The following is a 57671-nucleotide window of genomic DNA, read 5'->3' on the forward strand; positions in this document are numbered from 1 at the left end:
TCGGCTGGTCGCCTGATGGGGAGAAGTCGCTCTTCATCGTGAAGGCGATGCCGCCCTCCGATTTCTCGGGGCGCTCGGGCCGATGCGGGGTCCAGGGCTTGCCGGGCTGGATGAAGGGGCTGCCGGTTTCGAGCAGATGCTGCAGCGAGCTCGCGGTCGCGGCCGCCGCGCCCTCGGCGCCAATGAAGGCGGAATCCGCCTTCTTGGAGAGCTTGCGCTTCGGCCTCTCCTCGCCTCCGGGACGTTCCAGCGCATAGCTCGGCTTCGCCTCGTAGCCGGCCTGCGGCTGGTCGCTGAAGCCGGAAGCGCCGCCGGGTACCGCCGTGCCGCGGTTGATCGCGGGGTTCAGCAGGTCGGCGAGATAGCCTTCGAGCGGCTTCAGCTCGGGCTTGGTCGCCTTGGAATTCGGCGTGCGCGCCGAAGCGGACTTCTTCGCCGCTTTCGGCTTGGTCGCGGTGGTGTCGGAGCTTTTCGGCATGGCCGCAATATGGGGCGGAACGCGCCGCGATGCGAGGGGGCGCGACGCATCGCAGGGCTGATTGGTGACAGGAGTTGACAGGAACACTTAATGCAATCTTAGATTGCATATATCGATCAATAACAACCTATGGAGATGGACCATGTCGGGGGGCGGGTCCGAAGCCGAGGCGGCGGTCGAAGCCTTCATCGCCCGCTGGCGCCTCTCGGAAGGTGCGGAGCGGGCGGCCTATGCGCAATTCCTCAGCGAATTCTGCGGGCTGATCGGGGTCGAGCCGCCGCAACCGCCGACCAGCGATTCCGATGCCGTGACCTATCGCTTCGAATATCCCGTGCGGTTTCCGGATGGCTCGGGCGGGCACAGCACCGGGCGCATCGACCTCTACCGCAAGGGCGCCTTCGTCCTCGAAGCCAAGCAGAGCCGCCTGAAGGGGCAGGCCAAGGAGGTCCTGCCGGCGCAAGGCGCCCTGCCCTTCGCGGAACCGGCCGGACCGCGCGGGAGGCGCGGGGCCGATCGCGCCTGGGACGTGCTGATGCTCAATGCCAGACGCCAGGCGGAGGACTATGCCAAGGCGCTGCCGGCGAGCCATGGCTGGCCGCCCTTCCTGATCGTCTGCGATGTCGGACATTGCTTCGAGTTCTATGCCGACTTCACCGGCCAGGGTAAGAACTACGTCCAGTTTCCCGACCGGCAGAGCTACCGCGTCTATCTCGACGATCTGCGCGATACGGGGCTACGCCAGCGCCTCGCCGCGATCTGGACCGAGCCTTGCTCGCTCGATCCTGCCCGCCATGCGGCCCGCGTCACCCGCGACATCGCCGAGCGACTGGCGGCCGTCTCGAAGGTGCTGGAGCGCGGGCACGACCCCGAAGAGGTCGCGCTCTTCCTGATGCGCTGCCTGTTCACGATGTTCGCCGAGGATGTCGGGCTGATCCGCAAGGACGCCTTCAAGACCCTGCTACGCGAATGCCGCGACGCGCCGGATTCCTTCCTGCCGCTGGTCTCGGAGCTATGGCAGGCGATGGACAAGGGGGAATACTCGACCTCCGTGCGCGAGCGGATGAAGCGCTTCAACGGCAAGCTCTACGAGGATGCGCAGGTCTTCCCGCTCGGGCGCGAGGAGATCGGCGAATTGCTGGCCGCGGCCGAGCATGACTGGAAGGAGGTCGAACCCGCGATCTTCGGGACGCTGCTCGAACAGGCCCTCGATCCGCAGGAGCGCGCCCGGCTCGGCGCGCATTACACGCCGCGCGCCTATGTCGAACGGCTGGTCGTCGAAACCGTAATCGGCCCGCTGCGCGAGGACTGGCGGGCCGTGCTCGGCGCAGCACAGCAGGCGCGCGACGGCGGCGAAGCCCGGAAGGCGCTGGCGCTGGTCGAGGATTTCCACGAGACGCTCTGCACCACGCGGATTCTCGATCCGGCCTGCGGGACGGGGAATTTTCTCCACGTCTCGCAGGAGCTCATGAAAAAGCTGGAGGGAGAGGTGCTCGATGCCGCCGGTGAGCTCGGCCGCAATGAGGAACTCTCCGGCTTCGCCACGCATCAGGTCGGGCCGCACCAGTTCCTGGGCATGGAGACCAATCGCCGGGCGGTGGCCATCGCCGATCTCGTCCTGTGGATCGGCCATCTGCAATGGCATTTCCGCACGCGCCCTCATGCGCCGCGCGAGCCGATCCTCGAAAAGCTCGACCATATCTACAAGCAGGACGCGGTGCTGAGCTGGGATGGCTGGCCGATCCCGCAATGGCGCGATGGGCGGGAAATCCTGCCCAACCCGCGCCGGCCGGAATGGCCGGAAGCCGCCTTCATCGTCGGCAATCCGCCCTTCATCGGTGGCAAGGACCTGCGGGCAAGGCTCGGGGACAGCTACGCCGAGGCGCTCTGGGCAGCACATCCGCAGATGAACGAAAGCGCCGATCTCGTGATGTACTGGTGGGACCACGCCGCCGAATTGCTGACACGGCCCGGCACGCGCCTGCGCCGCTTCGGCTTCGTCACCACCAACTCGATCACCCAGCTCTTCCAGCGCCGCACGGTCGAGCGACATCTCACGGGCAAGCGACCGCTCTCGATCGTCATGGCGATTCCGGATCATCCCTGGACGAAGGCGGGGAAGGATACCGCCGCCGTGCGGATAGCGATGACGGTCGCACGAGCCGGGTATCACGAAGGGAAGCTCTGTACCGTCATGGCCGAGAAAGAACTCGACGGCGACCAGCCGCAGATCGAGCTCGGCATCAGCGAAGGGCGGATCAATGCCAACCTGACGATCGGCGCGGACATGACCCGAGCCGCTCCCTTGCGGAGCAATTGCGGGCTCTGCTCGCGCGGCGTCTCGCTGCATGGTGCAGGTTTCATCGTGACACCGGCCGAAGCCGAAGCACTCGGGCTCAGTCGCAGGCCGGGGCTGGAAGCGCATATCCGGCCCTATCGCAACGGGCGCGACCTCACCGAACGGCCACGCGGTGCCATGGCGATCGATCTATTCGGGCGTACAGCGGAAAACGTGCGGGAGCGCTTTCCCGAGGTGTACCAGCATGTGAAGCTAACGGTGAAGGAAGCTCGGAACGATGCCTGCAAGGTCGTCGGCCGCGACGCCAACCGGCGCGACAGCTACCGGCTGCAATGGTGGATATTCGGAGAACCGCGCCGCGAGTTGCGCCCTGTCCTCGCGCCGCTCCAGCGCTATATCGTCACCGTCGAGACGGCGAAGCACCGCATCTTCCAGTTCCTCGACACCGCCATCCTGCCCGACAACATGCTGGTCGCCGTCGGGCTGTCGGATGCCTTCCATCTCGGCGTGCTTTCATCGCATCTCCATGTCCTCTGGTCGCGGCATCAGGGCGCGACACTGGAAGACCGCCCCCGCTATTCGAAATCCCGCTGCTTCGACCCGTTTCCGTTCCCGGATGCCAGCGAGGTGCAGAAGGAGGCCATCCGGCGCCCGGCGGAGGCACTCGATGCCCTGCGCAAAGAGGTTCTGGCTGCGCATCCCGACCTGACCCTCACCAAGCTGTACAACATCCGCGAAGGAATCCGTTCCGGCCGCGCCCTCAGCTCCGCCGAAGCCGATATCCGGGATCGCGGGCTCGTCATGATCCTCGACGAGCATCACCAGGCCATCGATGAAGCCGCCGCCGCAGCCTATGGCTGGCCGGCCACCCTGGCCGAAGCGGAGATTCTGGCACGCCTCGTCGCCCTGAACCGGCAGCGTGCGCGGGAGGAGGTGCAGGGCATCGTCCACTGGCTCAGGCCGGACTATCAGCGCCCGCGCTTCGGGACACCCGGCCGCGCCGGCGAGCAGCTCGAAGCGGCCTTGCCAACGCCGATTTCGGCCGCGGCCGGCAAGCCGGCCTTTCCGACCGAGGCGGTCGGGCGGGTCGCCGCCGTGCTCGCGGCGTTGGCCGACACATCGACGCCGATCGCAGCAAGGGCGATCGCAGCGCGCTTCCGCCAGGGCCTCAAGGTGGAACGCGCGATCCGCGACATTCTGGTTTCGCTGGCGCGGGTTGGGGAGATCTCGACCCTCGATGGCGGGCAGAGCTTCGCGCGACGACGGACCGGCACGGGATGAGCGGAAACTTCAGACTGGCCCTGTCCGCGTCGACCGATGCGGGGATGCGAGGCCGATCAGCACAGGTTCAGGCCCGGCCGGCCAGCCAGGCTTCGATGCCGGAGGCGGCCGCGACACCCGTCGCGAAGCTCGCCTGGAGCAGATAACCGCCGGTCGGCGCCTCCCAGTCCAGCATCTCCCCGGCCGCGAAGATACCCGGCAGGCGCTTCAGCATGAAGCCGCCATCGCATTCGTCACTGATGATGCCGCCGGCTGTCGAAATGGCACGCGCGATCGGCATGGGAGCGCCAAGGCGCAGCGGCGCTGCCTTGATCAGTGCCGCCAGCGCATCCGGCTCGGCCGGGAGGGTTGCGCCGGCCGCATCCCGCAGCAGGGCGATGGCGACCGGTGCGAGGCCCGCAGCCTTGCGCAGGTGATTGCTGAGCGTCTCGCCCTTGCGCCGCTTCGCGAGGCGCGTGACGAGCTCCAAGGCCGAGAGATCGGGGCGCAAGTCGATATCGATCGTGGCGGCGCCATCGCGCCGGATCGCCTCGCGGATGGTTCCCGACAGCGCATAGATCGCACCGCCCTCGATGCCATCGGCATCGATCATCGCCTCGCCCGCGGCTTGCTCGCCGGCGCAGCGGATGACGATCCGCTTCAACGGCTGGCCGACGAAGCGCTCCTTCATCTGCGGCGACCAGGCGACCGTGAAGCCGCCATTGGCGGGGCGCAGCGGCGAGACCGCGACATCGCGCGCCGTCAGCAGCGGCACCCAGCCACCGTCGGAACCGAGCCGCGGCCAGCTCGCGCCGCCGAGCGCCAATAGCGTCGCATCGGGGCGGATCGTCTCGGCTTCACCGTTCGCGAGGCGGAACATCAGGGCTCCATCGGCATCCCAGCCGGTCCAGAGCCGACCAGAGGCGAGCCGAACGCCTAATCCGTCGAGCCGGCCGAGCCAGGCGCGCAGCAGCGGCGAAGCCTTCATCATCAGCGGAAATACACGGCCGCTGGAACCGATGAAGGTCTCCGCACCGAGCTCGTCGGCCCAATCGCGCAATGCCTGTGGCGGGAAGGCGCGCAGGGCTGGTTCCAGCCAGTCGACCGCCTCGCGGTAACGCCCGAGAAAGGCGTCCAACGGCTCGGAATGGGTGAGGTTCAGGCCTCCGCGCCCGGCGAGCAGGAACTTGCGGGCGGGCGAGGCCATGCGCTCGTAGACCGTGACGCGATGGCCGGCGCTCGCCAGCCGTTCGGCAGCCATGAGGCCGGCCGGGCCGGCGCCGATGATGGCGATGTTGCGTATCGGCTTTTCCACCGCAGCCCTGTTCTCATCTGGGCGCGCCATCCCGGACGCAGCGAAGCGAAGACCCGGGATCCATGCCTGAACCTCAATCGGAAGCGCTCCGGCATGGCTCCCGGATCGGCGCCGCTGACGCGGCTTGTCCGGGATGACGGCGCGTTTCCGTTCGAATGTTTACTGCTTTAGACTGGCGCCCTCGCCGCGAAAAGCCCCGGAACGGATACCGCTTTCATGCCGACCATCGCCGCCTATATCGGCGCCGCGCTCTTCGAGATCGCCGGTTGCTTCGCCTTCTGGGGCTGGCTCAGGCTTGGCAAGCCGATCTGGTGGCTGGTGCCGGGGCTGGTTTCGCTCGGACTCTTCGCCTGGCTGCTGACGCTGGTCGAGAGCGCCGCGGCAGGGCGCGCCTTCGCCGCCTATGGCGGCGTCTATATCGCCGCCTCGCTCGGCTGGCTTTGGGCGGTGGAAGGCATCAGGCCGGATCGCTGGGATCTGACCGGCGGCATCATCTGCCTCGCTGGCGCCGCGATCATACTGACGGCGCCGCGCTGATGGAGAGCTTCACCCGCCCGAATGCGCGGCGGGAATGAGCACGGTCGGCATCTCGCGCTGCTCGGCGGCTGCCTTCGTCTCGCGCAGACGGCTCTCGCGCAACTCGTTGGCGCTCTCCAGAATCGGATAGGCGATCGAGACGATATGGCCGTGGATGCGCTTGAGATCGCGGATGATGTCGAGATGGATCGCGCTGGTCTCGATCGATTCCGACCGCCCCGAGCGCAGGCGCTGGAAATGGCTGTCGGTGGCGCGCCGCTCGGCATCGCGCATCGCCGCCTTGTCGGCGAAGAGCTGGCGAGCGAGATCGAGATCGCGCGTCGCGAAGACGTTGAGCGCCAGTGCCAGGGCGGAGGCGACGCGATGATGGAAATCGCGGATCTCGGCCAGGCCCTCCGGCGAGAACGAGTAGCGCTTGCGGATCTTCTTCTCGGCGAGCTCGCGCAGGTTCTTGTCGATGACGTCGCCGATATGCTCGAGATTGGTGATCAGCGTGATGATCTCGAACAGGCGCCGGCTCTCCTCCTCGGAGAGCTCGTTGCGGGAGACCTTGACCAGATAGAGCTTGATCGACTCGTGAATGGTGTCGACGCCGTCATCGGCCTGGGCGATGGCGCGCGAGAGCTTGAGCTCGTCCTTCTCCAGCAGCGTCATGGTATCGCGCAGCATGGCCTCGACGCGATCGCCGAGGCGCAGCGCCTCGCGCATCGCGCCGGCAAGCGCCTCGGTCGGGCTGTCGAGCGCGTTGGGATCGAGATAGCGCGGCGTCACCGCTTCCGCCTTGTCCTGCTTGCCGGGCATGAAGCGCTCGACCAGGCCTGAAATCGGCCCGACGAAGGGCAGGAAGACCAGTGCGCCGACAACGTTGAGCACGACGTGGAATTCGATGGCGAGCCGGGCCTCGGACGAGGAGAAGCCGATGAGCCAGGTCGAAAGCGGGCCGACGAAGGGCAGCACCGCGAGAGCCAGGATCAGGCGCGTCAGCAGGTTGCCGACGGCGGCACGGCGCTGGGCGGCGGGCGCGCCGAGCTGGTCGAGCACCGGGATCACGGCATTGCCGAGATTGGCGCCGATGACCAGGGTGAGCGCCGTCGCCGGCGGGAACAGGCCCGACGCCGCGAAGGTCGCGACGAGCAGGATGATGGCGATGCTGGAATGGACGAGCCAGGTCGCGGCGATGGCGGCGAGGATGCCGAGCAGCGGCTCGGAGCCCATGGCGGCCAGCACGACACGGAAGGTCGGCGACTGCGCCAGCGGGGCTGCGGCCGTGTTGAGCTCGATCAGCGAGAGCAGGATCAGGCCGATGCCGACCAGCACGCGGCCGATATTGCGCGGACGCTCCATCGCCTCGCTGGAAAGATACATGGCGACGCCGATGGCGACGCAGAGGCCCCAGAGCCAGCCCAGGTCCATCGAGATGACGAAGGCCGCGAGCGCCGTGCCGAGATTGGCGCCAAGCAGGACGGCGAGCGCCATGGCCGGCACGATCAGGGCCTGACCGGCGAAGGAGGAGACCAGCAGCGTCGTCGCCGTCGAGCTCTGCAACACCATGGTCACGGCGACGCCGCTGCCGAAAGCGGCGAAGCGATTGCGCGTGAAACTCTGCAGCGCCTGCCTGAGCTGCGAGCCGAAGGCGCGCATCGCGCCGGTTCGCACCAGCCTGACCGCCCAGATCAGCAGCGCGACGCCGCCGGCGAGGTGGATCAGGATATTGGTAGCGCTCTCGCCCATGGCCATTTTCGTGCGGTCTTTCCCCGATTCAGGCGTTGATCTTCGGCCAAATCTATCAATTTTTGATTAGCCAACTCAACAGAAATACACGCTGAAAGTGCTGATATTTGGGCGGCACTTTCAGCCCTGGTGACTCCGCGAAGGGAGATGCCCGGCTTTCGCCAGCGCTCAGGCCGGCGGGATCAGCGTCACGCCGGATTTGGCGAAGGAAACCGAGACCGCGGTACCGGGCGCCAGCATCTCACGCCCGCCATATTGCACGACGAAGAGCTCACCGACCTCGGTCTCGACCATGATGTCGAGATGGTTGCCGAGATAGGCGCATTTGCGGATCGTGCCCGGCAGCGAACCGCCCAGCCCCGGCTCGCCCAGCAGCAAAGCCTCCGGCCGGATCGCGACCTTGGCGGATCCCGGCCCGATGCCGCGCGCCGGCAGGGTGACCGTGGCGGAGCCGATCGCGACATCGGCGCGGTCGTCAGTCACCGCCTTCACCGTGACGTCGATCAGATTCGCATCGCCAATGAAGTCGGCGACGAAGGCGTTGGAGGGCTGCTCGTAGAGGTCGCGCGGTGCGCCTTCCTGCGCGATCCGGGCATTCGACATCACGATGATGCGGTCGGAGACGGCGAGCGCCTCCTCCTGATCATGGGTGACATAGGCCACGGTCAGGTTGAGGTCCTGCTGCAATTCGCGGATTTCCTCGCGGACGCGGCGGCGCAGCTTGGCATCGAGATTGGAGAGCGGCTCGTCGAAGAGCAGCACCTGCGGCTCCAGCACGAGGGCACGCGCCACCGCGACGCGTTGCTGCTGGCCGCCCGAGAGCTCTGACGGGTAACGGTTCTCGAAGCCCTTGAGGCCGACCAGCGCCAGCTTCTCCAGCGCCATCTGCTTCGACTGCTCCTTGCCGAGGCCCTTCACGGTCGGACCGTAGGCGGCGTTGTCGAGCACGCTCATATGGGGGAAGAGCGCATAGGACTGGAACACCATCGAGACGTCGCGATCGGCAGCCGAGAGCTTGGTGACGTCCTTGCCACCGATCAGGATCTGGCCGTCGCTCGCGATCTCCAGGCCTGCGATCATGCGCAGGGTCGTGGTCTTGCCGCAGCCGGAGGGACCGAGCAGGGTCACGAGCTTGCCGGCCTCGATGGTGAAATTGATGTTGTCGACCGCCGTCACCGCGCCATAGCGCATCGAGACGTTGCGGAATTCGACGGAAGCGGGTCCGGCCTTGGCCATCTTGAGTCTTTATCCTTATCCGATCGCGGGAGCGGGCGCCGGGGCGGCAATCGTGGCGGTGCGGCCACGCCGGCCGAGCTTGCGCTCGCCGACGAGGAACTGGATGAGGACGATGCCGAGCGCCATGAAGACGATCAGCACCGAGGAATAGGCGATGGCGAGGCCGAACTCGCCGGCCTCGACGCGCCCGACGATATAGGCGGTGGAGAGGTTGTATTCGGCCGAGACCAGGAAGATCACGGCGCTGACCGCCGTCATCGAGCGCACGAACGAGTAGACCAGCGCCGAGACCAGAGCGGGCTTGAGCAGGGGCAGCACCACCCGCCAGAGCGTGGTGAAGCTGCGGGCGCGCAACGTGGTCGAGGCCTCGTCCAGACTCTTGTCGATCTGCGAGAGGCCGGCAATGCCGGAGCGCACGCCGACCGGCATGTTGCGGAAGACGAAGGCGATGACGAGGATCAGGCCGGTACCGGTGATTTCCACCGGCGGCACGTTGAAGGCCAGGATATAGGCGACGCCGAGCACCGTGCCGGGAATGGCGAAGGAGAGCATGGTCGCGAATTCGAGCCCGGCCCGGCCGCGGAAACGCTGGCGCGTCAGCAGATAGGCGGTGAGCAGGCCGATCACCGCCGTCAGCGGTGCCGAGATCGCCGCCACCTTCACCGTGGTGAAGAAGGACGACCAGGCCGAGCCCTGGAAATAGATGCCGTCGCTGAAATCGATGGCGAAGCCGGTGATGTAGTGCTGCAGGGTCGGGGTGTAGTCGCGGCCCATGTTGCGCACGAAGCCGCCGACCAGGATGACGATGTAGATCACCACGGTCAGCGCGACCCATGGCACGATCACGGCCGCAGAGAGCCAGGTGATGCGACGCGGCAGCGGCGTCGGCAGCCCGGCATCGCCCTTGCCGGTGACCGTCGTGTAGGATTTGTCGCCGAGCCAGCGCTGCTGGACCCAGAAGGCGCCGAGCGTGAAGGCGAGCAGCACGATGGCGAGAACCGCCGCCTGCCCCTGATTGTAGGAGGCGCCGACCACCGCGAAGAAGATCTTGGTCGAGAGCACCTCGAAATTGCCGCCGAGCACCAGCGGGTTGCCGAAATCGGCCATGCTCTCGACGAAGCCGAGCAGGAAGGCATTGGCGATGCCGGGCCTGAGCAGCGGCCAGGTCACGGTGCGGAAGGTCTGCCAGCGCTTGGCACCGAGCGTCTGCGAGGCCTCCTCCAGGCTGGGCGAGATGCCCTGCACGACGCCGATCAGGACGAGGAAGGCGATCGGCGCGAAGGCCAGCACCTGCGCCAGCAAGATGCCTGGCAAGCCGTAGAGCCAGCGCGAGCGCGGGATGTCGAACCATTCGTAGAGAACGGTCGAGACCGCGCCGGCGCGGCCGAAGAGCAGGATCAGCGCGAGGCCGATGACGAAGGGCGGCGTGATGATCGGCAGCACCGTCAGGGCGCGCATGACGCGCTTGCCGGGCATGCCGGTGCGCAGGATCAGCAGCGCGCAGGCGAGGCCGAGAAGCGTGGTGATGACGCCGCAGAGCACGGCCAGGACCAGCGTGTTCCAGGCGACGCCGCAATTGACGTTGGCACTGAGGCAGCCCAGCCCCCAGATCGAGGAATCGAGGAAGCGCTCGAAGAAGGCCGCGGGCGCGAAGGCGCCGTTCTGGTCGACCAGCGCGCTCTTCAGGATGATCGCGACCGGGAAGAAGATGAAGATGCCGATCAGCAGGACGACGAGGCCGATCGTCGAGGTCGTGAAGAGGTCGCCGCGGCAGACGCCGCGATAGGCCAGCCCGTGGCAGAGCAGGAAGAGCAGCGACAGAAGCGTCAGGAAGGCACCGCCGCCGATGCCGCGTTGCGAGGCACCTGCGCCGCCGAGCAAGGCTGCAAGCCAGGAAATGCCCTGGTCCTTCAGCACGATCGAGAAGGCCTGGGCGAAGAACAGGACCATGCCGAGAAGGCCGGCCCAGACCAGCACGGTCGCCGTACGCTGACGGTCGGCGCTGCCCCAGAAGATGGTCGCAGCCGCGAGCGCAATGCCGACCGGCAGGAGCCAGGGCGCCTGACCGGAAAGGGAAAGCGCCAGCGCGCTGCCCGCCTTGCCGAACGGATATTCGGCGAGCCAGGCCCAGTTCGTCAGGCTCATGCCCTCGACGAGATACCAGGGCATCAGCGCATAGCCGAGCCAGCCGATCAGCAGCACGAGTCTCGTCGCTGGCGCCATGGTTGCCCTGCCCTCACATTCCTTGTCGGTCCGAACCGGTTGCCCCGGCTTTCACGGCCCAGCCTTTACCCTGCACCCGAACCACCAGCGTCATCCCGGACGCAGCGAAGCGGAGATCCGGGATCCATGCCGGAGCGTATCCGACGGAGGTTCAGGCATGGATCCCGGGTCAAGCCCGGGATGACGGCGTGTTTCCGAGACTGCCCGGGAAACACGCCGGAGAGGCGCAGCCTTACTTCGGCAGCGCCTTGACTTCCTTGTCCCACTTGGCGAGCAGGCGATTGCGCTCGGCCGAGGAGCCGTATTTCACGAAGTCGTAGTTGATCAGCTTCATCTGATCCATCTTCGGCGACTGCGCCGGCACCGGCGAGGCCTTGTTCGACGGCACCTGATAGGACTTCGCCGGAGCGGCCAGAGCCTGCGCGGCCGGGGTCAGCGCCCAGTCATAGAACTTCTTGGCGTTGTCGAGATTGCGCGCGCCCTTGACGATCGACATCGAGCCGATCTCGTAGCCCGTGCCCTCGCAGGGCGCGACCGGCTTAATCGGGTCGCCCTGCACGGCGAAGACCACCGCGTCGTGGATGAAGACGATGCCGACGGCGGTCTCGCCGAGGCTCGCGGCCTTGGCCGGCGCCGCGCCCGACTTGGTGTACTGGCTGATGTTCTTGTGGAGGGCCTTGAGGTACTCGAAGCCCTTGTCCTCGCCCATCAGCTGCACGACGGTCGCGAGCAGGTTGTAGGCGGTGCCCGAGGAATTGGGATCGGCGACCTGGACGTCGTCCTTCAGCTTGGCGTTGAGCAGGTCGGCCCAGCATTTCGGCTCGGGGATGCCCTTGGCCTTGATCTGCTCGGTGTTGAAGCCGAAGCCGAGCGCGCCGGCATAGATGCCGACCGAACGATGCTTGGCGGCCTTCCACTGGTCGAGCGCCCAGGGATGCAATTCCTTGTTCTTCGGCGATTCATACTCCTGGGTCAGCCCCTCCTCCGCCGCCTGGAGATGCGGATCGCCGGTGCCGCCCCACCAGATATCACCGCGCGGATTGGAGGATTCCGCCTTGAGCTGGGCATAGATCTCGCCGGCCGACTTGCGGGTCATCGCGACCTTGATGCCGGTCTCCTTCTCGAAGGCGTTCGACATGGCGCGGCACCACTCCTCCTGGACGCCGCAATACATGACGAGCGACCCCTGAGCGCGGGCCGGGGTGGCGGCGAAGGCCGCCGTTGCGAGCGCGGCGAAAAGCCCCGCCTTGAGCCAGGATTTCGACTGCATATGAACCTCCCTGATCGGATCTTTTGTTTTTTGCCGCTTGCGACGAAGCTGTGATGACTTCGCCGAAAGATCAATTGAATATCGTGCTGGCTAAACGATTCCGGTGATCTCCTTCAGCACCGGCGCGAGTTCCGGGGTGCAGCACAGGATCGGATTGCCCTTGGCGATCCCCTCGCCGGCGAAGAAATCATTGATCCGGGCGCCCGCTTCGCTTGCGATGACGATGCCGGCAGCGACGTCCCAGGCGTTGATATGGAGCTCGGCATAGGCGTCGCTCGAGCCATTGGCGACATGGCAAAGGCCGAGCGTGCCCGAGCCGCCGCGCTTCATCGCAGCACCTGCTGTATAGCCGCGCTCGATCACCTTGAGATAGCTCGCGGCCGGCACGCGGGTCGACCAGCCCAGCTCGACCGAGGCTCGGGCGATATCCACCGCGCCGGAGACCTTGATCGGATCGCCGTTCAGGGTCGCACCCGCACCGCGGCGGGCGGCATAGACCTCACCCAGGGCAGGCGCCGCCACGATGCCGATCTCCGGCTTGCGGTTCGCCAGGAAACCGATGGAGATGCACCAGTTGCGGTCGCCATGGGCGAAATTCGCGGTGCCGTCGATCGGATCGAGAATCCAGACGGCGTCCGAGGCCTCGCCGCCGCCCTCCTCGCCGATGACCGTATCCTGCGGGAAGAGTTCCGAGAGGCGGCGGCGCAGGAAATCCTCGACCTTGCCGTCGGCGACGGTCAGCCAGTCCTGCGCACCCTTCATGGTAATGCCGAGGGATTCACGCTTGTTGAAATAGCCCAGCGCCAGATGGCTCGCCTCGCTGGCGAGACCGAGAGCCGCGTAATAGCGCAGATCGCGTTCGGCCGGGCTCATCACTTGTCCCCCAGATCGACGCGAACCGGCTTGCCGGTCTGCGTGGATTCGGTCGCGGCATCGGCCAGAATTTGCGCCTTCAGGCCGTCGAGGCCGGTCGGCGACGCCGCCGCCTTGCCGTTACAGGCGGCAATGAAGGCGTCGAGCTCGGCGCGATAGGCCGCGGCATAGCGCTCCAGGAAGAAGTTCTGCACGGGATCGGCACGGAAGCCCTGCCCGGTCGCGATCTCGACCGTCGTCTCGTGGATGTTGCCGGCGCGCAGCATGCCCTTGGAGCCGTGGACCTCGATGCGCTGGTCGTAGCCATAGGTGGCGCGGCGCGAGTTCGAGATCTGGGCGATCCGGCCCGAAGCCGTCTTCATGACGACGGCAGCGGTGTCGACATCACCGGCCTCGCCGATCGCCTTGTCGACGAGGGCGGAGCCGAGCGCGAAAACCTCGACCGGCTCCTCGGCCAGCAGGAAGCGCGCCATGTCGAAATCATGGATCATCATGTCGCGGAAGAGCCCGCCCGAGCGCCTGACGTAATCGACCGGCGGCGGCGAGGGATCGCGCGAAATCACCGTGACGATCTCGATCGCGCCGGCCTCGCCCGCACGCAAGCGCTTCTCCAGCGCGGCGAAATTCGGGTCGAAGCGGCGGTTGAAGCCGATCATCAGCGGCTTGCCGGATGTCTCCACCGTCGCGAGGCAGCGGCGGATGCGGGCGGCGTCGAGATCGACCGGCTTCTCGCAGAACACGGCCTTGCCGGCGGAAACCGCCTGCTCGATCAGGTCGGCATGGGTATCGGTCGGGGTGCAGATCAGCACGGCGTCGATGGCGGCATCCGAGAGGATCGCTGCGGTGCTCGTGGCTTTCGCGCCGGTCGCGGCGGCAAGCGAGGCAGCGGCCTCCGGCATCGCGTCGGTGACGGCGACCAGCTCGGCATCGCCGCGCGCGGCGACGTTCAGCCCATGGATGCGCCCGATACGGCCGGCGCCCAGCAATCCGATCTTCATGGCCTTCGTCATTCCCGTCGCGTCTCGTCAGGCAGTCTTGCGGCTCAGGCGCCGCGGTGGAAATCCGGGCTAGTCGTGCGCACCCAGAATGGTCTGGTCGAAATCGATATTCGAGCCGGTCATCAGACCGGATTCCGCCGAGGCGAGATAGGCGACCGCCTTGGCGACCTCGCGCGGATCGATCAGGCGGCCGAAGGGCTGGGAGGCATTCGCCTCCTCCAGCCAGCCGTCCCTGGCGTCATGGCGCAGCTTCATGATCGCGTCCTCGCCCGGCGTCGCCATCCAGCCGATATTGAGGCCGTTGACCCGGATGCGGTGCTTCAAGAGCCCATAGGCCGCATTCTTCGTCAGCGCGGCCAAGGCCGCCTTCGAGACGCTGTAGGCGGAGAGGAAAGGCTGGCCGCCATGGGCCGACATCGACTGGATGTTGACGATGGCGCCCGGGATATCCTGCCGGCGCATCAGGTCTGCGGCATCCTGAATGAGGAAGAAGGGCGCCCGCAGGTTCACCGCCATGATGCGCTCGTAGAGCGCAGGCGAGGTGTCGAAGATCGTGCCGCGATCGGTGTCGCCCGCGGCGTTCACGAGAATGTCGAGATGGCCGAAGGCCTGCTCCGCCGCCGGCACGACCTGCCTGATAGCATCGAGATCGGCGAGGTCGACCTGATGGAAACGGGCCTCGCAGCCCGCCGCCCGCAGGCTTTCCGCCACGGCCTCGCCGCGCGCCACATTGCGCCCGGTCAGCAACAGCCCCCGCGCACCGCGTTCCGCGAATTCGCGGGCGATCGCCTCGCCCAGGCCCTGGCTGCCGCCAGTGACGACAGCGACCTTGCCGTGGAGATCACGGCTGAACGAACCAGCTTGCGACAACGACCCGCCTCCCGAAGCGAAACGGCAGGAATTTTTTAAACATCCCGCTAGTTGGAATAAACATTCCATTCTTGGCATAAGCGAGTCAAGACGACGCGAGGCCCCGCCTTGTCAAAAACACGCGCAGCGCCGCTGCACAGGATGACGACACTGACGGGGACGAGGCCGGCCGGCTTCACGAAACGCGGAAGACGGCTCCTTCTCAACGGAAAGAAAACTGTCGTCTTCAGAGGGTGGTCGGCATAATATTGTGTTCTGTGAATAAAATTCGACATATTCATGCAATGATCGCCGTCAGGAAACTCTTACCCTCGCGGCAAACGCGCATCTGCCCTGCGCCGCACAGTTGACGCTTTCGTTGGCACATGCCTTGCTGCGCCGATCAACGAGAACACGGTGCGAAGGCGCCGGGGATGAATTTTGTTTGAAGGTGGAGGCTATTCGATGAAAGAGCAGGAAATCCGCGGCCTGGTCGCGGATGTGAAGGAAGGCACGCTGTCGCGCCGGTCCTTCATGCAGAAAATGGCGGCCGTCGGCATTGCCGCGCCGCTCGCAACCCAGATCCTGATCTGGAACGACGTCGCGATGGCGAATGCCACGCTGCAATACAAGCCGACCAAGGCCGGCGGCGGTGGCCCGCTGAAGATGCTGCTGTGGCAGGCCCCGACCCTGCTCAACCCGCATTTCGCCTCGGGCACCAAGGACCAGATCGCGTCGCGCATCTTCTACGAGCCGCTCGCCGGCTGGGACAAGGAAGGCAACCTCTTCCCGCAGCTCGCCGCCGAGATCCCGAGCAAGGCCAATGGCGGTCTTTCCGCCGACGGCAAGACCGTGACCTGGAAGCTGAAGCAGGGCGTGAAATGGCATGACGGCAAGCCGCTGACCGCCGACGACGCCGTCTTCACCTGGGAATATGCCGCCGACCCAGCGACCGCCGCCTACACCACCGGCTCCTACAAGGACATCACGGTCGAGAAGGTCGACACCCACACCTTCAAGGTGATCTTCAAGGAAGCGACCCCGTTCTGGGCCGATCCCTTCGTCGGCGTCGCCGGCATGATCATCCCGAAGCATCTCTTCGGCGAGTACAAGGGCGCCAAGTCGCGCGAGGCCCCGGCCAACCTGAAGCCCGTCGGCACCGGCCCCTACAAGTTCGCCGAGTTCAAGCCGGGCGACATCCTGACCGGCGAGCGCAACGCCGACTATCACGTCAAGAACCAGCCGCATTTCGACACGATCGAGGTCAAGGGCGGCGGTGACGCAGTCTCGGCGGCGCGCGCCGTCCTGCAGACCGGCGAATACGACTATGCCTGGAACCTGCAGGTCGAGGACGAGGTCCTCAAGCGCATGGAGACCGGCGGACGCGGCAAGATCAGCGCCGTCCCCTCGGGCGATATCGAGTTCATCATCCTGAACACGACCGATCCGTGGACCGAGGTCGACGGCGAGCGCTCGAGCGTCAAGACCAAGCACCCGACCCTGACCGACCCGGCCGTGCGCCAGGCGATCAACCTGCTGATCGACCGCGATTCGATCCAGAAGTTCATCTATGGCCGCGGCGGCACCGCCACGGCGAGCTTCGTCAACGAACCCAAGCAGTTCAAGTCGACCAAGCTCAAATACGAGTTCAACATCGAGAAGGCCAACAAGATCCTCGACGACGCCGGCTGGAAGAAGGGTTCCGACGGCATCCGCGAAAAGGACGGCAAGAAGCTCAAATACGTCTACCAGACCTCGATCAACGCCCCGCGCCAGAAGACCCAGGCCATCATCAAGCAGGCCTGCCAGCGCGCCGGCATCGATCTGGAGCTGAAGTCGGTCACGGCCTCGGTGTTCTTCTCGTCGGACGTCGCCAATCCCGACACCTACACCAAGCTCTATACCGACATGGAGATGTATACGACGACGCAGCCGCAGCCCGATCCGGAGCGCTTCCTCAACCAGTTCACCTCCTGGGAGATCGCGACCAAGGAGAACAAGTGGCTGGGCCGCAACGTCTCGCGCTACTCGGACCCGGCTGCCGACGAGGCCTACAAGGCCGCCCAGAAGGAACTCGACCCGGCCAAGCGGGCGGCCTACCTGATCAAGGTCAACGAGATCTTCTGCGAGGCCAACGTCATCCTGCCGATCCTGTCGCGCACCCGCATCGCGGCGTCGCTCAACAACCTGTCGCACGATCATAGCGGCTGGGACGTCGACAGCTGGAACATCGCGGCCTGGTATCGTAGCTAAGTCCCCGATTCCCCCTCACGGCAGCTTCGGCTGTCGTGAGGGGCGACAGGCGCGCCGGCCCGCTCCTGCGGCTCCACCAGCCACAGGAGCGGGCCGGCCGTCATCAACACCAGTCCGCGGACGTGCCGCGCGCACAGAGACTATTTCATGGCGACATATCTTATCAGGCGGCTCTTGATCGCCATTCCAAGTTTGCTTGGCATCAGCGTGATTCTGTTCACCATCCTGGCGCTGGCGCCAGGCGATCCGTTTTCGGAAATGGCGACGAATCCGAACGTTCCGCCTGAGGTGCGCGAGGCGCTGCGCGCCAGCTTCGGCCTCAACGACCCGATCATGGTGCGCTACCTGCGCTGGCTCTCGAACATGGCCCAGGGCGACTGGGGCTTCTCCTTCGCCAGCCGCATCAATGTCGACGATCTGATCCTGCAGCGTTTGCCGACCACTCTGTTCGTCGTCGGGTCGTCCCAGATCCTGGCGCTGTGCGTCGCGCTGCCTGTCGGCATCTACGCGGCGACGCGGCCCTATTCGGTTTTCGACCAGATCGCCAATACGCTGGCCTTCGTCGGCTTCTCCCTGCCGACCTTCTTCACCGGCCTGCTCTTCATCCTGATCTTCTCGGTCACGCTCGACTGGTTCCCCTTCGTCTATCGCTCCGACATCGCCGCAACCGGCTGGCGCTGGTACTGGGAGATGTTCCGCCAGGCGATCATGCCGATCACCGTGCTCGGCCTGTTCCAGGCGGCTTCCTATACGCGCTATGTCCGCTCGGCCGTGCTCGACGTCATCCGGCTCGACTACGTCACGACGGCGCGCGCCAAGGGCCTGAGCGAGCGCCGGGTCACGATCCGGCACATCACGCGCAACGCGCTGATCCCGGTCGTGACGCTGGTCGCGCTGCAGATGCCCGCCGTGTTCGGCGGCGCGCTGGTCACCGAGCAGATCTTTCGCGTACCGGGCATCGGATCGCTGCTGATCGACGCTATCCTGGCCAACGACACACCGGTCATCATGGCGGTGACCTTCGTGTTCTCCTGCCTGGTCGTTCTTTTCAACCTCATCGCGGATATTCTTTATGGCTGGCTCGACCCTCGCATCTCCTTCAGCTGATCCGGCTGCGGGCGCTGCCGTGAGCCAGGTCTCGGTCTCGCCCGGGCGCGAGACCTGGCGCCGCTTTCGCCGCCACCGCCTGGCCATGGCGAGCACCTTCGTGCTCGGCCTGCTCGTGCTGGGCGTCATCGTCGGCCCCTGGCTGTGGCCGGTGGCGATCAACGACATCGACTTCTCGGCGCAGCTCCAGGGCCCATCCTGGGCGCACCCGCTCGGGACCGACGATCTCGGCCAGGATATCCTGGCGCGGATGATGTATGGCGGACGCATCTCGCTCGCCGTCGGCCTCGCGGCGATGATCGTGGCGACGATCGTCGGCGTGCTGATCGGCGCGCTGGCGGGCATGTCGCGCAAATACGCCGACCCGATCCTGATGTGGGTGACGGACCTGTTCCTGTCGCTGCCGCAGCTGCCGCTGCTGCTGCTGATCATCTATCTGTTCCGCGAGCAGCTCAAAGCCGTGTTCGGCGTCGAAGGCGGCGTCTTCGTGCTGATCGTCGTCGTCATCGGCGGCCTGCGCTGGATGCCGGTGGCGCGCCTGGTGCGCGCGCAGTTCCTGTCGCTGCGCGAAAAGGAATTCGTGGAGGCCGCCCGCGCCCAGGGCGCGACCAAGATGCGCCAGATGTTCCGGCATATCCTGCCGAACGCGGTCGGCCCGGTCATCGTCGCCTCGACGATCGAGGTGTCCTCGGCCATCATCGCCGAATCGACGCTGTCCTTCCTCGGTCTCGGCTTCCCGCCGGACATCCCGACCTGGGGCCGGCTTCTGTTCGACGCCAAGGACCAGCTCGACACCGCGCCGCACTGGGCCCTGTTCCCAGGCGCCGCGATCTTCCTTACCGTGCTCTCGATCAACTTCATCGGCGACGGCCTGCGCGATGCGCTCGACCCGCGCCGCGTCATCTAATCCAGCGAAGGGCTAGACATGACCTCACCGATCCTGACCGTCTCGAACCTCACGACCTCCTTCCGGGTCGAAGGCCAATGGAAGTCGGTCGTCCGCAACCTCTCCTTCGACATCAAGCCGAAGGAGACGCTGGCCGTCGTCGGCGAATCCGGCTCCGGCAAGAGCGTGACCGCGCTGTCGATCATGCGCCTGACCCCGCCGCAGTCGAGCCGAATCGAAGGCTCGGTCAAGCTCAACGGCAAGGAACTGCTGACGCTGCCGGATGCGGAGATGCGCCATATCCGCGGCAACGAGATCGCGATGATCTTCCAGGAGCCGATGACCTCGCTCAACCCGGTGCTGACCATCGGCTTCCAGATCGCGGAAGCGCTGATCCTGCATCGCGGCCTGTCGCGTTCGGAGGCTGAGGCCGAGACGGTCCGCCTGCTGGAGAAGGTCCGCATTCCCGCGGCAAAGTCTCGCTTCCACGAGTATCCGCACCGCTTCTCGGGCGGCATGCGCCAGCGCGTGATGATCGCGATGGCGCTCGCCTGCAAGCCCAAGCTCCTGATCGCCGACGAGCCGACCACCGCGCTCGACGTGACCATCCAGGCGCAGACCCTGGAGCTGATCAAGACGCTGCAGGACGAGGAGGGCATGTCCGTCCTCTTCATCACCCACGACATGGGCGTCGTCGCCGAGATCGCCGACCGCACGGTCGTGATGTACAACGGCGACGAGGTCGAAACCGGCGCGACCGAGGACATCTTCGCCAGCCCGAAGAAGCCCTATACCAAGGCGCTGATCTCGGCCGTGCCGAAGCTCGGCTCGATGATCGGCAAGGGCCGCCCGATGCGCTTCCCGGTCGTCGACCGCAATACCGGCGAGTCGGACGTGCCGACCGAGACGCCCGATACCGTCAAGGCGGCCGAACGCCCCGTGCTCGAGGTCGCCGGGCTGACGACCCGCTTCGAGATCCGCGGCGGACTGCTCTCCTCGGTCAAGGGGCGCGTGCACGCGGTCGAGAACGTCTCCTTCAGCCTCAAGGCCGGCGAGACGCTGGCGCTGGTCGGCGAATCCGGCTGCGGCAAGTCGACCACCGGCCGTTCCGTGATGCGGCTGATCGAGCCGCTCGAAGGCTCGGTCCTGCTCGACGGCGTCGACGTCCTCAAGCTCAACCAGCATGACCTGCGCGAGCAGCGCAAGCGCATGCAGATGATCTTCCAGGACCCCTTCGCCTCGCTGAACCCGCGCATGAACGTGGGCACCGCGATCGCCGAGCCGCTGCTGATCAACAACCTCGCCAGCCGCTCGGAAGCGCGCGACAAGGTCGCCGACCTGCTCAAGCGCGTCGGTCTGCTGCCGGACATGGCCAACCGCTTCCCGCACGAGTTCTCGGGCGGCCAGCGCCAGCGCATCTGCATCGCGCGCGCACTCGCCGTCGAGCCGCGCCTGATCGTGGCGGACGAGGCGGTCTCGGCGCTCGACGTCTCGGTCAAGGCCCAGGTGGTCAACCTGATGCTCGACCTGCAGGCGCGCATGGGGCTGGGCTATCTCTTCATCTCGCACGACATGGCGGTGGTGGAGCGCGTCAGCCATCGCGTCGCGGTGATGTATCTCGGCGAGATCGTCGAGATCGGCCCGCGCGAGGCGATCTTCCAGAACCCTCAGCACCCCTATACCAAGCGACTGCTGGCGGCGGTGCCGATCGCCGATCCGGCCCGGCGCCTGCAGAAGCGCCCGGTCTCGAACGACGAGATCAAGAGCCCGGTCCGCGCGCCCGACTATGTCCCGCCGGTGCGCCAGTATCGCGAGGTCTCGCCCGGCCATGCCGTCATGATCTGGGGCGAGGAGTGGGAGAAGAAGGATCCGGCCGCGATCGCGGCCTGAGCCTTCCGAAGCTCGACATAATCGGCCCGCGGCGCAAGCCGCGGGCTTTTTCGTCGGGCCGGCATGATCAGGTCAGCAACAGACTGCCCTCGCCGAGGCGGGACCAGGCAGGCATCCGATCGAGATCAGGCGGCAAGGCGGGCGCGCGTCCGCCCGATCATCAGCGCCGCCGCCGCGGCTTCCCGCCCCTTCGTGACGAAATGCGCCCGATAGATCTCACCGTGATGCGCGCCCTCGCGGTAGTGATGCGGGGTCAGCGAGACCGACAGCACCGGCACGCCTGTGTCCAGGCCCGCACGCATCAGGCCGTCGACCACGGCCTGCGCCACGAATTCGTGACGGTAGATGCCCCCGTCGACGACCAGCGCCGCCGCAGCAACCGCGGCGTAGCGGCCGCTGGCTGCGAGATCGCGGGCCAGCAGCGGCATCTCGAACGCGCCGGGCACGTCGAACACATCGACCTGGTCGGCGGGAATAACCTCGCAAAAGCCCTTGAGCGCCTGATCGACGATATCGGCATGCCAGGCGGCTTTGACGAAGGCATAGCGGGCGAGTGTCATGGTGATCTCCTTTCGCGACAGACACGTCACCCAAGGCGATCACGGGCCAGCGCCGCGCAGGGATGCACGGACGGCGACACGTTCTCTTTCATCCGGACTGTGACCGTCGGCTCAGGCCTCGCACCTGATCTGCTGACCCCTCCGCAAGGAGGGCGCTCGCGGGCTCGCGGCCGAGGCCGCATACCGCCGGTGGGGATTTCCGCCCCGCCCTGAGAACGCGGTCACGGTAATACGTTCGCGGAGAAAGCGACAAGAGCCCCCGGCGTTCAATCCGGAATCCGCTCCCAGTCCTTCAGCCAGGGCGCAGCCGAGGCATCGCTGGGCGCACGCCAGTCGCCGCGCGGCGAGAGCGACCCGCCGGAGGACACCTTCGGCCCGTTCGGCACGGCCGAGCGCTTGAACTGGCTGGTCTCGAAGAAGCGGCGGATGAAGACGCCGAGCCAGCGCTTGATCACCGGCAGGTCATAGGCGACGCGCTTGGCCGCCTCCATGTTCGGCGGCCAGTCCCCGGCCCCGGCATCGCGCCAGGCCCGTTCCGAGAGGAAGGCGATCTTGCTCGGACGGAAGCCGTAGCGCGTCGTGTAGAACAGGTTGAAGTCCTGCAGCGCATAGGGGCCGACGAAGTCCTCGGTCTTCTGCGCGGGCTTGTCGCCGTCGCCGGGCACCAGCTCCGGCGAGATCTCGGTCGCGAGGATGTCGAGCATGACATCCGAGGCCTCCGATCCGAAGCGGCCGGATTGCGCGACCCAGCGGATCAGGTGCTGGATCAGCGTCTTCGGCACCGAGCCGTTGACGTTGTAATGCGACATGTGATCGCCGACGCCATAGGTGCACCAGCCGAGCGCCAGCTCCGAGAGATCGCCAGTGCCCATCACCAGGCCATTGTGCCGGTTGGCCAGGCGGAAGAGTACGGAGGTGCGCGCGCCGGCCTGCACATTCTCGAAGGTGATGTCGTAGACCGGCTCGCCCTTGGCGAAGGGATGGCCGATATCGACCAGCATCTGCCGGCAGGCCGGCGTCATGTCGATCTCCTCGGCGCTGACGCCGAGCGCCCGCATCAGGCGCCAGGCATTGTCCTTGGTGTCCTTGCTGGTCGCGAAGGCCGGCAGCGTATAGGCGAGGATGTTCTCGCGGGGCAGCCCGAGCGCGTCGAAGGTATGGGCCGCGACGAGCAGCGCCTGGGTGGAATCGAGACCGCCGGAGATGCCGATCACCACCTTGTCGAGCCGCGTGCTTTCCAGCCGCTTGCGCAGGCCGTGCGACTGGATGTTGTAGGCCTCGAAGCAGAGCTCGTTCAGCCGGGCATCGTCGCTCGGCACGAAGGGGAAGCGTTCGACCTCGCGGGCGAGCCCGAGATCGCTGTCGCGATCCGGCTCCAGCGCGAAATCGACGCGGCGGAAACCGAGCCTGTCGCGGTGCAGATCTGCACTGTCGCCGAAGGTATTCTGGCGGATGCGATCCATCGCCAGCCGCTCGAGATCGATATCGGCGAGGATGAGCTGGGGCTCGGCGGCGAAGCGCTCCGCCTCGGCCAGAAGCGCGCCGTTCTCATAGATCATCGCCTGCCCGTCCCAAGCGAGATCGGTGGTCGATTCACCGGTGCCGGCGGCGGAATAGGCATAGGCTGCGATGCAGCGGCCGGAATGGGCCTTGCACAGCGCGTGGCGCCAGTCCGACTTGCCGATGGTGACATTCGAGGCGGAGAGATTGAGCAGCAGCGTCGCGCCGGCGAGCGCCGCGTAGGACGAGGGCGGGATCGGCGTCCAGACATCCTCGCAGATCTCCATATGGACGGTGAGATCGGGGATATCGGTGGCCGCCAGGAGGATATCGGTGCCGAAGGGCACTTCCTGACCGCAGAGATCGATATAGAGCGCCCCCGCCCGCTCGCCCGAGGCGAACTGGCGACGCTCGTAGAACTCGCGGTAGTTCGGCAGATAGGTCTTGGGGACGGCAGCGAGGATGCGGCCGCGATGGATCGCGACGGCGCAGTTGAACAGCCGCCCTTCGACGCGCAAGGGCGCGCCCACCACCGCGACGCAACGCAGGCTGCGGCTTTCCGCGACCAGCCGCGCCAGCGCTTCCTTGACCGCATCGAGCAGCGCGTTCTGCTGCAGCAGGTCATCGATGGCATAGGCGCTGATGCCGAGCTCCGGGAACAGGCAGAGCGAGGCACCGCCCTCGTCCGCACACCGCAGCATGGCGATGGTCTCGGCCACGTTGAAAGCCGGATCGGCCACCTTGAGCCGTGGCGCGGCGCAGGCGATGCGGACAAGACCGTGGGCGTGGATATTGCGGAAACTCATCGAGACTCCGTTCAGCCGGATGCCGCCGTTGCGGCGCATCGCTTATCGCGCAGACGGAGCCTGCCGGGCAAGGCTTGCCTGGGCTGCCGGGACGGCATGCGGTTGCGGTTCAGACGCGATAGAACGCGCGGTACCAGGCGACGAAGCGCGCAATCCCGGTCTCGATCGGCGTATCGGGCCGGAAATCGACCGCAGCCGCCAGATCCGCGACGTCGGCATAGGTCGCCGGCACGTCGCCCGGCTGCGCCGGCAGATGGCGCCGGACCGCCTTGCGCCCGCAGGCGGCCTCGACCACGTCGATGAAATGCGAGAGCGCCACCGGGGTGTGATTGCCGATATTGTAGATGCGCCAGGGCGCCGCGGATGTCGCGGGATCGGGATGCTCGCGGTCGAAGGCCGGATCGGCTGCCGCAGGGCGCGCCGCGAGACGTATGATCGCCTCGCGGATGTCGTCGACATAGGTGAAATCGCGGCTCATCTGCGCTTGCGCATAAACGTCGATCGGGTCGCCCGCGAGGATCGCCTTGGTGAACTTGAAATAGGCCATGTCCGGCCTGCCCCAGGGCCCATAGACCGTGAAGAACCGCAGGCCCGTCATCGGTATCCCGTAGAGATGGGCGTAGGAATGCGCCATCAGCTCGTTGGCCCGCTTGGTCGCGGCGTAAAGGGAAATCGGGTGATCGGCGCCGTCATGCTCGCTGAACGGCACCTTCGCGTTGGCCCCGTAGACGGAGCTCGAGGAGGCATAGACGAGATGCCCCACGGCATGCCGACGACTGGCTTCGAGAACCGATAGAAAGCCGTCGAGATTGGCGCTGGCATAGGCGCGCGGGTTCTCAAGCGAATAGCGAACCCCCGCCTGCGCCGCCAGATGGATGATCGCGTCCGGACGGAACGCGCCGACCGCGGCATCGAAGGCATCATGATCCGCGACATCGATCTGCTCGAACGCGAAGCCGTTGCGGCCGGTGAGCCGGGCTAGGCGCGCCTGCTTCAGCGCCGGGTCATAATAGGGCACGAGCGCATCGACACCCATGACCTCGATGCCGCGCTGCAGCAGCGCCTCCGCGACGTGGAGACCGATAAAGCCCGCGGCTCCCGTCACGACGACACGGTTCAACGATAGGCTGTGGTTCAATGGGGCACCAGACAGAGATATTGCGACTGTTGTCATCGCAACTCATCGGGGACAGCGGCAAGAGGCTGGAAGATAATAACCTGCCCGGCCCGGCCTGACAAAGCCCGGGGGCGCCCTGCACCCGGCACGGATTTCTGCCGCGGCAGTCATCGAACGCATAGAGCCGTTTGAAATTCCTTTTGGCCCTGATCCGCCCGTGGGGCAGCAGGGAACCGTTCAGAATCGTGCGCGTAGCTTAGATGCCAAAGGAGTCCTGCCATGCGATCTTTCCTGCGAAACATCGCCCTTGCCGCGTTTGCGCTCTGGGCTTCACATGCGAATGCCCTGCCGATGACGCCGATACCGGGGGCTTCCGGCGTCACGCAGATCCAGCTGCAGTGCACGACCGCGAGCTGCATCGACCCGCGAACCGGCGTCTATACGCAGTCGACATGTGATCGCTATGGCTGCCGGCCGAGCAGCGGGCCGGTGGGACGTCTGGGCTCTGGCGGCGGATATCGTAACGGACCTCCCCTTGAGCCTCCTCCCTCCTATTACGGACGGCAATATGGCCGGGGCGATTACGGCGGCGGCGGTGGCGGTTTCAACTGCAACCCGAGCCGCTGCATCGACGGCAATGGCCGGGTATGGGAAAGCACCTGCAACCGCCGTGGCTGCCGGCCCCTCCGGCCCGCCCGCGGATCGCGGTGGTAGCCGCAGACATGCCCGCCATTGCTGCCAGGACATCGACGGCTCGGCCCGAATCGACAAGCTCAAGGGCTGAGCTCGGAATATCGACCTGAAGCAGCGGCCCGAAAGGCGGCATGCGGTTTTCGGGAAAAGCCGGTGCAAGATCAGAGACCTGGATCATCGGACCGAATACGATATGCGGCCCGATGATCCGACGGCCGAATATTCCTGGAAGCACGTCCATTTTTCGGCGACGTCGCGTTGCTTCGCCTTGTTAGCTGCCTTCGCAGGTTGACATCTTTCCAATGCAGCGGCAAAGCCAGCCGCAAATCCCGCTTGCCGCGCCCAGAGCGCCTTCCCACGCAGAAAGCCGGTCATGTCTTCATCACCGACAGCGCCGCTCGTTTCAGACAGGCCCCAGCCCCTGACCGAACAGCTCGCGCGCATCGCCGCGAAGAACTATCGGATCGGCATCATCGGCCTCGGCTATGTCGGCATTCCGCTGGCGCTGACCGCCTGCAACGCCGGTTTCCCGGTGGTCGGCTTCGACATCGACGCGAAGCGCGTCGCGCAGATCAACCGCGGCGAGAGCTTCATCAAGCATATCCCGACCTCGGCGATCGCCGCCGCGATCAAGGAAGAGCGCTTCCGCGCCACGACCGACTTCGACGAACTGCGCGATGTCGACGCCATCATCATCGCCGTGCCGACGCCACTGACCAAGCATCGCGAGCCGGACCTGAGCTATGTCGAGGCGACGGCCCGGGCGATCGCCCCGCGCCTGCGCAAAGGCCATCTCGTCGTGCTGGAATCGACGACCTGGCCCGGCACCACCGACGAGATCATGCGCCCGATCTTCGAGAAGACCGGCCTGAAGAGCGGCGTCGACTTCTACCTCGCCTTCTCGCCCGAGCGCGAAGACCCCGGCAATCCCGATTTCGGCACCTCGACCATCCCGAAGGTCGTCGGCGGCGATGGTGCGGAGGCGCTGGAACTGGCCAATGCGGTCTATGGCGCGCTCGTGGTCAAGACCGTGCCGGTCTCCTCCTCGGCCACGGCCGAAGCCGTCAAGCTGACCGAGAACATCTTCCGCGCCGTCAACATCGCGCTCGTGAACGAGCTCAAGGTGATCTACGGCAAGATGGGCATCGATGTCTGGGAGGTGATCGACGCCGCCAAGACCAAGCCCTTCGGCTTCATGCCGTTCTATCCGGGCCCCGGCCTGGGCGGGCACTGCATCCCGATCGATCCGTTCTACCTGACCTGGAAGGCGCGCGAGTTCGACGTCACCACCCGCTTCATCGAGCTCGCCGGGCAGATCAACACCGCCATGCCGCATTGGGTGGTCGACCGCGTCGCCGAGGCGCTCGACCGCCAGCAGGGCCGCGGTCTCAGCAAGGCGAAGATCCTGGTGATGGGCATCGCCTACAAGAAGAACATCGACGACATGCGCGAGAGCCCCTCGCTGCGCCTGATCGAGCTTCTGGAAGAGCGCGGCGCCGTCGCCGACTATCACGACCCCCACGTGCCGGTGATCCCGCCGACCCGCGAGCATGCCAACCTGACCGGCCGCGCCTCGGCCGCACTGTCGCCCGAGACGCTCAAGGGCTATGACGCGGTGCTGATCGCCACGGACCATGACGCGGTCGACTACAAGGCGCTCGTCGCTGCCGCCCGCCTCGTGGTCGATACGCGCAATGCCTGCGCCAAGGCCGGATTGACCGGCGACAATATCGTCAAGGCCTGAGCCAGGACGCCCCGGGAAAAGTCAGAGATCAACGCCATGACGTCATTCGCACTGATCGGTGCCGCCGGCTACATCGCGCCGCGCCATATGAAGGCCATCAAGGCCGTCGGCGGCGACCTCAAGGTCGCTTTCGACCCCAATGATTCCGTCGGGATCATCGACAGCCATTTCCCGCAGGCGCATTTCTTCACCGAGTTCGAGCGCTTCGACCGGCATGTCGACAAGCTGCACCGTCGTGGCGAGCACATCGATTTCGTCAGCATCTGCTCGCCGAACTACCTGCACGACGCCCATATCCGCTTCGGCCTGCGCGCCGGCAGCGACGTGATCTGCGAGAAGCCCCTCGTCCTCAACCCCTGGAACATCGACGGGCTGATCGAGATCGAGCGCGACTCCGGCCGCAAGGTCAACACCATCCTGCAGTTGCGCCTGCACCCGGCGATCATCGCGCTGCGTGACCGCGTCGCCGCCTCCAACCAGCGCCATTCGGTCGACCTGACCTACATCACCTCGCGCGGGCGCTGGTACCACGCTTCCTGGAAGGGCGACGACTCGAAGTCGGGCGGTGTCGCGACCAATATCGGCGTGCATTTCTTCGACATGCTGGCCTTCGTCTTCGGCCCGTTGCAGTCGCAGACCGCAAACCTGCGCGAAGGCGAGCGTGCCGGCGGCCTGCTCTCTTATGAGAAGGCCGATGTGCGCTGGTTCCTCTCGGTCGACGCCAACGACCTTCCCGATGGCGTGAAGGGCCAGAAGACGACCTTCCGTTCGATCACGGTCGACGGCGAAGAGGTCGAATTCTCGGACGGCTTCACCGACCTGCACACCCGCAGCTACGAAGAGATTCTCGCGGGCAAGGGTTACGGGCTCGAGGATGTGCGCTTTTCGATCGAGGTCGTCTCGCAGTTTCGCCAGCTCCCCGTGGTGACCGGCGGCGAGAAACACCCCTTCGCCGCGAAATACATCAAGGGCTGAGCCATGGCCGGCGCGTCGCAGATGCGGGAAGACCCGCGCTTCCCCGGCGCGCTCATCCATGAAAGCGCCTATGTCGACGAAGGCGCGACGCTGGGCAGCGGCACCCGGATCTGGCATTTCGTCCATGTCCTCGGCCAGACCACGATCGGCAAGGATTGCGTGCTCGGCCAGAACGTGATGGCCGGGCCGCGGGTCACGATCGGCGACGGCTGCAAGATCCAGAACAATGTCGCGCTCTATGACGGCGTCGAGCTGGAAGCGGACGTGTTCTGCGGCCCCTCCTGCGTCTTCACCAACGTCAACAACCCGCGCGCCTTCATGAACCGCAAGGCCGAGTTCCGCCGCACGCTGGTGAAGCGCGGCGCGAGCATCGGGGCGAACGCGACCATCGTCTGCGGACATACGCTCGGCGCGTATTGCTTCATCGCTGCCGGCGCAGTGGTGACGAAGGACGTGCCGGATTATGCTCTGATGGCCGGGGTGCCGGCGCGCCGGATCGGCTGGATGAGCAAGGCGGGCGAGAAACTCGGCCCGGACCTGACCTGCCCGCTGACCGGAGTCCGCTACCGGGAAGCCGGCCCGGAGCATCTGGAGGAGATGGCCTGATGAGCGAACGTCCCACGATCGAGTTCATCGATCTCAAGGCCCAGCGCCAGCACATCGGCAAGGCCATGGACGAGGCGATCCTCAAGGTCGTCCATGACGGCAACTACATTCTCGGCCAGCAGGTCCAGCAGTTCGAGACCGAGCTTGCCGCCTTCTGCGGGGCCAAGCACGCGATCGGCGTCGCCAACGGCACGGATGCGCTGATCCTGGTGCTCGAAGCGCTCGGCATCGGCCCCGGCGACGCGGTGATCTGCCCCAGCTTCACCTTCGCCGCGACCGCCGAGGTCGTGGCCTGGATGGGCGCGACGCCGGTCTTCGCCGAGATCGACGAAGCCACCTACAATATCGACCCGAAGAGCCTCAGTGCCGCACTCGAAACCGCGAAGCAGCACAAGCTCAACCCGCGCGCCCTGATCAGCGTCGATCTTTTCGGCCAGGCTTGCGACTACGAGCCGATCGAGGCCTTCTGCAAGCAGAACGGCCTCGTCCTGATCTCGGATTCGGCTCAAGGGTACGGCGCGCGCTACAAGGGCCGCGTGGCCGGCGCGATCGGCGATTTCGCCACGACGAGCTTCTTCCCGGCCAAGCCGCTCGGCTGCTATGGCGACGGCGGCGCGATCCTGACCGACAATGACGAGCATGCCGCGCTACTGATGTCGCTGCGCTTCCACGGCAAGGGCTCTTACAAATACGACAACATTCGCGTCGGCGTGAACTCGCGGCTCGACACCATCCAGGCGGCCGTGCTGATCGAGAAGCTCAAGGTCTATGCCGAGGAGCTCGAGAAGCGACAGGCCGTGGCCCAGCGCTACACCGCTGCGCTCAAGGACGTCGTGGTGACGCCTCATGTCATGGCTGATTGCGTCTCGACCTGGGCCCAGTACACGATCCGCGTCGCCGCCGACCGCCGCGACGCCTTCCAGGCGGCGCTGAAGGCCAAGGGCGTGCCGACCACGGTCTACTACCCGAAGCCGCTGCACCAGCAGACCGCCTACAAGCACTATCCGGTGGCCGGAAACGGCCTGCCGATCTCGGAGCGCGCCGCGCAGGAGGTCGTCGCGCTGCCGATGCACCCCTATCTCGACGAGGCGACGCAGGATTACATCATCGCGCAGGTTCTCGAGGCCTTGGCAGCACCGGCGGCCGCGGTGGCATGAGCCGGCCCCTGCGGCTGGCTTATCTCTCGCTCGAGACGCCGCGGCCGGGTCAGGCTTCGCAGACCCATATCGACGAGATCATCGCCGGGCTTGAGGGCTGCGGCTGGCAAGTGGAGCTGTTTGCGACGAGCAGCGGCGGCGCGAGCACGCGCTCTTCGTTTCTGAGCCGCCTCTTCGGTTATGGGCGCACGCAGGCCGCGCTCGGCAAACGCCTGCCGGAATTCGACGCCGTCTTCATCCGCTCGCACTTCATGGCGCTGCCGCTGACGCTCTGGGCAGGCTGGCGCAATATTCCCGTGGTTCACGAGATCAACGGCACGGCCGCGGATATCGGCGTGACCTATCCCTCGCTGAAGCCTTTATCCCCGCTCTTCTCCTGGCTTTACCGCGCGCAATATCGACGCGCTGCGCATCTGCTTGCCGTAACGCCCGGGCTCGTCGATTGGGCCAGGAGCTTTGCCGGCCACAGCCGCGTCAGCCTGGTTTCGAACGGCGCCAATACCGATCTGTTCAAGCCGGAGGGCGCGCCCAGCCCGGTCGAAGGCCGCTATGTGGTCTTTGTCGGCGGCCTCGTCGCCTGGCACGGGATCGACACGATGCTCGCGGCCCTGAAAGAACCGGACTGGCCGGCCGATCTGCGGCTGGTCATCGTCGGCGACGGCATCGAGCGCGACAAGGTCGAACAGGCGCTCTCCGACCGGCGGCTGCTTTGGCTGGGCCGGCAGCCTTACGACGCCGTTCCAGCCATCCTGCGCGGAGCCCTGGCATCGCTTTGCGTCATCGAGAACCAGGATGGCCGCTCCGCTTCGGGCGTGGCTCCCCTGAAACTGTTCGAGGCCATGGCTTGCGGCGTTCCCGTCATTGCCAGCGACCTGCCTTTCCAGGCCGACCTCGTCAAAAGCGCCGATGCCGGGCTGATCGTGCCGCCAGCGGCTGCCCCCGCGATCTCGTCGGCCGTAAAAGCCCTTGCCGAGGCGCCGGAGCGAGCCCGAACGTTAGGGCAGAACGGTGTGAATTACGTCACGCGCGAAGCCAGCTGGAATCAACGTGCGCAGGAGATCGATCGCATTCTGCGCTCGGTCACCTCGCAGATCCATTCGAAGTAAATCACGGACGCGACATCGACTGCCTGATCGATTTGGATTTTCCGGATATCGTCAGAGTTGCACGGATACCTTGCAGATCAGGATTTGCATTGCGCTCCGGAACTGATAGCGCCAACCGACATTGCCAAAGAACGGCGAAACAGTGGACCGAGAGAACGGCCGCCCCACCATGACTGTCCTCGCTCCCACGTCGGCACCCGCTCCTGACCAGGAGCGCGCAGCGCCATGACACGGATCGCGCTTGTCTGCGTTTCGCCCCTGCAGCACGATTCGCGCGTGCTGCGCCATGCGGCGCTGCTCGTCGGCGCCGGCTACGACGTCCGTATCTTCGCGCAAGCTCCCCTGCCCGCCACTCCCCCTGCCCCTGTCAGTGTCATTCCCGGCCCAGGCAGCGATACACGGGTGCGTCTCGGCATGGTGCTTCGGCAGGCGCCGGCCACGCTCCTGCCGGCGAGCGCGGACCTCCTCTACTGGCTTTCTCCGAGCAGGCTGACGACGCGCAGCGACCTGCTCCGCTTCAAGCCCGACCTCGTCATCGCCAACGACTGGCGCGCATTGCCAATCGCCTACGCGGCCAAGCAGGCGTGCCGCGCCCGCATCATCTATGACAGCCACGAATTCGCCTCGGAGGAGTTCACGGATAGCTGGCGCTGGCGGGTTCTCGCCCGGCAGCATGTCGTCCGAATCGAAGACCGCTATATCCGCGAGGCCGATGCGGTCGCCACGGTCAGTGACGGCATCGCCGATGCGCTCGCGCAGCGCTACGGCCTGGCGCGGCCGACCGTCGTCTCGAATACGCCGGCGTGGCAGGCGACGGCATTCCGCCCCACGACCCGCCCTGTCACGGTGCTTTATCATGGCGCCGTCGTGCCGCGTCGCGGCCTTGAGACGCTGATCGAAAGCGTCGCCTCCTGGCCAAAGGAATTCCGCCTGGTGATCCGGGGACCGGCCCAGGGGGGCTTCGACCAGCATCTGCATAATCTCGCCGGTCCGCTCGGGGAGCGTATCGCCATCGAGCCGCCGGTCCCCCCCGATCAGCTCATCTCGACCGCCGCGCAGGCCGATATCGGCATCTTCCTTCTGTCGAACAGCACGACGCATGCGCGTTTCGCCATGCCCAACAAGATCTTCGAGTACATGCAGGCGGGGCTGATGGTGATCAGCAGCGACTTGCCGGAGATTCGCAGAATGATCGAGGCCGCAGCCTGCGGCATGCTGCTCTCGAACGATTCCCCAGAGGGCATCGCAGCCTGCCTTGCCAGCCTTGACGCCGCTCGGATCGACACCTGCAAGCGCGCGGCCCTTGCACGGGCCCAGGACATCAATTTCGAGGCGGAAGGCGGCAAGCTGCTCGCACTGGTCGCCCGCCTTGCGCCGAAGCCCTAGCTCTTCGAGTTTGCGGGATGGTTCATTGCGCGGCGAACCCCCGAGCCTCAGCAGCGCCAGCCACCGCCTGCCCGATCGCCGCAAAGAGTCGATCCGCTTCCGCTTCCCAATTCAACACCTTCGCGGCCTCGAGCGCACGCCGCTTGTAAACGTCGATCGAGGCACGATCGAAACCGTTGACCGCCGCGGCGATCGCTTGCGGTGTCACGTCGGGGATCGAGCGGCCAAGGTCGTGCTGACGCAGTAACGCCGTCATCTCCGGCAGATCCGAGACGCAGAGCGCCAAGCCCGCCATCGTGTACTCGAAGAACTTGTTCGGCAGGACGTGGACATTCTGCTCCGAATGGCCCGGAAGGGCGAACAGGCCGACATCGAAGTGAGCCGCCTCCTTGACCAGATCAATCATCGGCACCGGCGGCGCCAACACGATGCGATCCCCGAGACCGGCGGCCCTTATCCGAGCGGCCAATGCTTCGAGATATTCGGCCGGGCCCGGCCCACGGATGGTCAGCCGGAACTCCGGGCGCCAGAGCGCGACGCTGTCGATGCAAGCTTCCAGCCCGCGCCCGACATTGACGACGCCGTGATAGAGCACCCGGATCGCCTCGCCGCTGGGCCTGTACGGATGAATTTCGAAATGCGGCATGTTGCGGATCAGGAGCGGCTTCTCCGGCAACCGATAGAGCTCATGAAGCCGATCGGCGATCCCCTGGGATACGCAGCTCGTCACGGCAGAGCCTGCAATACCCTCCCGCTCGATCGCCGCGATCACGGGGCGCTGGGTCAGGCGCCAGAGCAGGCGGTGGGCATATTCGTCGACGGCGAGTTCATGCGTGTCATAGGCGTAGGGAACACCCTGCTCCGACGCGAGACGCCGTACGATCGGCAGGGCCGTCCAATCGTTGGCGAGCCAGATATCGGCCTGCTGCCGGCTGGCAAGCTCGTAGAGCCTCGCGAAGCGATCATTGAGGGTCCAGTAGGTGGCGTCGGCATGCCTGGCATCGACATAGACCCGAGCAACGTCCTTGGCGCGCACCGCTCTCCTCAGGACGGGAAAGATCGTGCGACGCAGAGCCCGTCCGGCCAGCGCCCGCACTGCCGGACGCCAACGGGTCGGAAGCAGACGCAGCACCTGATCGAATGCATCCGGTGCGCGTAGCGGCGCGGCAGCTTCGACATGATCGCCGGGCGCCCCTGCAATCATTCCTTCCGGAGCCGCAGACGCGTCTCCGCCCCCGGCAGGCCCTGCCCGGCCGACAGCGGCATCGATCGCCAGGCACTGCCATGGCGGTTGCTGTGACCGGGCGCCGGGCAAGCCGACCGCCACGACATCCCACCCACGCGAATGGAAAAGATCGCCCTGGCGACGGACGCGCGGATCGTCCGGAATAGCCGAAAAGCAAATCAGCCCGATGCGCTGTCGTCGCGCCGCCGAGAATGGCATGATCGAGGCACCCTCCAAAAACACCAAGTCGCAGCCGGCACAGACCGAAGCCATCTGGGCGCAGCGGACCATCCGCGCATCACAGCAGACTTCGGAGAGAAGCTCGACGCGGCAATACCTGTTACGTCAAGCCCGACAGCTTCAGCCGGCGTGCAAGCCGACGTGCAAGCGGTATGATGCCAGGCCATATATCGAGGAGACGACGTATCGCCGGAGAACGGGTTGCCACACGCAATGCACGGCGCCTGGCCGCCCAGAACCTCAGCTTGAGCAGCAACAGCCACACGGAAAACCGCTGCTTCGGCGACAACCCCGGCAGCACGGTGGTGCCCAGTTCGGCGATCCTCTTGTAAAAGGCGCGCTCCAGGTTCAGCCGATCCGCATCATAGACTTCGTTCAGCCGCCTGATCCACTCGATGAGATGGAAGTAGCCGTCTTTTTCCTGCTGCAGCATATGCCGCAATGCTTCCGCGCTCGCGTCTTCCTGGCCTGTCGGCAGCACCGCTTCGAATGCCGCGCGTGCCGTCTCGCGTTGCTGTGAGGCCAGCACCGTCTCGGCGTCATAATCGGCCAGCAGGCGTGTGGTTTCGCAGTCCGCCTGCGTGAAGAACGGCGGGATCGTCATCTGGGCAGCCTGGGCCACACGCTCGAACACCCCGGCGCAACTGCCGAGCGAGCGGTCGAGCTCGGAGGCGAAGATCGAGCGAAGATGGTCGAACTCTCCCATCAACCGGTCGAGCTCTCGTCTGTAGACTGCCGCCTCCGTGGCATCGACCCGCAGCCGGAAACCTTTGCTGCCCAATGGAACAGGCGTTGCCGGTTCCTCGATCACGCCCGACCGATAAACCGGCGCCGTCGGCGGCATCGACACCGCCGCCTGTCCGCTGCGACCATGCGACTTCCGTGCCAGCCGTTCGCCGATCGCGTCGGCGACGCCTGCGTAAAATGCCTGATAGGTAAAGCGGCCGGAACCGACCAGGTGGTCGAACGCGCGCTGCGTCATCGCTTCCAGCGCTGGCAGGTCGTTCAGGCGCTCAAGCACCGCATCGATGTTGGAGAAATCCTTCTCCAACGAGATGTAGTGCTGATCCGGCACGATGGCGTCCGAGTAGCGTCCCTTGAAGAGAACCATCGGCGTGCGCATCATCGCACATTCGAAGACCCGTGGAGAAATCTGCCCCATCTCGATCTCGCCATCGCGATCGACCACGATCGGCAGGAAATCGGCATAGCTCGGCGACACGCCGCCATTGGCCGCCGCCATCTCCTTGAAACGAGCTTCGATGCTGCCGTCGAAATCGAACACGTTGGAACCCGATTCCGAGCCGAGCATCGCCCGGCAATCGCCGATGAAATCGAACCAGGCCGTGCCGTAGATGCGGCTGGCCTCGTCCATCGCGATATCGGTCGCGATGCCGCGAGCATCGCAAAGTTCCTTCATGCGCCGCCCGATCTCGAACTTGTCGAAGCCGAGGCGCCCGTAACGGCCACCGATGTCCCGCCCACGATAGCCGATGAAGATCGGACGCGCCGCCAGCGGCTTGGGAGAAGGCAGCTCGGCCATCAGGGTTTCGGGGACATAGCCCGTAAAAACCGTGATGAACGTCACGCCAGGAAATTCGGACCGAGGATATACATAGTCGAGGCTGTCCTGCGGGACGCATGTCAGGACAATGTCGAAGCCCAGATCCTTGATTGCCGCCTTGAGGGTATCAGTGCGGTCATATTCATCCTGGACAGCCAGGACCTTGACGCCGCGAAAAGCCGCCAACCTTTCGCGATAGCTGTCCGAGACATAGCCATCAAAGCAAAGCCGGGCGCAGTAGCTATGGAAAACCACATCATAGCTATCGAAATCGAAATCGACCGGCGCATGATGCGTGACGTGAACGAAATCGGTATCGAAGCCGCAGAACCTCTTGAACGCGACCAGATAGTCGAACGTCGTCTGAACATGCGTGCTCGACATCGAGTAAGCGACCAGCGCGCGTTTCACGCTCGACAAATGCAGATCCTCTTTTTTCGCGTTGGCGTGAGATAGGTGGAAGCGAGATCGGTGGTCAAGCACCGAACACCATTCCCTGGAACGGTGCTGCATTATGGCATCGCCGGATCCCGCCGGGGGGAAGAGCTGCCGGCCGCGCCATCGCAGAATTGCGTTGCGTGCGGCCATCTTCTATTCGCAACACAGCATTTGGGCGCACTGGTGGCTGCCCAGCATCGGAACGATCATGCCTCAGATTTTCACCGTCCTCGGCGCCAGGCCACAGTTCATCAAGGCCGCCCCTGTCAGCCGCGCGATTGCGGAAGCAGGCATGACGGAAGTCATCGCTCATACCGGCCAGCACTTCGACGCCTTGATGTCAGACGTGTTCTTCGAAGAGCTAGCGATCCCGAAGCCGGCCTACAATCTCGAGATCAACAGCCTCGGACACGGCGCCATGACGGGCCGGATGCTCGAGAAGCTGGAGGCGGCGATGCTGGCCGAAAAACCCGCCATGGTTCTGGTCTATGGCGACACCAACTCGACCGTAGCCGGGGCGCTCGCCGCATCGAAGCTGCATATCCCGGTCGCTCATGTCGAGGCGGGCCTGCGCTCGTTCAACCGGCGGATGCCGGAGGAGATCAACCGGGTCATCACCGACCATGTCAGCGCATTCCTGTTTTGTCCGACGCAAACCGCCGTGCGGAACCTGAAGAACGAGGGGATCGTCAACGGAGTCCACGCCACCGGCGACGTCATGTTCGACACGACGATCGCCGCCGTAGCGCGCGCGAAAGGGCGCTCAACGATCCTCGACGATTTGAAACTGACCCCGAAGCAGTATTCCGTCGCCACCATCCACCGGGCCGAGAATACGGATGATCCGGCGCGCTTCGCCCGCGTCGTCGCCTGGCTCGAGGACGCGGCGCGCTCCACACCCATCGTCATGCCTGTCCATCCGCGCACCCGCAAGCTGCTCAGCCAGAGCGGTGTCGTGCCAGCCGGCCTGACCCTGATCGACCCGATCGGATATCTCGACATGGCCTCGCTGATCAATCAGTCCGCCGCCGTGTTCACCGATTCCGGCGGCCTGCAGAAGGAAGCCTATTTCCACGGCGTCCCGTGCGTCACATTGCGGGACGAAACCGAATGGGTCGAAACGGTGGAGGCCGGCTGGAATCGCCTCTGGACGGTGCCCGATTATGCGCCACGCCGGGATATCCCGGATTACGGAGACGGCAAGGCGTCCGAATTGATCGCAAGCCTGATCCGGGCTGCCCTCGAAGCGTAGGCCGCCCCTCGAAAGCGGAGCGCGATCGAACGCCGCTCAGGAAACAAAAGACCTGCAGCGTCGGGCCGAAGACGGCGGTCCATCCGATGCTGCACGATGGTCATGCCGAGCCAATCAGGGCCGCAGTTGCGACCTGCCATGGAAGCCGAGTGTCAGGCCCAGACTTTCCACGGCGCTTCGCCGGAACTCCAAAGCCCCTCGAGGAAATTCTTGTCGCGCAACGTGTCCATCGCCGCCCAGAACCCATAATGGCGATAGACCGCCAGACGGCCGCGTGCAGCCAGGGCTTCCAGCGGGCCGCGCTCCCATACCGTCTCGTCCCCGGAGATGAGATCGAACACGCTGGGCTCGCAAACGAAGAAGCCACCGCTGATCCAGCGCCCGTCGCCGCGCGGCTTTTCGATGAAGGCCTTGACGCGGTCGCCTTCGAGATCAAGCTGGCCGAAACGGCCGGCGGGCTGGATCGCGGTCACGGTGCAATCGGTGCCCTGCTCCCGATGGAAGGCGACAAGCTTCCCGAGATCGACATCACTCACGCCGTCGCCATATGTCAGGCAGAAAGTGCCGTCGAGATGCTCACGCACACGCGCGATGCGGCCGCCTGTCTGCGTCGCCTCGCCGGTATCGATCAAGGTGGCGCGCCATGGCTCGGCATTGCGCTGGTGCACCTCCATGGTGTTGGCCTTCATGTCGAAGGTGACGTCGGACATGTGCAGGAAGTAGTTCGCGAAATACTCCTTGATGACATAGCCCTTGTAGCCACAGCAGATCACGAATTCCGTGATCCCGTGCGCGCCATACAGCTTCATGATGTGCCAGATGATCGGCTTTCCGCCGATCTCGATCATCGGCTTGGGCCGCAGGTAGGATTCTTCGCTGATGCGCGTGCCAAACCCGCCGGCCAGTATCACAGCTTTCATGGCTGTTCGCGCACTCCACGCTCCTCCGAGGCAAGTCGCTCTACCTTTTCCAGAACAAGGCCGCAAGGCGAGGGCTTTCGCATCGAAGGCGACATCTGGTATCACGCCGGACATGAGCGGCAGGCGAGACCATAGGATGCGCCTGGCCCGCGGGAAACCACATGATCCGTCCTGAATTCTGGCGCGACAAGCGCGTCTTTCTTACCGGACATACCGGCTTCAAAGGCACATGGACGAGCTTGCTGCTCGCCAGGCTGGGAGCGCATGTGACGGGCTACAGCCTGTCTCCGGAAACCTCGCCGAGCCTGTTCGAACTGTCAGGTGGAGCGAACATCGTCGCGGCCCATATCACCGCCGATATCCGCGACCAGGCCACACTGACCAGCGCCATGCGGCAGGCGAAACCGGAGGTCGTCATCCATATGGCGGCGCAGTCGCTGGTTCGCCGCTCCTATCGCAATCCCACGGAAACCTTCGACGTCAACGTGATGGGGACCGCTCACGTCCTCGAAGCGATCCGTGCGACGCCCGAGGTGCGAGCCGGTATCATCGTCACCACCGACAAGGTCTATGACCTTTCCGGCGACACAAGCCCGCGCAAGGAGACAGACCCTCTCGGGGGACATGATCCCTACAGCGCCAGCAAGGCAGCCGCCGAAATCCTGACGCAATCCTGGCGCCAGAGCTTCTTCGTCGGACAAGCGGATGCAAGCCCCGCCAATACCGCCACCGTCCGGTCCGGCAACGTCATCGGCGGCGGCGACTGGTCGCAGGATCGGATCGTCACAGATCTTGTTGCGGCCTTGTCGGCGGGGCGCGAGGTGGAGTTGCGCTATCCGGACAGCGTCAGGCCCTGGCTCTACGTACTGGATACATTGACCGGCTACCTCATGCTGGCCGAGCGACTCCATGGCGGCACCCGCGCATTCGCCGAAGCCTGGAATTTCGGGCCGCTCGCCGGCGAGGAGATGCGCGTGCGTGACGTCGTCTCGCTGTTTGGCCAGGAATGGGGCGGCCGCGGCGGCTGGCGACAGGCGGCTGGCTCCCAACCCGCCGAGGCTCCTCTGCTGCGCCTCGATCCGGGCAAGGCCGTGGACCAGCTCGGCTGGCGGCCATCCCTCGGCCAGGCGGAAGCCATTCGCGAGACCGCAGCCTGGTATCGCGCCTTCCTGACGCAGCAGGCCGACGCCGCAAGCCTGTGCCGCGCACACATCGAACGGCATTTGTCACGCATCGAACAGGCCAGCCCTGCGGCATCTTGAAAGTACATCGCTTTGTCGAGACCTGAGCAACACTCCTCTTCGGCCGTTCGGCCGCGGTTTTCCGTGCTGATTCCGACCCGGGATCGGCCAGCTTATGTCAGGAATGCCCTGGAAAGCGTCCTGAACCAGAGCTTCGGCGATTTCGAGGTCGTCGTCTGCGACAATTACAAGAACGCCTCCTGCAAGGCGGAGGTCGAGGCCTTCGCCGACGGGCGCATCCGCTACGTCACACCGCCCTCGCCCCTGGCCATGCACGAGAACTGGGAATTCGCCATCGATCAGGCCCGCGGCGATTTCGTGCTGGTCCTGATCGACAAGACGCTCCTGCGGCTGAACGCACTGGAGCGCCTGCAGGCTGCTACGCAGAGCCACCCGGCAGAGGTCTATTCCTGGACCTCGGACGCCTATTACCTGACGCATGAGCAGGAAGGCGATGTTGGACGAGGCTATCTGGTCCCCGTGCGCGGGGCAGGCGAGCCGTTCTATGTCGACTGCAAGCAGGAAATGGCCGCGCGTGTCTCGTTCCGCCAGCGGCTGGGCACCGAAGGACCGGCCTATGCCTACGGCAAGATCTGTTTCGGGGCCTATTCGCAAGCGCTGATCGCGCGCATCAAGCAGCGCTTCGGCAGGGTCTGCCCGCTGATATCGCCCGACTACACCTCAAAGACCGTGGCGCTGCTGTCGACTGACAGGCTGGTAGACCTCAACAACTCCTGCACTGTAAGCCTGAACACGAACATCTCCAACGGCATGCTGTTCTCGCAAAACACGGCCCGTGCTCGACGTTTCCTGGCAGAAGGCGGCTTCTCGGCCGCAGATTTCGCCGATCTACCCATTCCCCATGTATTCTGCTCGGTACACAACATCTGCGCCTATGACTGGCGGATGATCGACCAGGCCATTCCCGGCCATGATTACAAATCCGAAAGCCTGGATCTCGCCGCCCTGTACGTCCAGACGCAGATGGACCTCGCGGCTATCCGGGATTGGGCTTCGGAAGAGGAAAGGCAGCTGATCACCGGCCATATGCAGGCATTCCTGCAAAATGCCCCGATGGAGTTGCGCGAGCGGATTTTCGCTTTCCGCACGCAGCTCGCGGACGAAGCGAACGGCAGGCGCGAAGAAGCCGTCGCAGATCGCGAAGCGGCGGCCAAGGCCTATGAAGACTGGATCAGGGATCGCGAAGACAATGTCGCCTCGCGCGAGAAAGCCATGCTTGTTCGCGAGGAAGCCGTCAGCTCGCGCGAAGCCGCTCTTCAGCACACCGCGACATGGTTCGCGCCGGCCGTGTGGCTCTACCGACACCTGAGGCATATCCGGGACGCGGCGAGGGGACTTCCGCAAAGCGCCGCGCACGACCAGGCCACGCTTGCGGCGTCAACAACGCCTGCTGCCGGAACCGGAGAGCCTGAAGTAGCCCCAGGTCCGGTCATCAATGGGTATCCTGCTTTTGGATCGACCCTCGCCGCCCTGCGTTATGCCGAGAGCGAATTCTATCGCTACCCCATTCCGCAACCGGCGCCCGCTGGCGGCTTCTGACAGCCGTCAGCCGATCCGCTTGAGGAAGCCATCCGGCGCAACCGTGATCAGCAGCTTGTTCTCGACCGCCTTATCGATGGCGAACCGGTTGTTGCTTGCGAGGAATTCGCGCACGGCAGTCTTGGCGTTGTTCCCTCGGCTCCATGGCCTGTCGGCGAACATATCCTCAGGCAGGTCCTCGATGACCGTGTCGAAAACAACGCAATAGCTGCCGACGCTGACCATCGGCGCGTAGGCTTCCAGCTCCGCGAGGACATGCTCGTGGGTGTGATTGCTGTCGAGGCTGACGAGAACGGTTCGCGCATCGCCGACCAGCGCCCGCACCTGCTCGACGATGCCGGAATCCACGGATGAGCCCTGCAACATCGTGATGCGCTGCGCCAACGGGTGCGCTTCGATCGCCTCCCGGTTGTGCTGGCGGATATCGATGTCCACGCCGATGACTTTGCGCTTCGGCGCCGCTGGATCCAGCTTTTCGCCAGCCTGCGCGGCCTCAAACAGATCGAGCATCGCGAGCAGCGAGGCGGAAAGGATGAGCGACCCTCCATGCGCAATACCGGTTTCCACGATGACGTCGGGCTTCACCGTCCAGATCAGCTCCTGGAAGGCGACGATATCCTGTGGGTACTGGATGATCGGGCGACCAAGCCAGGAGAAATGATATGAGTACTTCGCGGCGTTCGCAGCCGTGAACCAATCACGCGTTAAAGCCTTGAGCCGGGCATCTTCACCCTGCGCGGCGACTTCACGCTCACATTCTTCAAGAAAGCGCTGATGCGGGTCGGTCATCTTACTTCCTTTATCGAGACCATGATCTCATAGGTCCGGCCGCCATCCGCGAAACGGCAGCCTGGCTTGCCTGGGAATGTCCGAGCGCGCAGGCGATTGAGCAGGTCTCGGGGTGTTGTGGGGGTGTCCAGCGCGATCCAGGAGGCCGGATCGAGCTCGCTGGCACGGTGAAATGACCCCTTCGTCAGGTCCTGCGGCACCGGGGTTATCTGGCCAGCCCGGAGGCGAGGGTAGGTATCCTTCACCAAGCGGCTCATCGCCACGCCGGCGCGCAGATACAGTGTCTCGCCCGTATCTTCCCAATCATAGGCGAGCTCCGACTGAGCAATGACCGGGCCGGCATCAACCCCTTCTTCGACCTTATGGAGCGTGACGCCGAAAGGAGCCTGCTCGACGATAGCCCAAAAATTGTAATGCTTGCCGCGGTTATGCGGCAGCAGGCTGGGATGGGTATTGACGAAGCCCAGTCTCGGCAGAGCGATCAAGGGCGCCTTGATGATATGCGGCCACCACAACAGCAGACCGAGATCGAAGGAAAGCCCGCGCTGCTCCACGAGAGCAGCGAGCTGAGCGCTGCCTTCAAACGGAACACTGGGCAGGTTTGCGGCGCGCGCAGCAGCGCTGATGGTATTCTCGCCGGTCGTTACGATCAGCCCGATATCGGCGCGATGATGCGCGATCAGCCAATCAGTGCACTCCGCTCCAACGGCACCATCCGCCAGGATCAACACGCGCGTCATGGCACGGTCATCGTGCCGCCGGGCGCGCAAGCCGGCGCAGCACGGCGCTGACACGCCCAAGATCCTCCTCGGTCATGTCGTGATAGCTTGGCAAGTTGATGGCCCGCTCGGGAATATCGTAAGCGAGTTTGTTCGCCGCCACCGGCGAAAACATGGGGAGCGAGGAAAGCGGGTGAAAGAACACCCGGGCGTCGATATCCGCCTCCTTGAAAGCCGCCTGCATCGCCTCACGGGTAACACCGCTTTCGCGATCGAACACGACGGTCGGCATCCAGGCGCCGTTCTGCGTGCCGGGCGGCTCCGGGTTCATGGATAGGGACTGCAAATCGGCAAGCGCGGCCTTGTAACTCGCCAGAATCGCACGCTTGCGGGCGATGAGTTCGTCGATCCGCTCGATCTGAGCCAATCCGATGGCAGCCTGAATGTTCGATATCTTGTATTTGAAGCCGACCATATCGGGCCAGAATTGCTTTGGCTGGCCACGCGCACGGCCGTGGTTCGACAAGGTCAGCACCTGCTCGTATAGCGCGCTGTCATTCGTAACGAAGGCACCACCCTCGCCAGTCGTCATCGTCTTGGTGCCATGGAAGGAAAACGCGCCGAACGCCCCGATGCTTCCGGCGGACTGCCCGTGATAGACCGAGCCAAGCGCCTCTGCCGCATCCTCGATCAGGTGGAGACGATGTTTGTCCGCTAGTTCCTGCAGCGGCTTCATATCACACAGGTTGCCGTAGATGTGCACGGCGAGAATCGCCTTGGTGCGCGGGGTGATGGCGGCAGCGACCTTTTCCGGTGACAGGCACCAGCTTTCCCGGTCGATGTCGACGAACACCGGCGTCGCGCCGAGATGCACGATCGGAGCCGCGCTGGCGACCCAGTTCGTATCAGCGAGGATAACCTCATCCCCCGGCCCGATGCCGAGCGCCGCCATGCCCATATGCAGCGCACCGGTGCAGCTCGATGTGGCAATGGCATGCTTGACGCCGAGATGCGCGGCAAAGGCGGCTTCGAACCGGTAGATGTAATCATAGCAATGCTCGCCCCAGCCGTTCCGGGCGGCGTCGGTGGCATAGTCCACCTCGCGCGACGTAATCGAAGGCTTCGTATAGGCGATGCGCGCGCTCATATGACACTCAGTCCCGGCACGGCCGTGACGAACCTTGTCCCGTGCGCAGCCAAGGGGGCGAGCTGCGCGCGAACCTCGTCGGCGATGTTCCAAGGCAGGATGAGCACATAATCCGGCCGGCGATCGGCCAGCGCCTGCGGCGGCAAAACGGGAATGTGGCTACCTGGCATGAAGCGCCCCTGCTTGGCGGGCGCAGCATCACATATGAAAGGCAGAAGATCGCGCTTCACGCCCGCGAAATTCAGGAGGGTATTGCCCTTGGCGGCGGCTCCATAGCCTGCGACGGACATTCCTTCACGCCTGGCCGCGAGCAGGAACGCCAGCAAGTCGTCCTTCACCTGCTCGGCGCGCCGCTGGAAACCGTCATATGGCCCGGTCTCACGCAGGCCGCGCTTCTCTTCTTCGGCCAGCACCGCTGCCACCGCCGGCCGTTCCGCATGGCCGGCTCGAGCACGGCAGCCGTAGATTCTGAGGCTGCCGCCATGGGTCGGCAACTCCTCGACATCGAACACACGCAACCCCGCGCTTTCGAAGATGCGCTTCGCCACCGACAACGAGAGATAGGAAAAGTGCTCATGATAGGTCGTGTCGAACTGGCAGTGTTCGATCAACCGCATCAGGTGCGGAAACTCCAGGGTGATTACGCCCTCCGGCTTCACCAGAGCAGCAAGTCCGCGGGTAAAATCGTTGATGTCCGGTACGTGCGCGTAAACATTGTTGCCGATGACGAGATCGGCGCCGCGCCCTTCGGCCGCGAGGCGTTTTCCCATGGCTTCGCCGAAGAACTCGCGCAGGACGGGGATACCGAGTTCCTCGGCCGCGTCGGCCGTGCCGGCTGTAGGCTCGATGCCGAGGCAGGGAATCCCGCTCTCGACGAAATTGCGCAGGAGGTAACCGTCATTGCTGGCGACCTCGACGACGAAGCTCGCCGGCGTCAGAGCGAGGCGCTCCGTGATCATCGCACAATAGCGCGCCGCATGATCGAGCCAACTCCTCGAGGTCGACGAGAAATAGGCGTAGTCAGCCTTGAACATCTCGTCGGCAGCGGCATGGTCCTGGGTCTGCACCAGACGGCAGTCGTCACAGACGAAGAGGCGCAACGGATAGGTCATTTCCGCGCGGTCGAGATCGCCTTCGCTCAGATAGGCATTCGACAGAGGCGCATGACCCAGGTCGAGAAAGACGCGCGACAGAGGTGTCTGGCAGTGACGACAGTTCATGGGCGTAAAGGCTTCAAATCCGACAGGTTGGGAAGCGAGGCATCACGCGCCGAAAGCCCGGTCACACCCAGCGGCCAGGAAATGCCCAGCGCGGGATCGAGGGCGTTGAGGCCAGCCTGTCGGAGCGGGTCGAACATCGTATCATGCAGATATAGAAGCTCGGTATCGGGTTCAAGCGCTTGAAACCCGTGGGCAAAGCCTGCGGGAACGTAGACCATGCTCCTGTTGGCGGCCGTCAGTTCCAGCCCGATCCACCGCCCGAAATGAGGCGAGTCTGCCCGAATATCCACGATGACGTCGAAGATCGCACCGCGGATGCAGCGGACGATCTTGGCTTCGATCGAGGGCGCGCTCTGATAATGCAGGCCACGCAGGGTGCCCGCCTGCCTGTTGTAGGAGATGTTGGCCTGGACCCAGTGCGTCGGCAGCCCCTGCGCGGCGAATTCCTCCATGCAGAATGCGCGGGCGAAAAAGCCGCGGTCATCCTCCAGCCTCTCCAGCTCGATTCGGCATGCATCGGCCAGGCCGGCTGCCGAAAAACCAAGCGGAGAGAAGATCATCGCACGCTCACATCACCATTGCGGGATACCGCCGCGCCAGCACATCAAACAACCGAGGCTGGCAACCGCCGCGATAGCACCCCATCCGATATCCAACAACCTCGCCAGGAACAGCCGCGACGGTTGCCGCGCCGAGCGCACCGCGATAAGAGCACGCAGCCGAGGTCCATCGGCAATCGCAACCGAGTGTCGCGGTGAACAATCCGGCTTCACCGTCACGTTGCGCAGACAGGCTTCCTCACATGAGCAGCTCGTCTCGCAGCCGCCGACGCTGCCCGTACCGCCAGGGGACGCGTATCAAAGATGATGCTCAAGGCTCCTGATATCCAGGCGTGTGCCCCGCGGGCAAGGCGTTGATGACATGAAACATGCTCTGAGCAAGGTGCGGCACGCACTGACGACCTATAGCGCGGTCGATCTGCGGAATTTCCTGAACTTCGTCGCGTTGAGCATGAAAGACAGGTATCTCGGCTCCCGGCTTGGTCTGGCCTGGGCGATCGTCAGCCCGCTGCTGATGCTCTCGATCTTCACCTTCGTGTTCGGCTTCGTGTTCAAGTCGAAATTGCCGGGATCCGACACAAGCCTCAGCTACGTCATCTGGCTGATCGCCGGATACGGACCCTGGCTTTTCACCGCCGAGGGGTTGAGCTCGTCCACGGGCGCCTTCGTGAAGCACTCGGCCCTGATCCGCAACATCAGCTTCCGCCAGGAACTCCTGGTGTTCGCGGAGGCGCTGACCGGCATCGTTCCGTTGCTCGTCGCCGTGTCGTTCCTGGCTGTCCTGCTGGTGGCCGACGGCCGCACGCCGAGCCTGTCATGGAGCATCATCCCGCTCATCCTGCTGGCACAATACATCCTCGTCTGCGGTCTCGGCCTCATTCTCGGCTCGATCAACGTGTTCGCTCGCGACGTCATGTTCGCGCTGCCGAACATCCTGCTGGTCGTCCTGTTCGCTTCACCGATCTTCTATCCGATCACGGCCTTTCCGCAGTCCGTGCAGCACATCACGGCCTACAACCCGATCTATGTGATCCTGGAATCCTATCGGGCACCTATCCTCAACGCCGAGTTCCCTTCGCTATGGACCATCGGCTACTCGTTCGCGTGCGCGATCGGCGTCTTCCTCATCGGCATGATGTTCTTCCTGCGGCTCCGCCCCTATTTCGATTCGCGGCTGTGAAGCCGCGCGGGAACGACAGCATGTCCAACAGCGCCTCCGGACAACGGCCCGCCATCGAGGCGCAGCGCGTCTCGAAGGATTTCTTCCTGCTGGAGAACGCGAGCGTCTGGGATCTGCTGTCGGGCCGCCATGAGCTGCCGGCGCATCGTGCCCTTCACGACGTCACGCTTTCGGTGCCTCACGGTGAGATCGTGGGCGTTCTGGGCAATAACGGCGCCGGCAAGAGCACGCTGCTGCGCACGCTCGGCGGAATCTACGCGCCCTCGGCCGGCCTGGTGACACTGCACGGCGACGTCTCGGCGATCTTCGAGCTCGGCGTGGCGAGCAACGAATTCCTGTCCGGGCGGGAATACGCCCTGCGGACCTTCGAGCAGATGTCCGGACCGGCAGACGACCGGCAGGTCTATCTGGCCGAGGTGGAGGAGTTCGCCGAACTTGGCGAGCACTTCGACAAGCCCGTGAAAACCTATTCCGCCGGCATGAAGGCCCGATTGTTCTTCGCCGTCGCCACGAGTTTTCGGAAAAGCATCTTCCTCATTGACGAAGTCCTGTCGGTTGGCGATTCCTATTTCCGGGCCCGATGCTGGCAGCGTATGCGGGATTTCAAGCGCCGCGGCGTTTCGGGCATCCTTGCGACCCATGATTGGTCGAGCGTGCTCAAATTGTGCGAGCGGTGCTACGTTCTCGATCACGGCAAGGTCGCGCTGAGTGGCGACAGTTACCCGGTCGTACGGCAATATCTCGGCCTGGAACAGGATTTCGAGCGCGCCGACGTCTGGCTGACGGACGCGTTGCCGACCAGCTATCGCGGCCGGCCGTTCGAGGAGCTGCAGCTCAGCTTTCCCCTGCACGCCGATGACAAGACCGTCGTCAGCATCCTCGTCAGCCTCGAACTGACCGATCGCACCGTCGGCTGGGAGAACGTCATGCTGCTCGACCCCCAGGAGGCGGTCCTCGAAAAGGGGGAGAATACGGTGAGCGTGCGGATTCCTCATCTGCCGTTGGTCCCGGGCAGCTACATGCTCCATATCGGCGTGCTCCGCCGCACTCCCGGGACGGGAGAGGTGGTCACACTGGACGCACGCACCTGGTACCATGGCAATTCCCTCTCCCTCGTCATCGAAGGGGACGAGACGCCCGGGGTTGCGAGCCTGAATCTGGTGGGACGTGTCAGAAGGCGCTCGCCATGAAGCCTCATATCCGCATCCAGGGCCTCAGCAAGGCGTATCCGGAATCGATCACCGAGGCCGACGAGGTGATCCGCCACTATCTCGCCGACGACACGGCCCGGCAGGCCGCCGGCGTGTCCTTCGCGCTACGGGACATCTCGTTCGAAGTTGCGGACGGAGAGCGGATCGGCCTGATCGGCGCCAACGGCGCAGGCAAGACGACGCTGATGCGAATCCTGACCGGGCTCGCCATGCCTTCGACCGGCCGGGTCGAGGTCGAGGGCAAGCTGCAAGCTATCCTGACCATCGGTGCAAGCCTGCGCGAGGACATGACCGGCCGCGAGAACCTGTTGCTCGCGGCCCGGCTCGCCGGCCATCCGGAGGAGCGGCTGCCGGCGGTCACCGAAGACATGATCGACTTCGCCGGTCTCGACCACTTCATCGACTGGCCTGTGCGAACCTACTCCTCCGGCATGAAGGCGCGGCTCAGCTTCGCCGGCGCCATTTTCATCGACCCCGAAATCCTGCTCATCGACGAGGCCCTCTCGGTCGGAGACCGGACCTTTGCCGACAAGGCGACGGCGGCCGTCCGCAAACTCTGCGAAGCCGGGCGGATCGTGATGATCGTCTCGCATTCCGTCGAGACCATCACGGCCATGTGCGACCGCTGCATCTGGCTGGACAATGGCCGGCTGGTCATGGACGGCCCGGCCAAGGAGGTCGGGGAAGCCTATGAGCAGGCCATGCGCCTCAAATTCGAACGCGCCATGATCAGCTCTTCGCAAAGCCGCAATGCGACGCTCGACTCACGCATCGTCGCCATGAGCGACCTGGCCATCGACATGAAGCAGGCACCGGCGACCGACGCCATGCCGATGCCGAGCCCGATGCTGACGCTTTCCTGCGATCTCACGCTGGCCGCATCAGTCGCATCGCTCGATGTCGAGTTGCAGGTGGAGCGGCTCGACGGCCTCCTGATCGCGCGCAACCGAACGACCCTGCCCGGCCCCCACGAGCCCGGGGAGATCACGATCGAAATCGATGCACCGGAATTCTTCCTCGCATCGGGTTTCTATATGATCGGGCTGGGCATCTCCGCGGACGGGGCGCTCCTCGCGCAGCTCGGCGGGCAGATCCAGATTCAGTCGGAAATCGTCTACAAGCACGGAACACCGACCCTGGCCTGGCCGATGTTCCTTTCCACGTCACCAGGTTGAGGCGAGCCTGGTTTCAGGAGCACCGCGGCTTCACACCGCGTATTTACGCACATCGGGCACGAAATGCGCATGGCTCATCATGCAGCGCATGATCGTCGGCTTGTTCGCTTTCGTCCATTCGACCGTGCGACGGACGCCCTCCTCATGCGGCACCTCAGCGACGAAGCCGAGCTTTTCGCGGGCCTTGTCGGTCGAGGCGAAACGCTGGCCCGAGCGGTCCCAGTCGCGCGCCGGCGTCAGGGCGATCGGGGTGGCATTGCCGGTCGCGGCATTGATCCGCTCGGCGAGCTCGCGGATCGATATTTCGGCACCCGAACCAAGGTTGTAGATCTCGCCGGGCTCGCCCTTCAGGCCGCAGGCCATGAGGCCGCGCGCCATGTCCTCGACGAAGATGAAGTCGCGGGTGGCGATGCCGCCGTTCTCGACGGGCAGGGCCTCGCCGTGCAGCGACTTCCAGATGAAGGTCGGCGTCACGTTGCGCCAGACCGTCGCCGGCGTGCCGCGCCAGCGGCCGGCACCCAGGATCTCGCCGGGTCCATAGACGTTCTGGAACCGTGCCTTGACGAAAGGCAGGCCGTGCCGGGTGAAATAATAGTTCCCGTACATCTCGCCGATCAGCTTCGAGATCGAGTACGGGCTGTCGTGGAAGAGCGAGACCTGAGCGTCCTCGGTGGTCGCGGTCGCGCCATCGAAGGTCTTGGCGGCGACCGCGCAGCCGGCCGCCGAATAGACCACCTTCTTCAGCGACTTGATGTCCTTCAGCCGCTCGAACAGCTTCAGCGTGGTCAGCGTATTGTTCTCGTGATCCATCAGCGGATCGTGGATCGAGGACTGGTTCCCGTGGAAGCAGGCGAGGTGATAGGCGTAGTCGAGGTCGTCGTCGAGCTCGGCCAGGATGCGATCGCTGGTGATCGGGCCGGAAACCAGCTTCACCGCCGGATCGTCGGGAACATTGACCGGATCAGCCGAGAGGAAGTTGTCGACGATCGTCAGCTTGCGCGGCTTTTCGCGCAGGATCTGCTTGACGAGGTTGGAGCCGACGAAGCCGGCGCCGCCGACCACCAGCACATTCTTGCCAGCAAAGCTTTCGGTCATGAGAATATCCGTGCGGAAGAGGGGAAAGCGCGAGGCCGCCGATCGCCGATCAGGCCTTGGCCGGCGGGGCCTTGAGATGGCTGTAGATCGCGGTCACGCCATGGACGTCGTACCAGGCCAGCATGCGCCGGATCGTCTGCTCGAAGGAGTAGCGCGGCCGCCAGCCGAAGGTTTCGATCGTCTTCGAGGGATCGAGCACGACCGCGGGCGCGTCGTCCGCCCCGGGCTCCACCTCCGGCACCGGCTCATTGAGCGTGATGCCGAGATGGTCGACGACGATGTCGAAGATCTCCTTGATCGTGTGGCCGGTCCCGGTCGAGACGTTGAACACGCCGCTCGGCGCGCCCTCGGCCATGACCGCGTCCATCACCGAGAAGAAATCGTCCATGTCGATGAAGTCCCGCACGGTCCTGGAGCAGAAGCAGCCCTTGCCGGCCTTCAGTCGCGTGTAGAAGGTCGGGATCGGGCCGATCGCCAGGCGCGGACCGGTCACATTGGCGAGCCTGAGCGAGACGAAGGGCAGGCCGGAGACGGCGAGGTAGTTCTCGCCGGCCTGTTTCGAGATGCCGTAGCTGGTGAACGGACGGGCCGGCGCATCGGCCGGGATCGGCAGTGCCTCGGGCCGGCCATAGCCGAGCGCCGTGTGGAAGTTCACGAAGCGCTTGACGCCCACTGCCTTCGCCGCCTCGACGACATGGATCGTGCCCTCGACATTGGTGCGCGTATCCTCAAGCCAGTCGTCCGGGTCCTTGTAGGCCGCGGCCGAATGGATGACGTGGCTCGGCCTGAATTCGGCGAACAGGTTGTCGACCAGGGCGCGGTCCTGGACCTTGCCCTCGACGACGGTCAGCCCCGGATGCGCCTCCGGCAGCGAGCCGCGCTGGCCCGTGGCGAAATTGTCGAGCACCAGCACCTGGTGCCCGGCATCGAGATAGCGCTCGGTCAGGTTCGAGCCGAGGCAGCCGGCGCCGCCGGTGAGCAGGATGCGCATCATCAGCCTCAGCCCTTGGCCGGGGTCTTGATGTCGGCGCGGGCTTCCTTGAGGTGGGTGTAGCCGCCGACCACGCCTTCCTTCTCCCAGCGCTCGACCGAGAGCCGCGCGATCTCGTCGAGCGGAGTGAACTCGATATCGCCGAAATCGGCGAAGGTGCGGGAGGGGTCGAGCAGGATCGAGGCGGCGTCGTCCGGGCCGAGCGGCTTCATCTCGGGCTCCGGATAGTCGTTGAGCTTCATCGCCTTGACCACGGCGTCATAGAGCTCCTTGATCGCGACATCCTTGCCGGACGAGAAGTGATAGGTGCCGTTGCCCTTGCCGTTGGCGGCCTGGACGACGACCTTGGCGAGATCGCCGGCATAGCAGAAGTCGCGGCGGGCCGGCGTGACGAAGCACTTCTTCCCTTCGGCCAGGCGGCCGTAGAAGATCGGCAGCGGACCGGAGACGTTGCGCGGGCCGATGACGTTGGCGAGGCGGAAGGTCACCCAGTCGATGCCGGAGAACTGCACATAGTGCTCGCCGGCCGTCTTCGAGATCGCATAGCTCGAATTCACCGGATCGATCGGATGGTCGAGCGTGATCGGCTGCTGCAGCGGCTTGGTGCCGTAGCACAAAGCGGTCTGGAAATAGATCAGGCGCCCGACCTTGTGCAGCTTGCAGGCCTTGGCGATGTTGGCGCCGCCGACCGCGTTGACCAGCGCGTCGGTCTCCCAGTCCTCCGGGTCCTTGTAGGAGGCGGCGGTGTGCACGACGACGTCGGGCTTGAAGTCGGAGAAGAGCTGGTCGACCAGCTTCCAGTCGGTGATCGAGCCTTCGACCTGGGTCAGGCTGTCCTGGTCGAGCAGGTTGTCGCGCCGGCCGGTCGAGAAATTCTCGAGCGACATCACGGTATCGCCCCGCGCCAGGAACATGTCCGCTGCCGTCGAGCCGACCTGGCCGGAGCCGCCCGTAATGAAGACCTTCATCGTCTGTTTCCTGTGAATGCTGGAGTTACTGGGCCGCGACCTGGGCCGGCTCGACCTCGTCGAGCATGCGCCGGTATGACGCGGCACGGTCGTGGAATACCTGTTGCCAGAGCTCGAGGCTGAGCAGCCCCCAGGTCTTGCGCGAGAAGCGTTCGGCCTTGTCGAAATTGGCCAGGATCGCGTCGGAATTGAAGAACTCGCGATGGCGGTTCTTCTGCGTCGCGAAGATGTCGGCGACCATGTCCTTGAGCTCGCCCGAGAACCATTCCTTCAGCGGCACCGGGAAGCCCATCTTGTCGCGCCGCTGCGCCAGCTCCGAAGGCAGGTCGCCGGAGAAGGTCGACTTGATGAAATGCTTCATCTGGCCGCCCTTGAACTTGATGTCGGCGGGAATCGTCGCGGCGAACTCGACGACGGAATGGTCGAGCAGCGGCACGCGTGATTCCAGCCCGTGCGCCATCGACATCCGATCCTCGACCTGCAGCAGGGCGGGCAGCAGGCATTTGAAATCGAAATGCGTCATCGAGTCGAAATAGGCTTCCTTCTTCACGTTCCGCTCGGAATTGAAGATGGCCTGGAACCGCGCGAAGACGCCGGCACGATCGAGCGCCGACCAGTCGACCTCGTTCTCCATGTCGACGGAGCGATCGATCAGGCGGAAATAGCGCTCGTCCAGCGGACCGAACAGCCCCTTGGAGAAAAGCTGGCGGATCAGCGGCTTGTATTCCTGCAGCACCGTCAGGTGTGGAATGATCGATTCCGGGGTCACGACAAAATTGCCGTTGCGCTGCGTGCCGTCGATCGACGCCTTGAGGGCCTGCTCGAGATAGGCGATCAGATAGCGCGCATAGCCGCCGAAGATTTCGTCGCCGCCCTGGCCGCCGAGAACCACCTTGACGTGGCGGGCCGCCAGCTCCGAGACCATGTATTGCGGAAACGAGCCGGGTCCGCCGACCGGTGTGTCGAGATGGTAGAGCACCTTCTCGATATTGTTGCGGAAGTCGCTTGCCGTGATGTCGATCTGGTGCAGGTCGATGTCGCCGTCCCGGCAGGCCGCCTCGGCATAGGCGCTTTCGTCGTAGCCCTCGAACTCGGTGAACTTGCCGTGGAAGCCGATGCGGCCCGAGGCCTCCTCGCGCCCGGCGAGGATGCCGATCAGGCTGGAATCGATGCCGCCCGAGATATAGGCGCCGACGGGCACGTCCGAACGCAGGTGGACCTTGATCGAATCGGCCAGGCGGGTCCGCATCTCCTCGCCGAACCAGCGCGGCGTATGGTCCCAGTCGATGTCGTAATGGACATCCCAGTAGCGGAAGACCTTGACCTCACCGTTCTCCACCGTCAGCGCGTGCCCGGGCAGCAGCGTATGGATGTTCTTGAACAGCGTGTTCTCGCCGATCGTGTACTGGAAGGTCATGTACTCGGCCAGCGCGTCCGGATCGGTCGCGATCTCCGGCAGGACCGGCAGCAGGGCCTTCATCTCCGAGGCGAAATAGAGCACGCCGTCGACGACGGCGTAGTAGAACGGCTTGATGCCGAAGCGGTCGCGCGCGGCGAAGAAGCGCTCTCCGTCCCATAGGCCGAAGGCGAACATCCCGCGCAGATGACTGAGACAGTCGATGCCCCATTTGGCATAGGCAGCCAGCACGGTCTCGGTGTCGGAGGACGAGCGGAAATCCCAGCCGCCCTTCAGCTCGGCCATCAGCTCGACGTAGTTGTAGATCTCACCGTTGAAGGTGATGACGGCGCCATTGTCTCCAACCATCGGCTGATGGCCCGCGGCCGACAGGTCGATGATGGCGAGGCGCCGGTGCGCGAGACCGCAGACATCGCGCGGCGCAACCCAGACGCCCTGCCCGTCCGGGCCGCGATGCGCGATCAGCTGGTTCATCGCCGCGAGCGCGCTTGCGACCTTCGCGATCGGCTGGCGTGTCAGGGAGACCGCGCCTGCAATTCCACACATGGCAAACTTTCCAACGTCCAGCCTCCGGCAAACGCCCAAGACCATTTGAACGGACCGCCCGGATCCTTGAAGCAGGAGCGGTGTTTAACAGCCCGGCATGACCTTGTCATGCGGGGCGGAAACCGGGGCTCGATGCCTAGAGCGTCACGCCGACACGCTCGCCCCACATCCCGAGATTGACGATCCGCCACAGCGTGAAATCAAGGGGGCGCCTGCCGTCGAGCATCTCCTTGGCCAGGGAACGCACTCCATCGGCATTCATCAGCCCCGGATAGCGCGCCAGCGTCTTCTCGATACCATCCTCTACCTGCCCCCGCAGCGGTCCGCGGAACCAGATCTGCTCCGGCGTCGCGAAGCCGAGCTTGTCGCGCCGTTCGCGCACGCTTTCCGGCAGGACATGGGCCATGCCACGCCGCAGGACGCGCTTGGTGTCGCCGCCGACGATCTTGTGGTCATTCCCGAGCGCGAGGTCGAACTCGACGAGCGGATGATCGAGGAAGGGCACCCGCGCCTCGATGGAATGGGCCATCGAGTTGCGGTCCTCCCAATGCAGCAGCATGGCGAGATTGGAACCATAGGTCATCGTCATGCACAGCGTCCGGAGGTCGGCCACCGGTGGCAGGCCGAGTTCGTCGCTGGCCAGTTCGAGGGCCGTGCGGGGGTTACCCTTCTCACGCAGGATGTCCGTCCCCAACCAGTCATGCTGGGTGAGGGCGCGGTGCTGGCGCCGCAACAAGCCACCGAGACCGCGGGGCAGCAACGGCACGAGATGATGCTTGATCTGATCGGCGATCGAGGTGCCGTGATAGCGGTTGCGTTCGAGGATCGTGGTCAGCAGCTGACCGAAGCGCCGGCGCCGGGTCAGATCGGCCATGTAGTAGGAAAAGCCGCCATGGTAGCCGGCGAGCTGCTCGTCTGCCCCCTGTCCGTCGAGCATCACCTTGACGCCGACCCGCCTCGCCTCCTCGAAGACGCACCATTGCGCAAAGATCGAGGTCGAGCCGAAGGGCTCGTCCTGGTGCCAGGTGATGTCCGAGGCGCGCTGGAAGACGTCCTCCGCCTTCGGGAAGATATAATGCGGTTCGGTGTGCGCGTGCGCGACGACCGCATCCATGAACGGCTTCTCGTCGACGCTTTTCTCGGCGTAGCAGGCGGAGACGGTGTTGACCTTCGCTCCGCCGCCTCCAGAGCCCATCATCTGCGCCATCAAGCCGACGATGGAGGATGAATCGAGGCCTCCCGAGAGGCACGAACCAACAGGAACATCCGAGCGCAGATGCAGGCGGACCGATTCGGTCAGAAGCTGGCGGAAACGGTCCGCGGCCTCGTCCTCGGTCAAGGAGATATCGCCGGCAGTGGCCGGATACCAGCGACGTGGCAGCGTCTGCAGGGCAACGTCGCGGCTTGCATCGATCGTGACGCATTCGCCGCCGCGCAGCTGGAAGACGCCCTCGAACATGGTTTCGGAGGTGTGGTCGGAAATGCCCGAGGCAAGGAAGTCGTGCACGCGCGCGACGTTCATGCGGCCCGACACTCCGGGAAGACCGAGCAACTGCTTGATCTCGGAGCCGAAAGCCACGCCGCGCGGATTCGTCACGATATAGAGCGGCTTGATGCCGTAGCGGTCCCGAGCGGCGAAGAGCTTCTTGTCGCGATCGTCCCAGATCAGGAAGGCGAACATGCCGCGCAGCCGCGGCAACATATCTTCGCCCCAGAGCATATAGGCGCGAAGCAGCACCTCGGAATCCGATTCCGAGACGAAGACCTCACCCTTGGCCCGCATCTCCTCGCGCAGCTCGATATAGTTGTAGATCTCGCCGTTGAAGACGAGGCGATATCGCCCCGAGGCATCACTCATCGGCTGCAGGCCGGCATCCGAAACATCGATGATGGCGAGCCTGCGGTGGCCGAGCGCCACCGGGCCTTTCGGACTGGCATAGACCTCCCAGCCGCGACCATCGGGCCCGCGATGCGCGACAATATCGATCCGTTGCGGGTCGGGCTCGAAGCCGATCGACCCAAAAATGCCGCACATCCCGTAGCCTCATCAAAGCGGATCGGCCCCGCCAAACGTACGGCCGGAGCGCCCCGCGTGGCTTATAGTGATCAGAATTCCATCGGTCGAGAGTGCGACAATGTACGCACGGACGACCGCCGCACCTAAAAAGGCACGAGCCGGTTTGGAACTTCGTCGCATTGCGGCCAATCGATCCCGCGCCTATGCCACAGTACCAGTTCGGACGGATCGCTATCCGCCATTTGACGGGAACCGCCATGCCCGACCCCGCCTCCTCCGACCGCCGCCTGATCGGCAGCTTCGACCATGTCGTGATCGGGGCGGGTTCCGCCGGCTGCGTCGTCGCCAACCGGCTGGCAGCCGATCCGGCGACCAAGGTCCTGGTGCTCGAAGCCGGCGGCCTGGACGACTGGATCTGGTTCCACATTCCGGTCGGCTATCTCTTCGCGATCGGCAATCCCCGCGCCGACTGGCTGTTCCAGACCGAGCCGCAGGCCGGCCTCGGCGGGCGGGCGCTGGCCTATCCGCGCGGCAAGGTGGTCGGCGGCTCCTCCGCGATCAACGCCATGGTCTATATGCGTGGCCAGGCCGCCGATTACGACGGCTGGCGCCAGCGCGGCCTTGCCGGCTGGGGCTGGGACGACGTGCTGCCCTATTTCCTTGCGCATGAGGACCATATCGCGCCGCCGCCCGGCGGGCTGCACAAGGCCGGCGGGGAATGGCGCGTCGAGCATCCGCGCGTGCGCTGGGCGATCCTCGATGCCATCCGCGATGCGGCGGAAGCCGCCGGCATCGCCAAGATCCCGGATTTCAACACCGGCGACAATGAAGGCTCCTCCTATTTCCAGGTGAATCAGCGGCGCGGACGGCGCTTGAGCGCCTATCGCGCCTTCCTGAAGCCGCTGCTCGAGCAGAAGGAGCGCCATAACCTCCGACTCGAGACCCGCGTCCATGTCGAGCGCATCGTCTTCGAGGAGGGCCGGGCCAAGGCGGTCGAATTCACCCATGGGCTGGGCACGGCGAGCGAGGAGAAGCTCCGGGTCGAGGTCAATGGCGAGGTCGTGCTCTGCGCCGGTGCCGTCGCCTCCCCGCTCCTGCTCGAACGCTCCGGCATCGGCGGCGGGGCGCGATTGCAGAGCCTCGGCATCGAGACGCTGGTCGATGCGCCCGGCGTCGGCGAGAACCTGCAGGACCATCTCCAGATCCGGCCGGTCTACAAGGTCCAGGGCGTCAAGACGCTGAACAGCGACTATGCCAGGCTCTGGCGCCGGCCGCTGATGGCACTGGAATGGGCGGCTTTGCGCACCGGCCCGCTCACCATGGCCCCGTCACAGGTCGGCGCCT

General features: G+C 65.0%; 45 protein-coding genes and 1 riboswitch (2 of these 46 only partly in view). Of the genes, 19 read left to right on the forward strand and 26 right to left on the reverse strand.

Features of this window, described 5'->3' with window-relative positions:
- On the reverse strand, positions 1-478 hold the start of the coding sequence (gene uvrB / locus BLQ70_RS15790) for an excinuclease ABC subunit UvrB (protein ID WP_091858381.1). It extends 2222 nt beyond the left edge of the window; the window shows 478 of its 2700 coding nt (coding positions 1-478); the start codon lies at positions 476-478; its stop codon lies off the left edge, out of view.
- Positions 479-620: 142 nt separating this feature from the next.
- Here uvrB and BLQ70_RS15795 point away from each other — a divergent pair, with 142 nt between their 5' ends.
- The gene (locus BLQ70_RS15795) at positions 621-4055 is read left to right on the forward strand and encodes a class I SAM-dependent DNA methyltransferase (RefSeq protein ID WP_091858384.1); all 3435 of its coding nucleotides are present in this window, start codon (positions 621-623) and stop codon (positions 4053-4055) included.
- A 67-nt stretch (positions 4056-4122) separates the two neighbouring features.
- Here the strand turns inward: BLQ70_RS15795 and BLQ70_RS15800 are convergent, their stop codons facing one another.
- Positions 4123-5379 carry a TIGR03862 family flavoprotein gene (locus tag BLQ70_RS15800; RefSeq protein ID WP_091858387.1) on the reverse strand — a complete coding sequence of 419 codons (1257 nt, stop codon included), beginning with the start codon at positions 5377-5379 and terminating at the stop codon, positions 4123-4125.
- Between the two features lie 186 nt (positions 5380-5565).
- Here BLQ70_RS15800 and BLQ70_RS15805 point away from each other — a divergent pair, with 186 nt between their 5' ends.
- Positions 5566-5886 (forward strand): YnfA family protein, encoded by a 321-nt coding sequence (locus BLQ70_RS15805; RefSeq protein WP_091858391.1) that lies wholly within the window; start codon positions 5566-5568, stop codon positions 5884-5886.
- 9 nt (positions 5887-5895) lie between these two features.
- Here the strand turns inward: BLQ70_RS15805 and BLQ70_RS15810 are convergent, their stop codons facing one another.
- The 7 genes from BLQ70_RS15810 to BLQ70_RS15840 all read right to left on the reverse strand — a co-directional run bounded on the left by BLQ70_RS15810 (position 5896) and on the right by BLQ70_RS15840 (position 15087).
- Positions 5896-7617 (reverse strand): Na/Pi cotransporter family protein, encoded by a 1722-nt coding sequence (locus BLQ70_RS15810; RefSeq protein WP_162766431.1) that lies wholly within the window; start codon positions 7615-7617, stop codon positions 5896-5898.
- A gap of 168 nt (positions 7618-7785) precedes the next feature.
- Positions 7786-8853 carry an ABC transporter ATP-binding protein gene (locus BLQ70_RS15815; protein WP_091858397.1) on the reverse strand — a complete coding sequence of 356 codons (1068 nt, stop codon included), beginning with the start codon at positions 8851-8853 and terminating at the stop codon, positions 7786-7788.
- Positions 8854-8868: 15 nt separating this feature from the next.
- On the reverse strand, positions 8869-11076 hold the full coding sequence (locus BLQ70_RS15820) for an ABC transporter permease (RefSeq protein ID WP_091858400.1): 2208 nt from the start codon (positions 11074-11076) through the stop codon (positions 8869-8871).
- A 232-nt stretch (positions 11077-11308) separates the two neighbouring features.
- Positions 11309-12346, reverse strand: a complete 1038-nt coding sequence (locus BLQ70_RS15825) for an ABC transporter substrate-binding protein (protein WP_091858403.1) — start codon at positions 12344-12346, stop codon at positions 11309-11311.
- 90 nt (positions 12347-12436) lie between these two features.
- Positions 12437-13219 (reverse strand): inositol monophosphatase family protein, encoded by a 783-nt coding sequence (locus tag BLQ70_RS15830; RefSeq protein WP_091858406.1) that lies wholly within the window; start codon positions 13217-13219, stop codon positions 12437-12439.
- On the reverse strand, positions 13219-14229 hold the full coding sequence (gene iolG, locus BLQ70_RS15835) for an inositol 2-dehydrogenase (protein ID WP_244512037.1): 1011 nt from the start codon (positions 14227-14229) through the stop codon (positions 13219-13221). Before iolG ends, BLQ70_RS15830 begins: the two co-directional genes overlap by 1 nt.
- A gap of 57 nt (positions 14230-14286) precedes the next feature.
- A complete protein-coding gene (locus BLQ70_RS15840) occupies positions 14287-15087 on the reverse strand; it encodes an SDR family oxidoreductase (protein WP_244512039.1) in 801 nt (266 codons plus the stop codon).
- A gap of 444 nt (positions 15088-15531) precedes the next feature.
- On the opposite strand from BLQ70_RS15840, the gene BLQ70_RS15845 reads away from it, so the two are divergent.
- The 4 genes from BLQ70_RS15845 (at position 15532) to BLQ70_RS15860 (ending at position 21202) form a co-directional block, all read left to right on the forward strand.
- On the forward strand, positions 15532-17319 hold the full coding sequence (locus BLQ70_RS15845; protein WP_061968766.1) for a peptide ABC transporter substrate-binding protein: 1788 nt from the start codon (positions 15532-15534) through the stop codon (positions 17317-17319).
- A 147-nt stretch (positions 17320-17466) separates the two neighbouring features.
- Positions 17467-18426: an ABC transporter permease gene (locus BLQ70_RS15850; RefSeq protein WP_061968767.1), complete on the forward strand. Its 960-nt coding sequence runs from the start codon at positions 17467-17469 to the stop codon at positions 18424-18426.
- Positions 18392-19333 (forward strand): ABC transporter permease, encoded by a 942-nt coding sequence (locus BLQ70_RS15855; RefSeq protein WP_061968769.1) that lies wholly within the window; start codon positions 18392-18394, stop codon positions 19331-19333. Before BLQ70_RS15850 ends, BLQ70_RS15855 begins: the two co-directional genes overlap by 35 nt.
- 18 nt (positions 19334-19351) lie before the next feature.
- Positions 19352-21202, forward strand: coding sequence for an ABC transporter ATP-binding protein (locus BLQ70_RS15860; RefSeq protein ID WP_091858411.1), 1851 nt, complete (start codon positions 19352-19354; stop codon positions 21200-21202).
- Positions 21203-21327: 125 nt separating this feature from the next.
- On the opposite strand, the gene BLQ70_RS15865 is transcribed toward BLQ70_RS15860, so the two are convergent.
- The 4 genes from BLQ70_RS15865 to BLQ70_RS25400 all read right to left on the reverse strand — a co-directional run bounded on the left by BLQ70_RS15865 (position 21328) and on the right by BLQ70_RS25400 (position 26253).
- Positions 21328-21762: a 6,7-dimethyl-8-ribityllumazine synthase gene (locus tag BLQ70_RS15865; protein ID WP_091858414.1), complete on the reverse strand. Its 435-nt coding sequence runs from the start codon at positions 21760-21762 to the stop codon at positions 21328-21330.
- Between the two features lie 76 nt (positions 21763-21838).
- Positions 21839-21983: riboswitch (FMN riboswitch) on the reverse strand.
- Between the two features lie 45 nt (positions 21984-22028).
- Positions 22029-24068, reverse strand: coding sequence for an NAD(+) synthase (locus tag BLQ70_RS15870; protein WP_091858838.1), 2040 nt, complete (start codon positions 24066-24068; stop codon positions 22029-22031).
- A 109-nt stretch (positions 24069-24177) separates the two neighbouring features.
- Positions 24178-25242, reverse strand: a complete 1065-nt coding sequence (locus tag BLQ70_RS15875; protein ID WP_091858415.1) for an NAD-dependent epimerase/dehydratase family protein — start codon at positions 25240-25242, stop codon at positions 24178-24180.
- Positions 25243-26052: 810 nt separating this feature from the next.
- Entirely contained in the window at positions 26053-26253 is a 201-nt protein-coding gene (locus BLQ70_RS25400; RefSeq protein ID WP_139163564.1) for a hypothetical protein, read from the reverse strand.
- Here BLQ70_RS25400 and BLQ70_RS15880 point away from each other — a divergent pair.
- From BLQ70_RS15880 to BLQ70_RS15905, 6 genes are all read left to right on the forward strand, one after another.
- Positions 26252-27622 carry a nucleotide sugar dehydrogenase gene (locus BLQ70_RS15880; RefSeq protein ID WP_091858418.1) on the forward strand — a complete coding sequence of 457 codons (1371 nt, stop codon included), beginning with the start codon at positions 26252-26254 and terminating at the stop codon, positions 27620-27622. The two genes, BLQ70_RS25400 and BLQ70_RS15880, sit on opposite strands and share 2 nt — an antisense overlap.
- Positions 27623-27658: 36 nt before the next feature.
- A complete protein-coding gene (locus tag BLQ70_RS15885) occupies positions 27659-28597 on the forward strand; it encodes a Gfo/Idh/MocA family oxidoreductase (protein ID WP_091858421.1) in 939 nt (312 codons plus the stop codon).
- Between the two features lie 3 nt (positions 28598-28600).
- Complete coding sequence (locus tag BLQ70_RS15890) at positions 28601-29203, forward strand: acyltransferase (protein WP_280140818.1); 603 nt, start codon at positions 28601-28603, stop codon at positions 29201-29203.
- Positions 29203-30360 (forward strand): DegT/DnrJ/EryC1/StrS family aminotransferase, encoded by a 1158-nt coding sequence (locus BLQ70_RS15895; protein WP_091858423.1) that lies wholly within the window; start codon positions 29203-29205, stop codon positions 30358-30360. Before BLQ70_RS15890 ends, BLQ70_RS15895 begins: the two co-directional genes overlap by 1 nt.
- Complete coding sequence (locus BLQ70_RS15900) at positions 30357-31466, forward strand: glycosyltransferase (protein ID WP_091858426.1); 1110 nt, start codon at positions 30357-30359, stop codon at positions 31464-31466. Before BLQ70_RS15895 ends, BLQ70_RS15900 begins: the two co-directional genes overlap by 4 nt.
- 225 nt (positions 31467-31691) lie before the next feature.
- Complete coding sequence (locus tag BLQ70_RS15905) at positions 31692-32852, forward strand: glycosyltransferase (RefSeq protein ID WP_091858429.1); 1161 nt, start codon at positions 31692-31694, stop codon at positions 32850-32852.
- A 22-nt stretch (positions 32853-32874) separates the two neighbouring features.
- Here the strand turns inward: BLQ70_RS15905 and BLQ70_RS15910 are convergent, their stop codons facing one another.
- Positions 32875-34368: a glycosyltransferase gene (locus BLQ70_RS15910; RefSeq protein WP_139163565.1), complete on the reverse strand. Its 1494-nt coding sequence runs from the start codon at positions 34366-34368 to the stop codon at positions 32875-32877.
- Between the two features lie 49 nt (positions 34369-34417).
- Positions 34418-36469, reverse strand: coding sequence for a hypothetical protein (locus BLQ70_RS15915; protein WP_139163566.1), 2052 nt, complete (start codon positions 36467-36469; stop codon positions 34418-34420).
- 58 nt (positions 36470-36527) lie between these two features.
- Here BLQ70_RS15915 and wecB point away from each other — a divergent pair, with 58 nt between their 5' ends.
- Positions 36528-37571 carry a non-hydrolyzing UDP-N-acetylglucosamine 2-epimerase gene (wecB, locus tag BLQ70_RS15920; protein ID WP_091858844.1) on the forward strand — a complete coding sequence of 348 codons (1044 nt, stop codon included), beginning with the start codon at positions 36528-36530 and terminating at the stop codon, positions 37569-37571.
- 152 nt (positions 37572-37723) lie between these two features.
- On the opposite strand, the gene rfbF is transcribed toward wecB, so the two are convergent.
- A complete protein-coding gene (gene rfbF / locus BLQ70_RS15925) occupies positions 37724-38491 on the reverse strand; it encodes a glucose-1-phosphate cytidylyltransferase (protein WP_091858438.1) in 768 nt (255 codons plus the stop codon).
- Positions 38492-38652: 161 nt separating this feature from the next.
- Between rfbF and rfbG the strand changes: the two genes are divergently transcribed.
- Entirely contained in the window at positions 38653-39753 is a 1101-nt protein-coding gene (rfbG, locus tag BLQ70_RS15930; protein WP_091858442.1) for a CDP-glucose 4,6-dehydratase, read from the forward strand.
- 63 nt (positions 39754-39816) lie between these two features.
- Positions 39817-41292 carry a glycosyltransferase family 2 protein gene (locus BLQ70_RS15935; RefSeq protein WP_170843434.1) on the forward strand — a complete coding sequence of 492 codons (1476 nt, stop codon included), beginning with the start codon at positions 39817-39819 and terminating at the stop codon, positions 41290-41292.
- Between the two features lie 6 nt (positions 41293-41298).
- Here BLQ70_RS15935 and BLQ70_RS15940 read toward each other — a convergent pair whose 3' ends face one another.
- From BLQ70_RS15940 to rfbC, 5 genes are read right to left on the reverse strand one after another with little or no spacing between them, the layout of a single operon-like run.
- Complete coding sequence (locus tag BLQ70_RS15940) at positions 41299-42081, reverse strand: cephalosporin hydroxylase family protein (RefSeq protein ID WP_091858448.1); 783 nt, start codon at positions 42079-42081, stop codon at positions 41299-41301.
- Positions 42078-42821: a formyltransferase family protein gene (locus BLQ70_RS15945; RefSeq protein ID WP_091858451.1), complete on the reverse strand. Its 744-nt coding sequence runs from the start codon at positions 42819-42821 to the stop codon at positions 42078-42080. Before BLQ70_RS15945 ends, BLQ70_RS15940 begins: the two co-directional genes overlap by 4 nt.
- A gap of 7 nt (positions 42822-42828) precedes the next feature.
- The gene (locus tag BLQ70_RS15950) at positions 42829-43947 is read right to left on the reverse strand and encodes a DegT/DnrJ/EryC1/StrS family aminotransferase (RefSeq protein WP_091858454.1); all 1119 of its coding nucleotides are present in this window, start codon (positions 43945-43947) and stop codon (positions 42829-42831) included.
- Entirely contained in the window at positions 43944-45167 is a 1224-nt protein-coding gene (locus tag BLQ70_RS15955; protein WP_091858457.1) for a class I SAM-dependent methyltransferase, read from the reverse strand. The genes BLQ70_RS15950 and BLQ70_RS15955 overlap by 4 nt, the downstream gene beginning before the upstream one ends.
- Positions 45164-45727 (reverse strand): dTDP-4-dehydrorhamnose 3,5-epimerase, encoded by a 564-nt coding sequence (rfbC, locus tag BLQ70_RS15960; protein ID WP_091858460.1) that lies wholly within the window; start codon positions 45725-45727, stop codon positions 45164-45166. The genes BLQ70_RS15955 and rfbC overlap by 4 nt, the downstream gene beginning before the upstream one ends.
- Positions 45728-46088: 361 nt before the next feature.
- Here rfbC and BLQ70_RS15965 point away from each other — a divergent pair, with 361 nt between their 5' ends.
- Genes BLQ70_RS15965 through BLQ70_RS15975 form a run of 3 tightly spaced genes read left to right on the forward strand, consistent with a single transcriptional unit; the run spans position 46089 to position 49293 of the window.
- Positions 46089-46907 (forward strand): ABC transporter permease, encoded by an 819-nt coding sequence (locus BLQ70_RS15965; RefSeq protein ID WP_091858463.1) that lies wholly within the window; start codon positions 46089-46091, stop codon positions 46905-46907.
- A gap of 20 nt (positions 46908-46927) precedes the next feature.
- Positions 46928-48097, forward strand: a complete 1170-nt coding sequence (locus BLQ70_RS15970; protein ID WP_170843435.1) for an ABC transporter ATP-binding protein — start codon at positions 46928-46930, stop codon at positions 48095-48097.
- Complete coding sequence (locus BLQ70_RS15975; RefSeq protein WP_091858469.1) at positions 48094-49293, forward strand: ABC transporter ATP-binding protein; 1200 nt, start codon at positions 48094-48096, stop codon at positions 49291-49293. The genes BLQ70_RS15970 and BLQ70_RS15975 overlap by 4 nt, the downstream gene beginning before the upstream one ends.
- A 30-nt stretch (positions 49294-49323) precedes the next feature.
- Here the strand turns inward: BLQ70_RS15975 and BLQ70_RS15980 are convergent, their stop codons facing one another.
- The 5 genes from BLQ70_RS15980 to asnB (BLQ70_RS16000) all read right to left on the reverse strand — a co-directional run bounded on the left by BLQ70_RS15980 (position 49324) and on the right by asnB (BLQ70_RS16000) (position 56345).
- Complete coding sequence (locus BLQ70_RS15980; protein ID WP_091858470.1) at positions 49324-50388, reverse strand: NAD-dependent epimerase/dehydratase family protein; 1065 nt, start codon at positions 50386-50388, stop codon at positions 49324-49326.
- Between the two features lie 49 nt (positions 50389-50437).
- Positions 50438-51382 (reverse strand): NAD-dependent epimerase/dehydratase family protein, encoded by a 945-nt coding sequence (locus tag BLQ70_RS15985; protein ID WP_210184307.1) that lies wholly within the window; start codon positions 51380-51382, stop codon positions 50438-50440.
- 5 nt (positions 51383-51387) lie between these two features.
- Complete coding sequence (locus BLQ70_RS15990) at positions 51388-52347, reverse strand: NAD-dependent epimerase/dehydratase family protein (protein WP_091858473.1); 960 nt, start codon at positions 52345-52347, stop codon at positions 51388-51390.
- 25 nt (positions 52348-52372) lie between these two features.
- Positions 52373-54310 (reverse strand): asparagine synthase (glutamine-hydrolyzing), encoded by a 1938-nt coding sequence (gene asnB / locus BLQ70_RS15995; RefSeq protein WP_091858476.1) that lies wholly within the window; start codon positions 54308-54310, stop codon positions 52373-52375.
- 136 nt (positions 54311-54446) lie between these two features.
- A complete protein-coding gene (gene asnB, locus BLQ70_RS16000) occupies positions 54447-56345 on the reverse strand; it encodes an asparagine synthase (glutamine-hydrolyzing) (protein WP_091858479.1) in 1899 nt (632 codons plus the stop codon).
- 239 nt (positions 56346-56584) lie between these two features.
- On the opposite strand from asnB (BLQ70_RS16000), the gene BLQ70_RS16005 reads away from it, so the two are divergent.
- A protein-coding gene (locus BLQ70_RS16005) for a GMC family oxidoreductase (RefSeq protein WP_091858483.1) crosses the window boundary here: on the forward strand, positions 56585-57671 show its 5' portion. 578 nt of this gene lie beyond the right edge of the window; only the first 1087 of its 1665 coding nucleotides appear in the window; the start codon lies at positions 56585-56587; its stop codon lies beyond the right edge, outside the window.

The sequence above is a fragment of the Allobosea robiniae genome (assembly GCF_900102525.1).
Taxonomy (GTDB): Bacteria; Pseudomonadota; Alphaproteobacteria; order Rhizobiales; family Beijerinckiaceae; genus Allobosea; species Allobosea robiniae.

Excerpts from the sequence above, each read along its gene's own strand:
- BLQ70_RS15800 (WP_091858387.1), bottom strand. The coding sequence starts at position 5,379 with ATGGCGCGCCCAGATGAGAACAGGGCTGCGGTGGAAAAGCCGATACGC.
- asnB (WP_091858479.1), bottom strand. The coding sequence starts at position 56,345 with ATGTGCGGCATTTTTGGGTCGATCGGCTTCGAGCCCGACCCGCAACGG.
- asnB (WP_091858476.1), bottom strand. The coding sequence starts at position 54,310 with ATGTGTGGAATTGCAGGCGCGGTCTCCCTGACACGCCAGCCGATCGCG.
- BLQ70_RS15845 (WP_061968766.1), top strand. The coding sequence starts at position 15,532 with ATGAAAGAGCAGGAAATCCGCGGCCTGGTCGCGGATGTGAAGGAAGGC.
- BLQ70_RS25400 (WP_139163564.1), bottom strand. The coding sequence starts at position 26,253 with ATGACCGGCTTTCTGCGTGGGAAGGCGCTCTGGGCGCGGCAAGCGGGA.
- BLQ70_RS15945 (WP_091858451.1), bottom strand. The coding sequence starts at position 42,821 with ATGACGCGCGTGTTGATCCTGGCGGATGGTGCCGTTGGAGCGGAGTGC.
- BLQ70_RS15890 (WP_280140818.1), top strand. The coding sequence starts at position 28,601 with ATGGCCGGCGCGTCGCAGATGCGGGAAGACCCGCGCTTCCCCGGCGCG.
- BLQ70_RS15825 (WP_091858403.1), bottom strand. The coding sequence starts at position 12,346 with ATGCAGTCGAAATCCTGGCTCAAGGCGGGGCTTTTCGCCGCGCTCGCA.
- BLQ70_RS15980 (WP_091858470.1), bottom strand. The coding sequence starts at position 50,388 with ATGACCGAAAGCTTTGCTGGCAAGAATGTGCTGGTGGTCGGCGGCGCC.
- BLQ70_RS15905 (WP_091858429.1), top strand. The coding sequence starts at position 31,692 with ATGACACGGATCGCGCTTGTCTGCGTTTCGCCCCTGCAGCACGATTCG.
- BLQ70_RS15955 (WP_091858457.1), bottom strand. The coding sequence starts at position 45,167 with ATGAACTGTCGTCACTGCCAGACACCTCTGTCGCGCGTCTTTCTCGAC.
- BLQ70_RS15975 (WP_091858469.1), top strand. The coding sequence starts at position 48,094 with ATGAAGCCTCATATCCGCATCCAGGGCCTCAGCAAGGCGTATCCGGAA.
- BLQ70_RS15805 (WP_091858391.1), top strand. The coding sequence starts at position 5,566 with ATGCCGACCATCGCCGCCTATATCGGCGCCGCGCTCTTCGAGATCGCC.
- BLQ70_RS15865 (WP_091858414.1), bottom strand. The coding sequence starts at position 21,762 with ATGACACTCGCCCGCTATGCCTTCGTCAAAGCCGCCTGGCATGCCGAT.
- BLQ70_RS15965 (WP_091858463.1), top strand. The coding sequence starts at position 46,089 with ATGAAACATGCTCTGAGCAAGGTGCGGCACGCACTGACGACCTATAGC.
- BLQ70_RS15830 (WP_091858406.1), bottom strand. The coding sequence starts at position 13,219 with ATGAGCCCGGCCGAACGCGATCTGCGCTATTACGCGGCTCTCGGTCTC.
- BLQ70_RS15850 (WP_061968767.1), top strand. The coding sequence starts at position 17,467 with ATGGCGACATATCTTATCAGGCGGCTCTTGATCGCCATTCCAAGTTTG.
- BLQ70_RS15885 (WP_091858421.1), top strand. The coding sequence starts at position 27,659 with ATGACGTCATTCGCACTGATCGGTGCCGCCGGCTACATCGCGCCGCGC.
- BLQ70_RS15820 (WP_091858400.1), bottom strand. The coding sequence starts at position 11,076 with ATGGCGCCAGCGACGAGACTCGTGCTGCTGATCGGCTGGCTCGGCTAT.
- BLQ70_RS15950 (WP_091858454.1), bottom strand. The coding sequence starts at position 43,947 with ATGAGCGCGCGCATCGCCTATACGAAGCCTTCGATTACGTCGCGCGAG.
- BLQ70_RS15870 (WP_091858838.1), bottom strand. The coding sequence starts at position 24,068 with ATGAGTTTCCGCAATATCCACGCCCACGGTCTTGTCCGCATCGCCTGC.
- BLQ70_RS15880 (WP_091858418.1), top strand. The coding sequence starts at position 26,252 with ATGTCTTCATCACCGACAGCGCCGCTCGTTTCAGACAGGCCCCAGCCC.
- BLQ70_RS15985 (WP_210184307.1), bottom strand. The coding sequence starts at position 51,382 with ATGATGCGCATCCTGCTCACCGGCGGCGCCGGCTGCCTCGGCTCGAAC.
- BLQ70_RS15810 (WP_162766431.1), bottom strand. The coding sequence starts at position 7,617 with ATGGGCGAGAGCGCTACCAATATCCTGATCCACCTCGCCGGCGGCGTC.
- BLQ70_RS15795 (WP_091858384.1), top strand. The coding sequence starts at position 621 with ATGTCGGGGGGCGGGTCCGAAGCCGAGGCGGCGGTCGAAGCCTTCATC.
- iolG (WP_244512037.1), bottom strand. The coding sequence starts at position 14,229 with ATGACGAAGGCCATGAAGATCGGATTGCTGGGCGCCGGCCGTATCGGG.
- BLQ70_RS15860 (WP_091858411.1), top strand. The coding sequence starts at position 19,352 with ATGACCTCACCGATCCTGACCGTCTCGAACCTCACGACCTCCTTCCGG.
- BLQ70_RS15940 (WP_091858448.1), bottom strand. The coding sequence starts at position 42,081 with ATGACCGACCCGCATCAGCGCTTTCTTGAAGAATGTGAGCGTGAAGTC.
- BLQ70_RS15900 (WP_091858426.1), top strand. The coding sequence starts at position 30,357 with ATGAGCCGGCCCCTGCGGCTGGCTTATCTCTCGCTCGAGACGCCGCGG.
- wecB (WP_091858844.1), top strand. The coding sequence starts at position 36,528 with ATGCCTCAGATTTTCACCGTCCTCGGCGCCAGGCCACAGTTCATCAAG.
- rfbC (WP_091858460.1), bottom strand. The coding sequence starts at position 45,727 with ATGATCTTCTCTCCGCTTGGTTTTTCGGCAGCCGGCCTGGCCGATGCA.
- BLQ70_RS15915 (WP_139163566.1), bottom strand. The coding sequence starts at position 36,469 with ATGGCCGCACGCAACGCAATTCTGCGATGGCGCGGCCGGCAGCTCTTC.
- BLQ70_RS15970 (WP_170843435.1), top strand. The coding sequence starts at position 46,928 with ATGTCCAACAGCGCCTCCGGACAACGGCCCGCCATCGAGGCGCAGCGC.
- BLQ70_RS15910 (WP_139163565.1), bottom strand. The coding sequence starts at position 34,368 with ATGGTCCGCTGCGCCCAGATGGCTTCGGTCTGTGCCGGCTGCGACTTG.
- BLQ70_RS15875 (WP_091858415.1), bottom strand. The coding sequence starts at position 25,242 with ATGACAACAGTCGCAATATCTCTGTCTGGTGCCCCATTGAACCACAGC.
- BLQ70_RS15855 (WP_061968769.1), top strand. The coding sequence starts at position 18,392 with ATGGCTGGCTCGACCCTCGCATCTCCTTCAGCTGATCCGGCTGCGGGC.
- BLQ70_RS15990 (WP_091858473.1), bottom strand. The coding sequence starts at position 52,347 with ATGAAGGTCTTCATTACGGGCGGCTCCGGCCAGGTCGGCTCGACGGCA.
- rfbG (WP_091858442.1), top strand. The coding sequence starts at position 38,653 with ATGATCCGTCCTGAATTCTGGCGCGACAAGCGCGTCTTTCTTACCGGA.
- BLQ70_RS15815 (WP_091858397.1), bottom strand. The coding sequence starts at position 8,853 with ATGGCCAAGGCCGGACCCGCTTCCGTCGAATTCCGCAACGTCTCGATG.
- rfbF (WP_091858438.1), bottom strand. The coding sequence starts at position 38,491 with ATGAAAGCTGTGATACTGGCCGGCGGGTTTGGCACGCGCATCAGCGAA.
- BLQ70_RS15895 (WP_091858423.1), top strand. The coding sequence starts at position 29,203 with ATGAGCGAACGTCCCACGATCGAGTTCATCGATCTCAAGGCCCAGCGC.